Genomic DNA, 57349 nt, shown 5'->3' on the forward strand with positions numbered 1-57349 from the left:
CACGCCGCCGGCCATCACCCCCAGGGTGCCCAGCGTGCCGTTGCTGATCGAGCCGATGGTGCCCAGGTTGTTCAGCGCCGCGCTGGCGCCCGTCAACACGCCGGTGTTGCTGAAGGACCCCAGGGAGCCCGTCGCCGCCACATAGACCGCGGTGCTGGCGCTGATGGTGCCGCTGTTGGCCAGGGTGCCCAGCACGGTGCCGACATAGTCGTTGCCCACCGCCATCAGCAGATTGGTGCCGCTGGTGGTACCGGCCAGGGCCAGGCCGGTGACGCCAGAACTGTAGGTCAGGCTGGTGTAGGACGAGCCGACGCCGCCCTGGATCACCGTGCCGCTGCCCTGGCCCACCAGATAGTTGGCGGTGGCGGGGGCGCCGCTGAGGGCGATGGTGCCGCCGCTCACCACGGCGCCGTCGCTGACGACCAGCTTGCCCGTGCCAACAGCCACGACCAGCGTGCCCGCCGCCTGGCTGTAGGCGCCGTCGACGCTGATGATGCTGGCCAGGCCGATGGTGCCGCCGGCGTTGACCAGGGTGTGGCCGGTCACGCTGACCGTGTCGTTCAGCAGCAGGCCACCCGACAGGGTGAGGTTGCCCAGCGTGTTGCGGATCGTGCCGACGCCCGACTGCCCGGTCAGCGTGCCCACCGTGCCGGCCGTGCCGCCGGCGATGGCCAGGTCCTGGGCCGACAGGTTGACGATGTTGCCCAGGATGGTGCCGGTGTTGGCCAGCGTGCCCAGGGTGCCGGTCGAGGCGATGTACACCGCCGTGGCGGCGCTCAGCGTGCCGGTGTTGGCCAGCGTGGCCAAGGTGCCGCCGATATAGTCGTTGCCGATCGCCAACAGTAGGCTGGTGCCGCTGACGCTGCCGCCGCTGGCCAGCCCGGTGACGCCGCTGACCACAGTGGCGCCCGTGTAGTTGGACCCGACCCCGCCGCTCACCAAGGTGGAGAGGCTGCCCGCCAAGTAGTTGCTGGTGCTGGACAGGCTGGACAGCACCGTGCCGCCGGTGATGCTGGCCGCACCGCTGACCGCCAGCCGGCCACCTGGGGACACCGCCAGGGTGCCCGCGCTCTGGCTGTAGGCGCCGGTGATGCTGACGATACTGGTCAGCGACAGGCTGGCGCCGAGGTTGCTGACGGTACGGCCGGTGGCGACGATGCGATCGTTCAGCACCAGGTTGCCCGACGCGAACACCACGTTGCCCAGTGTGCTGACGAGGGTGCCCATGCCGGACTGGCCGGTCAGGGTGCCGATGGTGCCGGCGGCACCGCCGCTGATGGTCAGGGTGGCGGCGGTCTCATTGTCGATGGTGCCCCGGACCACGCCGCTGTTGCTGAAGCCGTTGACCAGGGTGCCGGACAGGTAGAGGGCATTGCTGCCGCTGATGGTGCCGCCCGCCAGGTTGATCAGCGTGCCAAGGGTGCCGGCGATGTTCAAGGCGTTGGTGGCGTTGGCGATCACGCCGCTGTTGACCAGCATATCCAGCGTGCCGGACACCTGGATGGCGCTCTGCGCGGCGGTGATGGTGCCGCTGTTGTTCAGGGTGCCAACCGTGCCGCTGCCGTCGATGTAGACGCCCTGCGGACCACCGTTGATGCTGCCGCTGTTGGTCAGCAGCCCCATGGTGCCGTAGTCGGCGACGCCGGCGGAGCCGGAGCTGATCAGCCCGGCGTTGGACAGGGTGCCCAGGTAGCGGTCGTTCTGTGCACCCGCGGCGGTGCCGCCCAGGATGGTGCCGCCACTGGTGTTGACCAGGAGCCCGATGGTGGACTGGTTGCCCAGGCCCTTGGCCGAGCCAGAGATGTAACCGCTGTTGGACAGGGTGCCGACGCTGCCGTTGTTGCTCAGCCCGCTGTTGGCCCCCGTCAGCGTGCCGCTGTTGGTCAGGGTGCCGACGGTACCACTGCTGGCCACGTACAGGGGGTAGCTGACGCCGCTGATGCTGGCGGTGTTGCCGATGCTGGCCTGGGTGTCGCCGATATAATCGTTGCCGATCATCAGCACCAGGTTGGTGCCGCTGGTGGTGCCGGTGAAGTTCAGGCCGGTGACACCGCCGCTGACATTGAGGCTGACACCGGTGTAGTTGGAACCGACCCCGCCGGTCACCAGCGTGTTGCCAACCGACCCCACCAGATATGTGGTGGTGGCTGACAGGCCGCTGGCGCTTGCCGCCACGGTGCCGCCGGTGATGCTGGCCGCCCCGCTGACCGCGAGCTTGCCGGTGCCGCCGAGGCTGAGCGTACCGCCGGTCTGGCTGTAGTTGCCCGTCACGTTGACGATGGTCGACAGCGTGATGTCGGCGCCGATGTTGCTGACGGTCAGGGCGCTGGCGGAGATGCCGACGGCGGCGATGCTGTCGTTCAGCAGCAGGGCGCCGGAGGCGAACACCAGGTTGGCACCGGCGCCGATGGTGCCCTGGGTGCCGCCGCTGAAGCCGGTGAAGGTGCCGATCGTGCCGGCGCCGCCGCCGATGATGGTACCAACGATGCCGCCGGACTTATTGATGTCGCCCTTGATCAGTCCGCTGTTGGCGATGGTGGCGAAGGTGCCGGCGATGGCGTTGCTGCCACCCGACAGGGTGCCGCTGTTGCTGACCAGGGTGATGACGCCATTGTTCTGGATGGCGTTGCCGGCACCGCTGATGACGCCACTGTTGGTCACGGTGGCCAGCGTGCCGCTGTTCAGGATGGCCCAGCTGCTGTTGGTGATGGTGCCGGTGTTGACCAATTGGCCGATGCTGCCCTGGTTCCACAGCGCGGTGAAGTTGCTGTTGGTGATCAGGCCGGAGTTGGACAGGGTGGCGATGGTGCCGCGGTTGTTGACACCGAACTGGCTGCCGCCCAGCGTGCCGCTGTTGGTGACGGTGCCCACACGGCCGGTGGTGGCGACATAGAGGCCGGTGTTCGCGCTGGTAAGGGCGGCGGCGTTGGTCAGCGACGTCAGCGTGCCGCCGACGTAGTCGTTGGTCACGTTGAGCAGCAGGCGGTTGCCCACCGTGCTGCTGGACCGGTACAGACCGGTGATCGTGTTGATGGTGACCGTGGCGCCAGCCAGTGACAGGCTGGACCCGCTGACCAGGGTGTAGGCGCCAGCCAGGTAGTTGCCGGTCGCGGAGAAGGTGGAGAGCACCGTGCCGCCGGACAGGTTGGCGGCACCGCTGGCGATCAAGCCCCCCTGGGTGGGGTCAACGACCAGGGTGCCGGCCGTCTGGCTGTAGGCGCCGGTGACGTTGACAACGGTGTTGAGTACCAGCGACGCGCCGCTGTTCACCACCGTGTGGCCGGTGACATTGATATTGTCGTTCAGCAGCAGATTGCCGCTGGTGAACGCCAGGTTGGACAGCGTGTTGACGATGCTGCCCATGTTGGTGACGGTTTGCCCGGTCAGTGTGCCGATGGTGGCGCCGGTGCCGCCGCTGATGGTCAGGGCGTTGGTGCTGAGATTGACGATCTTGCCGGCGATCAGCCCACTGTTGGTGATGGTGCCCACGGTGGCACCGGACGCGGCGTACAGGGCGGTGGGGCCGGTCAGGGTACCACTGTTGTTGACGCTGCCCAGGATGCCGCTGAGATAGATACCCCGGCTGCTGCCGCTGATGGTGCCGCTGTTGTTGATGAGGCCGACGGTACCGCCATTGATGGACAGGCCCTGGGCCCCCAGGATCCGCCCGCTGTTGTTCAGGGTGCCGATGGTGCCCTGGTTGTAGATGCCACCGGTGGCGGCACTGATGAGCCCGCTGTTGGTGATCTGGCCGATCGAGGACACATTTTGGTTCAGGCCTATGCCGCTGCTGGCGCCGCTGATGATGGTGCCGGTGTTGACGATGGCGGCGATGGTGCCGGCGTCGGCGATGCCGCCGGCAGCACCCGCCCCCGCCACGGCGACGATGCGGCCGGTGTTGGTTATGGTGCCGACCTGGGCACCGAAATTCAAAAAGATGCCCCTGGTGGTCCCGGACAGCGTGCCGCTGTTGGTCAGGGTGCCCACCGACCCGGTGGCGGCGACATAGAGGGCGGTCTTCGCGCCGCTGAGCGTGCCGCTATTGGTGAGAGTGGTCAGGGTGCCGCCGACATAGTCGTTCACGGCCGTCAACACCAGGTTGTTGCCGCTGACGCTGGTCGACGCCGACAGGCCGGTGAGTGTGCTGGTGACGATGGTGGCGCCGGTGTAGCTGGACCCGGCGGCGGCGGCGATCAGGGTGTAGTTGCCGGCGAGGTAGTTGCTGATGCTGGACACGCTGGACAGGATGGTGCCGCCGGTGATGCTGACCGGCCGGTTGACCACCAACTGTCCCGCGCCAGCAACCACCGACAGGGTGCCGGCCGTTTGCGTCAGCGTACCGGTGATGCTGAGCGTGTGCTCCACGATCAGGGAGGCGCCGGCGTTGGTGACCGTGTTGGTGCCGACGTTGATGAAGTCGTTCAGGTACAGCTTGCCGGAGGAGAACTGCAGGCCTGCATTGGCGCTGGTGATGGTGCCGATGCTGCCCAGCGTACCGGTGAAAGTGCCGATGGTGCTGGCGGCGCCGCCGGAAATGGTGGGCGTGATGGTGCCGCTGTTGAGGACGTTGCCAATGATCTGGCCACTGTTCGATATCGAGTTGATACCGCCGACGCCGGTGATGGTGATGGCGTTGATGGTGCCCTGGATCGTGCCGGTGTTGGTGTTGATCAGGGTGCCGATGGTGCCCTGGCTGTAAACGGCGCGGTCGCCATAAATCAGGCCACTATTGGTGAAGGTGCGGATCTGGGATTCGTTATCCCAGGTGAACGAGGTGTAGGTCAGGGTGCCGGCGTTGGAGAAGGCGCCGATGGTGCTCTGGTTGACCAGCCGGCCATTGATCAGGCCAGTGTTGCTCATGGTGCCCAGGGACCCGGCGTTCCACAAAGCGTAGGTGCTGGCGGTGACGGTGCCATTGTTGATGAAGGCCGCCACACTGCCGGCCTGGATGAACACGGCGCGGCCGTTGGCCGCGGTGTCGATGACCTGGCCGTTGTTGAGCAACGTCCCCAGTTGCGACCCGGCCGTGCCCGTGATGGTGATGCCATAGGCGTTGGCGGTGTTGATCGTGCCGCTGTTGGTGACGGTCAGGTTGCTGCTGGGGGATGCCGTGCCGCTCCACACCGTGCCGGTGCTGATGGAGGTGCTGATGGTGATGTCCGCGCCCTGGGCGGATCGCCCACCGGCAAGCGCGATGCCGACCACCACCAGGGAGGAACCGGCCAGCAACGTCTTGCCAAAATTCGTACGCTTCATCATCGCCCCGCCTGTCACGCCATGAATTCAGACCCGCCGCGGGCTGGATGCGTGAACAGCGTGCAGGGATAGGCATTGGGGGATTGCGCCCCGCCTTGCCATTATCCCAAGCCGCGATCCCCAACCCGATTGCGCCTGGCCCAAAGCCCCTTGCTTTGGCTGGACTCTTACCTAAAAAGATAAGCGCCCACTCTCCATTCGCTTATGTATAGCAGTTCTGTCAACTACGCTATGAGCGATATGAGCTTAATTGAATTTAATATATTAATAATTCTTACAGAGTGTGACATCAAACAACTTTGGGAACAGCGGCCGTCAGAAACCGTCACAACCCAAAATCATTTCTGTTTACACCTTTTTTTCTTCAAATTTACCCGAAATAACATTTTCATGAGGGTTTTTTGTAATACATATCCCCAATAATACTTCTGACAATGCATCAGTCCTGCAGGCTGCCTGCAAGGGACCGCGCCAGAAGAGTGGCTTGGACAGGCCCCCGAAATGTCATGCGGCGCCGATGGTGCCATCACCCCACCCGGCCTCCCCGCCTAAGGATGATGCTGAAGCAGCGGGTCATGTGATGACGTTACGCCCTTGTTCAAGGCAAACTTCCCAGGCCACCCTTACACCGCACGGACCAGCCAAGCCCCCCGTTCACCCCATCCACCACCCGATGATTTGACATTTCCACAATTATAGAAATATTCTGTCCGTATGCACAGCCCTTGACACATTCAACAGGCGCGGACACGCATGAACGATCTGCCGAACGTCGACGCCCTTCGGTTCGACATCCCCGACCTTGAGAAGCTGAACCCACCGCATATTTCCACGCACCCGCCGCGCATCCTGCTGCTCTATGGCTCGCTGCGGGAGCGGTCCTTTAGCCGTTTCCTGACCCAGGAAGCCGCGCGCCTGCTGGAGCGGTTCGGCTGCGAGACCCGCATCTTCGATCCCAGCGGCCTGCCGCTGCCCGATAGCGTGCCGCCGACCCATCCCAAGGTCACGGAATTGCGGAACCTGTCCGTCTGGTCGGAGGGCCAGGTCTGGTGTTCGCCTGAGCGGCACGGAACACTGACCGGGGTGTTCAAGAGCCAGATCGACTGGCTGCCCCTGGAAACGGGCAGCGTGCGGCCCACGCAAGGCAGGACCCTGGCGGTGATGCAGGTCTCGGGCGGCAGCCAATCCTTCAACGCGGTGAACGCCATGCGCGTGCTGGGGCGCTGGATGCGGATGGTGACCATCCCCAACCAGTCCTCGGTGGCCAAGGCCTACCAGGAGTTTGACGAGGCCGGCCGGATGAAACCATCCCCCTATTACGACCGCGTCGTGGACGTGATGGAGGAACTGGTCAAGTTCACCCTGCTGGTGCGCGATCGCGCCGACTACATGGTCGACCGCTACAGCGAGCGCAAGGAAGCGGCGGCCCGCCAGCCCCGGCCCGACCTGGGCGCCGTGGCGATGAGCCATGAGAAGCCCGCCTGAGCGGATGTCCCCAAGAGGTTCCGAAAGGTTGGACCGGACATGGAACAGAAGACCGCCATCGAGGCGTTCGCCGCCCTGGCCCAGGAAACGCGCCTCGGCGTCTTCCGCTTGCTGGTGCAGGCGGGGCCCGACGGACTGACCGCCGGGGACATCGCCGCCCATATCGGTGTGCCGGCGTCCACCCTGTCGCACCATCTGGGCATCCTGGAGCGGGCGGGCCTGCTCCGCTCCTGGCGGGTCCAGCGACAGATTTACTATGCCACCGATTATGAGGGCACCCGCCGCCTGCTGGCCTTCCTCATGGAGGATTGCTGCCGGGGCCTGCCCGAATTGTGCGGAACCGCCCTGTCCGACCTGGTCGCCTGCTGCCCGAAACCCACCGTCGATGCCTGATGGCGTCGTTCACCACCCTGAGGCCCCTGATGACCGAGCGCGTCTTCAACGTCCTGTTCCTCTGCACCCACAATAGCGCGCGCAGCGTGATGGCGGAATGCATCCTGAACCGTATCGGTGAAGGCCACTTCCGGGCGTACAGCGCCGGCAGCCAACCCACCGGCCGCATCAACCCGGTCGTGAGGGCGCTGCTGGAACGGCTGGGGCATGACGTCTCCGGCCTGCGCTCCAAAACCTGGGATGAGTTCGCCGTCTCCGGCGCCCCGGAGATGGATTTCATCTTCACCGTCTGTGACAACGCCGCCGGGGAGGTGTGCCCGGTGTGGCCTGGCTATCCCGTGACGGCGCATTGGGGCTTTGCCGACCCGTCGTCGTTCCAAGGCTCGGACGCGGAGAAAGCCGCCTTCACCGCCGGCATCTACGGGCAAATCGACCGCCGCTTGCGCGCCTTCACCAGCCTGCCCCTGGCCTCCCTCGACCGCCTGGCGCTCAAGCGCCATCTGGACGACATGGCCGGCCACCAGGAGCCGACGGCATGACCGGGGCCACGATCTATCACAACCCCGCCTGCGGCACATCGCGCAACGTCCTGGCCCTTCTCCGGCACGCCGGCACCGAGCCCGAAATGGTGGAGTACCTGAAGACGCCGCCCACGCGCGACGTCCTGGCCGGCCTGATCCAGCGGATGGGCATGCCGGTGCGCCAAGTGCTGCGCCGCAAGGGGACGCCCTATGCGGAACTGGGCCTGGATGACCCCAAATGGACCGACGCCGATCTGCTGGACGTCATGGTGGCGCATCCCATCCTGATCAACCGCCCCATCGTCGTCACCGCCCGCGGGGTCGCGCTCTGCCGGCCGTCGGATGTCGTGCTGGACCTGCTACCGCGCCTTCCCCAGGGGGATATCGACAAGGAGGAAGGATCGCCCTTCCTCACGGACGCGCCCATCACTTCCGATGACCCGGTTTTGACGGGGGCGCTAACCGCGGCCGGCCTGCCGGTGGAGGACCTGGGCGTACGGGCTTTGGGCGAGGGCGCCAGCCGTTTCTTCGCCTATCACACCTTGGGCGGCGTGCCCGTGGGCCATGGTGGGTATGTGCCCCTGGGCCCGGATATCCTGGTTCGTTCGGTGACGGTGCCCCCCGCCGCGCGGGGCAGGGGTATCGGCCGCAACCTGGTCGCCCTGCTGTTGCGCCGCGCCTGGGAGGTAGGCCATCAACGGGCCTGGCTGTTGACCAATTCGGCCAGCGGCTTCTTCGAGAAGGCCGGCTTCAAGCCCATGTCCCGGGACCAGGCCCCCGCCACCGTCCTGGCCACGCCCCAGGCGCGGGGCCTGTGCCCGTCCAACGCCACCCTTATGTCCCGGATCATCAGCGTTTGAGGATCACCCCCATGTCCCGCTTCGAACGCTACCTCAGTCTTTGGGTGGCCCTTTGCATCATCGCCGGCGTCGCGCTGGGGCACCTGCTGCCGGACGCGTTCAGCGCCATCGCCGCCGCCGAGGTGGCCAAGGTCAACCTGCCGGTAGCCGGACTGATCTGGCTCATGATCATCCCCATGCTGCTGAAGATAGACTTCGGCGCATTGGCGCAAGTGAAGGAACATTGGCGGGGTGTCGCCGTCACCCTGTTCATCAACTGGGCGGTGAAGCCCTTCTCCATGGCGCTGCTGGGCACGCTGTTCATCGGCACCCTGTTCGCCGGCCTGTTGCCCGCCGACCAGGGGCCGTCCTACATCGCCGGCCTGATCCTGCTGGCAGCCGCACCCTGCACGGCCATGGTGTTCGTCTGGTCCAATCTGTGCGATGGCGAGCCCCATTACACGCTGAGCCAGGTGGCGCTGAACGACCTCATCATGGTTTTCGCCTTCGCCCCCCTGGTGGGGCTGCTGCTGGGCGTCGCCTCGATCACCGTGCCCTGGGCCACGCTGGCGCTGTCGGTCGCCCTTTATATCGTCGTGCCCGTGGTGGTGGCCCAGGCCTGGCGCCGGGCGCTGCTGGCGGGCGGCGAGGCGCGGCTGAAGCGCGTCCTGTCCGTGCTACAGCCCCTGTCCCTGGTGGCCCTGCTGACCACCCTGGTTCTGCTGTTCGGCTTCCAGGGGCGGCAAATCCTGGCCCAGCCCATGGTCATCGCCTTGCTGGCGGTACCCATCCTCATCCAGGTCTATCTGAACGCCGGCCTGGCCTATCTGCTGAGCCGCCAGTTCGGCGTGGCCTGGCGCGTGGCGGCACCGGCCGCCCTGATCGGCGCCAGCAACTTCTTCGAACTGGCCGTGGCCGCGGCCATCAGCCTGTTCGGCCTGAATTCCGGCGCCGCCCTGGCCACGGTCGTGGGCGTGCTGGTCGAGGTGCCGGTGATGCTATCCGTGGTCCACCTGGTGAAGTCCAGCCGGCCCTGGTACGAACGGGGTCTGTGACAGGGCGCCCCGCCGCACGTGCAGGCCCGCCGAAAGCCGGCGATGCTCAAACGGCGGCGGCCCCGTCCAGCCGGTCCGCGCGGCGCAGGGCGGGGAACCACCAGCACCACAGCGCCACCACGGCCACCGTGCCGATGCCCCCCACCACCACCGCCAGTTCCGTGCCCAACCAGGCGGCGGTCAGGCCGGATTCGAACTCGCCCAATTGGTTGGACGCGCCGATGAACAGGCCGCTGACGGCGCTGACCCGGCCGCGCATGTCATCGGGCGTGCCCAGTTGCACCAGGGTCTGACGCACGAAGACGCTGACCATGTCGACGGCCCCCATGACCAGCAGGCTGAGCACCGCGATGGCGGGGGAATGGGTCAGGCCGAAGACGATGGTGGCAAGGCCGAAGACGCCGACGCAGGCCAGCATGACCGGCCCCACCCGGCGCTTCAACGGCCAGGTGGCCAGCGTCAGGCCCACCAGGATGGCCCCCGCCCCCGGCGCACCGCGCATGACGCCCAGCAACATGGGACCAGTCAGGCCCAGCAGGCCGGCATCGGCGGAAAACTGGTCGCGTGCCAGCGCCGGCAACAGCGCGGTGGCGCCCCCCAGCAGCACGGCGAACAGGTCCAGCGAGATGGCGCCCAGCACGATGGGATGCAGGCGGATATAACGCACCCCGCCCAGGATGCCGTCCCAGCTGACCGGCGCGCGGACGACGGAGCGTGACGGCGCCTTGACGCCCAGCACGATCAGGCCGGCCAGCAGCAGGAAGGCGGCGCCCACGCCGAACACCCAATAGTGCAGACCGGCATAGAGCACGCCGCCCAGCGCCGGCCCCAGCACGCCCGCCACCTGCATGGCGGAGGAACTGATGGCGACCGCGTTGGGGAAATCCGCCTTGGGCACCAGGTTGGGCAGCAGGGCGGATGACGCCGGCGCCTCGAACGCGCGGGCGGCGCCGAACAGCATGACAGCGGCATAGACCAGCCACACCGGCAGCCCGGGCGAGGCCAGCACCACCCCGGTCATGGCCATGGCCACCGCCTCCACCGCCACGCAGACGGTGATGATCAGCCGGCGGTCCAGCCGGTCGGCGACATGGCCGGTGACCAGCACCAGCCCCACCGACGGCAGGAACTGCGCCAGGCCGATCAGGCCCAGGTTCATGGTGCTGCCGGTGCGGTCATAGATGGCCCAGCCGGCGGCGACCGCCTGGATCTGCAAAGCGCCCATGGACAGGATGCGGGCGAACCAGTAGCGCAGGAAGGCGGGATGGCGCAGCGCCCCGCCCCAGCGGCGGCCACCGGCCGTGGTTCCAGGGCTTTCGGGCTCAGGCGCGGTGTTGGAAGAGGTGCTGCTCATCATTGTCCTGCGGGATCGGGCACGGCGACGAAGGACCCGGCCGGGCCCGGATAGACGACAGGGCTGGCAAACCCGTCCCTGGACACGGCGGAGACGCCGAAGAACCAATCGTCGATGACGACATTGGGCAAGGTCACCGTGACACCGTCGCCCGCCCAGTGGTCATGCTGCCAGGTCGGCGCCACCGTATCGCGCCACCAGACGCGATAGCCCGCCGCCCCCGGCACCTTGGCCCAGGACAGGGTGGTGTCGTGCTTCACCGCCCCTTCCGCCTTCACATCCGACGGTGGGGCCGGCGCCCAGGCCAAGCTGGCCATGGTCAGCGCGTTCAGCCGCGTCACCTGGGCCAGGTAGGGGAAATCCACCCCGTCGATGGTGTCGCCATAGTGGATGCCGCCTTCGGTCCGCAGGTCCTGGTGCTGGCGGGTGTAGTTCTCATGCGCCTCGGTCACGCGCACGGCGGGGGAACCGGCCTCCAGGAAAGGCACCTGGTCGCCGCCACGACCGAAGCGGTCGGTGCGGTAGACCATGCGCACACTGAAGTTATCCAGGTAGCGGGTGGCGATGCCATCCATATACCGCGCCAGATTGCGCGACGGGCTGTCGACCTCGCCGCCGGAATAGCGGCGCTGGTTGGCCTGCTTCACCGTCTCCACCGCCTTGGTGCCTTCGGAGAAGACGCGGACATGGGTGTTGTCCACCACCCCGTCCTCACCCTGGATGTTGCCGACGATGTCGTTGTTGAGGTCGGCCTCCACCTGCCAGCCCTGGGCCTTGGCGTAGTCGGCCAGCACCTTGCCGCCCAGCAGCCCCTGCTCCTCCCCCGACAGGGCGGCGAACACCAGGGTCGCGCGGAACTTGTGGTGGGACAGCACCCTCGCCGCCTCAATGGCGGCCGCCACACCGGAGGCGTCGTCGTTGGCGCCGGGCGCGTCGGCCGTGGCGTTCATGACGTCGGTGACGCGGCTGTCCAGGTGGCCGGCGATAACGATCACCCGCTCCGGCTCCTCCGTGCCCTTCAGCACGGCCACCACGTCCATGACCTCCGTCGGGTTGGGGACGCGCTTGCCCGTCACCACTTGCGCCGGCGTCACCACCGTCAGGCAGCCACCGCAGTCCTTGGAGATAGCCTCGAACCGGCCCTTGACCCAGCCGCGGGCGGCACCGATCCCCCGATCCGGGGATGTGGCGTCGGACAGGGTGTGGCGGGTGCCGAAGGACACCAGCGTCTCAATGGTGGCGTGCAGCTGCGCCGGGTCCACCTGGGCGGCGATCTCCCGCAGCACGGGATGATCGTCCACCGGACCCACGGCCGCGACCTCGGGCGCCGGCGCCTCGGGCTTGGCCGGCTTGGCCCCCATGCCCGCCGCCTGGGCGCCGCCGCCATGGAAGGCCGCCCCCGCCAGCAGGGCAACGGACAGCAGGCGGACGGGCCGGAGGCTAGGGCGCATGGGGTTTCCCTTTGGTTCGGGGACTGAACTGCCGGAATTTTGTGCCGCCACGATGCGTTAGCCTCGCGCACCAGGCAAGAGCCGGCGCACGGGGCGCATCGCCGCGAGCGCACAGCCCTGCCATGTCAAACGGAGGGTGATTGTGCTACCAAGGCACGGAGCAACGCTGGCGCGAGGATGATGTCGTGGGTGCGCGGATACGCAAGGTCATGCTGTTCATTGTCATGGCCCTGATGATCGGTGGCGGTGCCTACATCATCGACAGGCAGATCGTCTCCCATCACGCCATTTTCTGGCGTGGCTTGGCCATGGGCGGCTTTCTCATGGCCTTCGGCCTCTATGTCCTGGTCGACGACTTCCTCAAGCCGATCGCCCGCCGACTGAAGACCGATCGCTCCGACGCCTAACCCTCAACGGCCAGATGCCCCGCCGCCGCTTGCGCGATGGCCAGCAGGCGGGCGTCGGCGCCGCGCGGGCCCAGCAGTTGCAGGCCCACCGGCATTCCCGCCGCATCCGTGCCCACCGGCAGGGTGACAGCCGCCATGTCGCCCAGATTGGCGACGCAGCAGTTGCGCAGCGCCAGCAGGTTGGCGCGGCCATAGGCCAGCGGATCGCCCAAATCCGCCACCAGCGGCGGGGTGATGGCCACGGTGGGCAGGGCCACCACATCCACGTCGTGAAACATCTCCCGCGCGCCGGCGGCGAAGCGGTCCAGGAAGGCCACGCGTTCGGCATAGTCCAACACATCGGCGGCGGCGCGGATGCGGGGGCCGACATAGATGTCCAGGCTGGAGAGCCAGGCCGGCAGGTCGCGGCTGAGGAGGCCGAAGATCTCCGCCCCCGCCAGGCCGCCCCGCCGGAACAGGGCCAACGCCTCCTCCAACCCGGGCACGGTCACCGTGTCCACCGGCTGGAAAAGGCGGCCCAGCCGGTCCAGGGCCGCATCCACCGCCGCGACCACGCCAGGGCTGCAATCCTGCCACAGCACGGCCGGCGCGCGGCCGATGCGGATGGCGCCGATGTCGGCCAGGGGAGCGACCGGCGCGCCGGTCAACAGGCGGTAGCCTGCCCCCAAATCCGCCGCCGTCAGCGCCAGCAGGCCCACCGTGTCCAGACGGGGGGACAACGGCACGATGCCATCGGTGGCCAGGTGGCCGCGCGAGCTTTTATAGCCATACAGGCCGTTCCACGACGCCGGAATGCGCGCCGAGCCCGCCGTGTCCGTGCCCAGCGCCAATAGGGCGGAGCCCTCGACCAGGCTGAGCGGCGCGCCGGTGCTGGACCCGCCGGGCACGCGATGATTGATGGTATCGATCGGGTTGCGCGGCGTGCCCCAATGGCCGTTGGCGCCCAAGCCCCCGAAGGCGAATTCCACCATGCGGGTCTTGCCGGTGACCACCGCCCCCCGCGCCAGCAGGCCGGACACCACCCCGCCCGGCCGGTTCCAGGCGGCGGGGAGGCGGCGGGGGGAGCCGGCGAACACCGGCCAGGTACCGCCGCAGACTGTTCCGGTTCCGTAATTATCCTTCAACGATACGGGAATGCCGTCGAAGTCGCTCAGCGGCTCGCCATTCCGGCGGCGAGCGGCGGCGGCATCGGCCTGGGCCCGCAACAAGCCGGCGTTGAAGGCCACATAGGGGTTGTCCCGCCCCTCCGGCCGGTCGGCGCGGGCGGCGATGCAGGCCTCCGCCAGGTCGCGGGCGGTCAAGGTGCGCTCGGCGAGGGCGGCGAGGGCGGTGGTGAGGTCCATGGCGGCGGCGCCTTGAGGTGGGGACGCGGCAACCCTGGCATGGTCCCCGCCGAGACCGCAAGCCCCCCGGCGGCTGCGACAACCAGCCGCCATATCCAGGCGCTATCGAATCCATACCCCCCCTGCATTTCACAGGATGGGGTGGATGGGACTACGGTTCGGTCCATCGCAACACCCCACCAACCGAGGGAAACACACCATGCAGACCACCATCACCCGCCGTCTGGGCCTGGGCCTGATCGTCGCCACCGCCGTCGCCGGCGCCACCCTGGCCGCCGCCCCGGCGAAGGCCGCGGACATGGAAAAGTGCTACGGCGTCGTCAAGGCCGGCCACAATGACTGCAAGACCGACAGCAACTCCTGCGCCGGTCACGCCACCAAGGACCGCGACCCGGGCGCCTTCATCGCCGTCCCGGCCGGCACCTGCGCCAAGATCTCCGGCGGCAGCACCGAACCCGCCAAGAAGTAAGCACTGAAGCAGGGAGGGGCGCCACCATGACCATCGCCGGTATCGGCCTGAAGGCCCGCCACACCGCCGAGTTGCTGGCCCAGCGTCCCCCCCTGCGCTTCCTGGAAGTGCATGCCGAGAATTACATGGGCGCCGGCGGGCCGGCCCACCGCTGGCTGACCGCCCTGCGGGAGGCCTATCCCCTGTCCATCCATGGCGTCGGCCTGTCGCTGGGCGGGGCGGAACCCCTGGACACGGCCCATCTGGCCGACCTGGCGGCCCTGGTCGACCGCTACCAGCCGGAGCTGGTGTCCGAACATTTGGCCTGGTGCCGCATCGACGGCACCTATCTGAACGACCTGCTGCCCATCCCCTATACCGATGCCAGCCTGGCGCTGATGGCCGATCATGTCGACCAGACGCAGGCCGCCTTGCGCCGCCGCATCCTGGTGGAGAACCCATCGAGCTATATGGCCTTCCCGGAAAGCGACTGGGACGAGGCCGCCTTCCTGGCGGAACTGGCGCGGCGCACCGGCTGCGGCGTGCTGCTGGACGTCAACAACATTCATGTCAGCGCCCACAATGTCGGCCTGGACGCGGACCGCTATCTGCAGGCCCTGCCGCCCGATATCGTGGGCGAGATCCATGTGGCCGGGCATGAGCCGGTGGATCACGACGGCCGCCGCGTCCTGCTGGACACCCACGGCGCGCCGGTCAGCGCCGCCGTGTGGGACCTGTACCGCCTGGCCTTGGATCGGTTCGGCCCGCAGCCCACGCTGGTGGAGCGCGACGCCAATATCCCGCCGCTGGCCGATTTGCTGGCGGAGGCCGCGCAGGCCGATGCCATCGCCCAAACCATGACACGCGGAGGGCCCCATGCCCGCGCTGCTTGACCGTCAGCGGGCCTTGCGCGATTGGGTTCTGGCCCCACCGGAGGCGGGTGAGCTGCCGCCGCTGCCCAACGCCAGCCTGCACCGCGACAACACCCTGGGCAGCCTGGCCGCCGTCCTGGGCGACACCTTCCCGGTGGTGAAGCGCCTGGTGGGGGATGCCTGCTTCGCCAGCCTGGCCCAGACCTATATCCGCCACCAGCCGCCCAGCGAGGCGCCCCTGTTGCGCTATGGCGGCGGTTTCCCCGCCTGGCTGGCCGGCCACGCCGTCGGGAGACAGTTGCCGTATCTTGGCGATGTCGCCCGGCTGGAGGCGGCGTGGGCCCATGCCTACCACGCGGCCGAAGCGTCGCCCGTGGACCCAAACGCGCTGGCCGCCCTGGGCGATGCGGTGGAGGACAGCGTCTGGCGCCTGCACCCCAGCCATCGCTTCGTCACCTCCCCCTGGCCGGTTGACCTGATCTGGCGCGCCAACCAGGTGGACAGCGGGGACCCGGCGGTGGATTTGGACGCGGCGCGGGCCGCGGGCGACAGCCACGTGCTGCTGGTCCGCCCGGCGGCCGAGGTGCTGCTGATCCGCCTGTCGCCGGGCGCCTTCGCGCTGCTGATGGCCTTGGCCGCCGGCCTGCCCCTGGGGACCGCCTGGGACAACGCGCTGGCCCTGGACGCGGCCTTCGATCTGGAACACGAATTAACCGGCCTGCTGGCGGCGCAGGTTTTCAGCGGAGTGGAACTGCCATGACGGTGCGCACGACGACCGACCCCAAGCCAACGCCGGTGGCCCTGGCCTTTGCCCTTATCCATCGGTTGGAGCGGGTGCCCCGGGGCTTGGACGCCCTGCTGTGGCGCCTGGCGGCCGCCACCGTCTTCTGGCGCTCGGGCCAGACCAAGGTGACCGGCTTCCACATCAACGACAGCACCTTCGACCTGTTCCGGGATGAGTACAAGGTGCCCCTGGTCCCGCCGGAGGTGGCCGCCGTGCTGGCCAGCATCACAGAGAACCTGTGCGCGGTGCTGCTGGTTATCGGCCTGGCGTCGCGCCTGTCGGCTGGCGCCCTGTTCGGCATGACCCTGGTGATCGAGATCTTCGTCTATCCGGAAAGCTGGCCGGACCATCTGCTATGGTCGGCGGTGCTGGTACCCATCCTGCTGCGCGGGCCCGGCGCCCTGTCGCTGGATCATCTGATCCGCCGCCGGTTCGGATAGCCTTTCGCCCCGCCTTGGGTGACACTGGCGACGCCGGGCCCCGAGAGACAATAGCCTTCCCATGGAAATGAACCAGGTGCGCTACTTCGTGGCGCTGTGTGAAACCTTGAACTTCACCAAGGCGGCGGAGGCCTGTGGCGTGGCCCAGCCCTCGCTGACAAAGGCCATCCAGAAGCTGGAGGAGGAGCTGGGCGGGCCGCTGTTCGTGCGCGAACGCACCCTGACCCATTTGTCCGACCTGGGCCGCCTGATGCGCCCGCACCTGGAAGCGGTGTTCCACGCCAGCGAGTCCGCCAAGCTGGAGGCGCGCAGCTTCGGCACGCTGGAAAAGGGCCGGGTGCGGGTGGGCGTCATGTGCACCATCGGCGCCACGCGCCTGGTGGGCTTCCTGAAGCGCTTCCGCACCGCCCTACCCTCGGTGGAGGTGGGGTTGCGCGACGCGCCGGGGCGCGAGGTGCTGACCCTGCTGATGGAAGGGGAGCTGGATTGCGCCCTTCTGGGCATCCCCGACCTGCCGGACCGGGTGGAGGCCCGGCCCCTGTATCGCGAACGCTACACCGTGGCCTTCGCCCCCGGCCACCGCTTCGAGGCCATGGACGCGGTGCCGTTGAAGGAACTGGACCAGGAGGATTACCTGAACCGGGTGAACTGCGAATATTCGCAGTATTTCGACACGCTGGGCATCCCCGACCCGGCCGATGTCCGCGTCTGTTACGAGAGCGAGCGGGAGGACTGGATCCAGGCCATGATCCTGGCCGGCCTGGGCTGCGCCGTCATGCCGGAATTCCTGCCCATGCTGCCCGGCATCGCCACCCGCCCCCTGATCGAGCCCGAGCTGTCCCGCACCGTCAGCCTGGCCAGCGTCGCCGGCCGCCGCCATTCCCCCGCCTTGCGGGAATTCATGGCGCTGGCGCGGCGGTATGAGTGGGGCGGCCCGGCCCGCTAAGACCCTCCCGGCCTACCCTCTTCCCCCTTACCGCTGTTCTGTATATTGTATCCAATTATCGGCCCCATCCAAGAGGGCTGGCGGATACAGGCGGTAAGGGGTCCTCGGGGTAATGAAGCAATCGAGCAAGGGGTCCGTCACGGGCCCGCGGCGGCGCGACATCATGCTGGCCGCCGGTGGCCTGGGCGCCGGCGCCCTGCTGGCCGGACCGGCCCAGGCCATGGCGCGGAACAAGGCGCCCACGGGTTCTGACGCCGCCTTCGCCCTGCGCTTCTCCGGCGACGGACCGGCCTTGACCAGCCTGCGGGCGGCCGGCGACGCCTTCGACACCGACTATCTGGAGCCCGGCCAGGCGTTGGGGCATGTCACCCTGGCCTATCGCCGCGACGGCGGCGCGCCGTGGCGCACGGTGGACACGGCCGGGTTGACGCCCGCCCGCCCGCCCCACCATCACACCGAAGACCGCGTCGCCGCGTATGAGATCACCGATGAGGCCGGGCCGGCGCTGGGCCTGACCCTGCGAATGGGGCTGGAGGACGGCGCGCTCGCCTGGCAGATCGCCCTCACCAACCGCGCGGGTGCCGCGCTGGAGATCGGCGACCTGGCCCTGCCCCTGCCCTTGAACACCGAGTTCAAGGCCAAGCAGCCGGCGACGTCGTCGGTGCTGAAACACAGCTTCATCTCCGGCCACGGCTCCTTCCTGTTCTGGATGCGCTCCAACAGCGTCGGCCCCTATCTGGTGATGACGCCGGAACGGGAGACGCAGTTGGAGTATTGGGAGCCCCGCCAGGGCGCCAAGCAGGACTCCGACAGTCCCGAGCACGCCTACCGGCCCTATCGCGTCTTCATCCATGCCGCCGCCGCCGGCGACGCCCTGCGCGCGGCCGGTGGACGCTGGCGCCAGCCGCTGACCAGCCTGACATTGGCGCCGGGGGAGGCCCGCCGCTTCGGCGCCCGCTTCCGCTGGGCCGCCGATTATGCCGGCGTGCGCGATACCCTGGTGGCCCAGGGCGGGGTGGATGTGGAGGTGGCGCAGGGCATGACCCTGCCCACCGACCTGGCCGGGCGTATCGCCCTGCGCAGCCAGGACCCCATCGACGCGGTGGAGGCGGAGTTCCCGGACCAGACCACCATCATCCCGCTGGGCAGCCGCAACGGCCGCCACATCTACGAGCTGCGCTTCCGCCGCCTGGGCGAGAACCTCATCACCATCCGCCACGGCGCCGGCCGCGCCACGCGCCTGGAGTTCTTCGCCACCGAACCCGTGGAAACCCTGGTCAAGAAACGCGCGGCCTTCATCGCCAGCCACCAGCACCGCGACCCGGCCAAGTGGTACAACGGCCTGCTGGCGGAATGGAACATGGAGACCGGGGCCCTGCTGGGTCCCGACAATTACGACCGCATCACCGGCTGGCGCATCTATGAGGTCACCTGCGACGACCCGGGCCTGAGCAAACCGGCCTATCTGGCAACCAAGAACGCCGAGCATCCGGTGCAGGCGGAGGTGGCGGCCCTGGATTACTACGTCGAGCATTTCGTCTGGGGCGGACTGCAGCGCACGACGGAGGAGGAGGACAGCTACGCCCTCTACGGCATTCCCGACTGGAAGAAGAACCGCGACAGCGACGACCCCGGCCCCAAGGGCCGCAAGCATTACTGGCGCCCCTACGACTACCCGCACATCATCGCGATGTACCTGGGCCTCTACCGCGTCGCCACCCGCCATCCCGGCATCACCACCCGGCTGGATGCCGCCACATACCTGGAGCGGGCGTTCGGCACCACCCGCGCCCTGTTCACCATCCCGCTGAAGATCGCGGAATGGAGCGCGTATGAGACCGGCTTCTATAACGAGGTGGTGATCCCCGAGCTGATCGACGCCTTGGAGGCGGCGGGCGAGACCGCCAAGGCGGCGGAGCTGCGCGGCCATTGGGTGCGCAAGGTCGATTTCTTCGTCAACGGCGGGCCCGACCTGTTCGGGTCGGAATACCCCTTCGATTCCACCGGCTTCGAATCCACCCAGGCCCTGGCGCGCTATGCCCTGGACCATGCCGGCCAGCCGGGCTTCCCTGTCGGCCATGCCGCCGCCCGGCGCTTTTCCGACGCGCAGATCGCCGCCAACCTGTTCTGCCGCGGCGTCATCGAGCCCGCCTATTATTACCTGGGCAGCGACTACCGCGCCGCCGGCGGCGACGCCTTCACCCTGACCTATATGGCGCAGATGGGCGGCTGGGCCATCCTGGACCACGCCCTGAACGACGCCGACGACGCGCGGCCGGGCCTGCGCCTGGCCGCGACCTCGTTCCTGAGCGCCTGGGCCCTGGTCAACAGCGGCACGGCGGACAGCGACTACGGCTACTGGTACCCCGGCCAGGCCAATGACGGCGCGTCCGGCGGCGGCTTCGAGCCCTCGGCCGTCGGCACCACCTGGTTGGGCCAGCCCCACCACCGGGGCAGCTGGTATTATTCCAGCGAAAGCGACCTGGGCTTCTGCGGCGCCCTGCGCATGGCCGCCACCCTGGTCAGCGACGATGCCATCTTCGGCCGCGTCTGCTTCGGCGGCACCCTGGACGAGAGGGACGGCTGGCTGACGATCAGCCCGCGCGACGGCGTGCGCCGCCGCCTGCACGCCCGCCTGGCCCGCCAGCGCCTGGACCTGGAGGTGCAAGGCGCCCGCCTTGCCGCCGACGCCGGCCTCGCCTGGCACCCCGCCGACGCCCGCCTACGCCTGACCCTGGACGGCGAGGCGCAGCGCCACCCTCCCGCCCTGCGCCTGCGCGGCCTGCCCAAGGGGCGCTATCAGGTGACGGGCGGCGGTCTGTTCACGGTGACCGGCGAAGCGGCCTGGGTGCGCGTGGCGCTGCCGCCGGGTGTGCGGGAGGGGACGGTGGAGCGGGTGTGACGCGCGGCGCCCCTTCCCCTTCCAGGGCGTTCGGTGCCATAGAGGGACCCCATCGCCCCACCAACCACGCCGCCCTTCCATGACCCGCCTCGATAAACTCTGCAAAGCCGCCCTCTGGATCCTGGGTCCGCTGCTGATCGTCGGCGGCTGTCTGGCGATCTTCCCCGCCCTGTTCCTGACGGTGGTGGCCGCCAACGACAGCGCCCAGGGCGATGCCGCGCCAGGCTTGGTGTGGCTGTTGATGCCGCTGGCGGTGGCCGGCGTGCCGGTGCTCATCCTGCTGTCGGCGCACAAGTTCCCACGCCTCATGAAGCATCACGCCATGGCCATGGTGCTGGCCTGGGCGGGGGCGCTGTACCTGTTCGAGCGGTTCTGGCTGCACCGCTGACGGGGGTAGGCGCCTTCGGATCCGCAGCTTGATGAAAATGGCTTGCAATGGCCTGGCGCGCATAAATAATTTGTTTTGTAATTAAAGGCTTGCCGGACGGCGCCCCAGGGGGGTGGCACCGGATTGGCGGCGGGGATGGGGGAAGACGTGGGGTCCACGCCAAGGGCGCCGGGCACGCAAGATGGCCTGATCGACTTTTCCGGCTACTCCGACGCCCAGTTGCACGACCTGCAGCACTTCCTCGACCCCAACGCCTCGCCATTGAACCACGCCAACCTGTTGGCGGAGATGGCGCGACGCGGCGCATCGGCCGATACGGTGGACAATGCCCAGTCGTCCCCGGGAGCCAAGGCTGGTCGCTGGATGGTGCGCCTGACCCGTCGAGACGGTCTTCCGGGCTGGCTGGAAGCCGTGCGGCGGCACCAACCCCTGTACGGCGCCGGGTCGGTGGAGATCAACGATGAGGGCCTCGTCCTGCACGGGCGGCGGCGCACCTGGCTGGGCGTGCCTTTGCAGGCCACCCGCGCCATTCCCAGTGGCGCCATTCGCAATGTCGGTACCGACGGCACACTGGTGCAGTTCGACCAGGATCGCGGGTCCAGCCTGCTGGCGGCCATAGGATTGGGCGCAGGACGTTATTCCTTCCGCGCCGGGTCGGCGGCGGATGCCCAGGCCATCGCACGGGCCCTGCCCGCCACACGAACCGAGGGCTTCGACGACAGCTGGGCGGCGGTGCGCCAGTTCGACCGGGCCATGGAGGCCGCCGGCGGCCCTTGGGTCACCGTGGCCCTGGTGCTGATCAACATCCTGGCCTACGCCGCGATGGCCTGGGCCAGCGGCGGCTTCTCCGGCTTCAACCTTCAGTCCCTGGTCAGCTGGGGCGGCAACTTTGGCGTCATGACCGCCAATGGACAATGGTGGCGCCTGTTCACGGCGCTGTTCATGCACCTGGACCCCCTGCACCTGATCGTCAACATGTGGGCCCTGTGGAACGTGGGCCGCCTGACCGAACGGCTATACGGCCGCTGGCTGTTCCTGGCCCTGTACCTGGCCACGGGCCTGCTTGGCGGCTTGGCCAGTGTGATCTGGGACCCCGCCCGCGTCTGCGCCGGCGCCTCAGGCGCCATTTTCGGTCTGTTCGGCCTGTTCGTGGCCTATCTGTCCCAGCGGCGCACCCGCCTGCCACGCGCCGTGTTCCGTGCCCATTGGCTCAGTACCAGCGTGTTCGTTCTGTTCAGCCTGACCAACGGAGCGATGCAGACCGGCATCGACAACGCCGCCCACGTTGGCGGACTGTTGGCCGGGCTGGCCCTGGGCCTGATCCTGGCCCAACCCTTGGCGGAGAACGGCCAAGCCCGGCTACGACCGGTGGCAGCCGGCCTCGCGGTGGCGCTGCTGATCGTCACCACCACGGCCGGCATCCTGCGGGCGCGCAACGACGGCGCGCGCCTGAGCCCGCTGGAACAGTATTGGCAGTCCCACCAGGACCTGGCGCGGGACAACGCGGCGGCGGAACGGCGGTGGGCGGAACTGGCATCCCGGCTGGGCGGCGGGACCCTGAGCGTGGCGGATGGGGCGGCCGCCTTTGAAAGCGAGGTGGTGCCCGCCTGGCAAAAGATGGCCGACCGCCTGCGGCAGGAGAAGCTGCTGCTGCCACCCGATCAGGCACGCGCCGGCGCCGAGACATTGGAATACACGGAAAACCGGCTGACCTGGGCCAGGAAGCTGGTCGTCGCCCTGAAGGCGAACGACAACAGCCATGCCCTGGAGTTCCAGGACCTGAACCAGAAGAACCAGCGCCTGGCCGCACGCCTGCAGTGGCGGAGCATGCAAGCGGCGATGGCCCATCGCCCGGCGGCCCTGTCCAACAACACGCTGGTGACGTACATCCGCGATCTTGTGCGGTCCGGCGGCGCCGATTGCATCCATGGCCCGGAAGTGTTCGGCCGCACGCCAAAAGCCACGGACGCCAGGGACGACGGCCCCGCCCTGCGTGACGCCGCCGGCTGCGCCGCCCAGCGAGCCCTGCGGAAAGGGGATTACGCCGCGCTGGAGGCGATGATGGCCGATGGCCTGCGCACCATCGGCGACTTGCCGGATGGGGGATCACGACTGCAGGGGGTATTGGGTGGCCTGAATGATCTTTTCGACTATGAAGGCCTGGACATCGACGCACAGTTCGCCCGCATCGCCGGTTGGCGCCGGGCCTATCCCCAATCCATCTATCCGGATCTGGCGGAAGCGGAGTTGCTGTCCATCTGGGCCTGGTGGGCCCGAGGCCATGGCACCGCCAACATGGTCAGCGGTCAGGCCATGGCCGTCTTCGAGTTCCGCCAGTACATGACCGCCGTGGCGCTGGAGGACATCAGGGACCGCGCCAAGGACTTGCCCGCCTGGTACGCGCAGTCCATGCAACTGTCAGTGAGCGACGGTAGCGAAGCGGCAAAGACACGCACCTTGTTCAATGAAGGAAACGCCAAGTTTCCACACTTTTATGAGCTGCACCGCCAGATGCTGCGCGCCCTCATGCCGCGCTGGGGCGGGTCGGCCGCGGATGTCGACCACTTCATCCAGGAGGTGGTGGCAGCGGCGCCGGAGGGCGAACGCGACGCCTTGCTCGCCCGGCTCTACTGGTCCTATGCCACCCTGGAAGACGACGACTACGACGTCGTCGAGAAAAACGACATATTGGGGAGCCGATTGATGGCCGGGTTTGACGCCCTGCTGAAGCGCTATCCCAAGAGCGACTACTGGCTTAACGCGTATGCCAACATGGCCTGCCGCACGAACAGCGCCATCAAATACATCGAACTGCGCCCCGATTTGGACAAACGCCGGTCCAGTGTCGCCTGGTCCGAAACGGTTTCCATCGACAGCTGCGACAAGAAGTTCGACGCGGCGATGACCGCCTACCGCCGATCCCACCCGGACTGGCAAGGGCCGGCGGCGATCGCTGGCTAGGCGGTGTCAGTCCCCGCCGCCCGGATAGTCCCCCCGCTTCAGCATCTGGCACAGCTGCTTGCCGAAGGTGCTCATGAACTCGTTGATCACCGCCTCGTTGCGGCGGTAGAGCGTCCACTGCCCCACCCGGTCGGAGGTCAGCAGGCCCGCCCGCTGCAGCATGGCGAGGTAGGTGGAAACGGTGGATTGCGACAGGTCGGCCTTTTCCAGGATGCGGCTGACGCAGACGCCCCGGTCCAGGGGAAAGCCGTCCGGCTGGGGGGCGAAGTGGGTGGCGGGATCCTTCAGCCACATCAGGATGTCGCGCCGGACCGGATTGGCCAGGGCCTTCAGGATCGCTTCCACATCCATGACGTCGACATCCACCCATACCATGCGAAGCCGGGGAGGACCGCGATGCCCTCCCCGGCCCCCTATCACACCACCAGCCGGTCCAGCGAGGCGCGGTCGAAGGGGATCACCTCGCCCACGCGGTCGTCACGGACCTTGATGGCCCAATCGGGATCGCTGAGCAAGACCCGGCCCACGGCCAGCAGGTCGAAATCACCGCGCGCCAGGGCCTGGGCCGCCTGGTCCACGTCGGCGGGCCGCACCTCGAAGGCATCGCGGTTGGCGAACATGCCGACGTTGAAGGCGTCGGCCAGGCCCACGCTGCCCACGGCGATGACCGGCTTGCCCGTCAGGCGCCGGGTCAGCGCCGCCAGCGTCTCATCGCCGCCGTCGAAGGCCGGTTCCCAATAGCGGCGGGTGCTGACGTGGAAGACGTCCACCCCGGCCTCGGCCAACGGTACCAGGATGCGGCCCAATTCCTCCGGCGTCTGGGCGATCTTCGCGGCGTAGTCACCGCCCTTCCACTGCGAGAAGCGGAAGACGATGGGGAAATCGGCGCTGACGGCGGCGCGCACGGCCCGCACCAGCTCCACCGCGAAGCGCACGCGGTTCTCCAGGCTGCCGCCATAGGCGTCAGTGCGCTGGTTGGTCTTTTCCCAGAAGAAGTCGTCGATGAGGTAGCCGTGGGCGCCGTGCAGCTCCGCCCCGTCGAAGCCGAGGCGCTCCGCGTCCGCCGCCGCCTGGGCGAAGGCGGCGATGACGGCGGCGATGTCGGCCTGGTTCATGGCCCGCACCACCTCAACCCCGTTCTCCACGATGGCGGAGGGGCCATAGCCGGGCACCGAGGCGTCGGGCTCCACGCCCGCGCGCCGGGCGACACCCACATGCCACAGCTGGGGGATGATGCGCCCGCCTTCCGCGTGCACCGCCTCCACCACCCGCCGCCAGCCCTCCAGGGCGGCCGCGCCATGGAAGGCCGGCACCTGGGGATAGCCGTTGGCGCCGGGATGGTTGACATACGTGCCCTCGGTGATCAGCAGGCCCACGCCGCCTTGCACCCGGCGGCGGTAATAGGCCACGACCTCATCCGTGGGCACACCACCCGGGGACTTGCTCCGGGTCATGGGGGCCATCACCACCCGGTTGGCCAGGATGTGCCGACCAAAGGCGAAAGGCTGGAACAAGGGGGCCACCGCCGCGTTGACGGGAGAGGCGGCCGGAGTCGCGTCGGCGGAGGCGGTCTGGGCGGGTGTCGCGGTATCCATGGAGTAGCCTTGGGTGATTGGCGGATGACGGAGACTTCGGTATATCGCGTTTTCTCGATATATCAAGTCCCTGGTTTGGCGGCATTTTTATGGAAATGAAATGTTGCGCCGCAAACCAATGAATTCTTAACCACTCATGGCCTATGGTAAGCGTCACCAAATGCGCTACGCTTTGATGACAGGCCCTTAAAACGCCGGGAAAACATCAGACGCAGATTGGGTTTTGCGCGCCGCATCGGCGCCGTGACAGCAGGAGGACAGCAGGATGGCGGCACCCGTGTCAGCCCGTGCGAGCCTATTGGAAACCGGGCGCAATGATGCGCTGCAGCGAAGCCTGGTCCCCTGTTTCGACGCCTTCTACGGCGCGGCCCTGACCCTGATCGACGACTGGAGCGCGCCGACCCGACCCCGCGTGCTGGACCTTGGGTCCGGTGGCGGGCTGTTCGCCTCGCTCGTCCGTGGCCGCCTGCCCCATGCCCATCTGCACCTGATCGAGGAGACGCCGGCCGCCCTGGAGCAAAGCCGCCGCCGCTTCGCCGGCGACCCCCGCGTCAGCTTCGCGCTGGCGGAACTGGAGCAGGCCGATCTGGCCGGCCCCTGGGATCTGGTCATCTCCAGCTTCGCCATCCATCACCTCGACCACAGCGCCAAGCGCGACCTGTATGGCCGCATCAACCAGGTGCTGGCGCCGGGCGGCCTGTTCATCAGCGCGGAGCATGTGCTGGGCCCCACCGCCGAGGTGGAAAGCCAGTACGACCGCCTGTGGCAGGCGGAGGCCAGCGACCTGGGCGTGCCGGCGGTGGAACTGTCCCGGGCGCGCGACCGCCTGCGCCAGGACCATTGCGCCACCCTGGGCGAACAGCTGATGTGGATGGCGGAGGCCGGCCTGGCCGACGTGGATTGCGCCTTCAAATCCTGGCGCTTCGCGGTGATGAGCGCCCGGCACCACTGAGCTGGGTCCTCAAGCCTGGATCGCCTTGGCGGCCAACTTGGGTGGCAATCGACGCGTCCCACCCTTAGAGTGGAACCGATGGTCGCACCCAAGCCCTGGTAATCCCCGTCATGATCAAATCCCTGGTCCGCCACGTCCACTATCGGGTGGAGCGTTTTCTGGCCCTGGACAATTGGGGTGAGATCCTGTTGCTCACCCTGTCGGTGGCGGGGCTGGCGGTGGCCAATTCGGCATGGGGTCCCGGCTATTTCCACCTGCTGCACCTGCCGCTGGGCGTCGGCCCCGTCGCCTTGTCGGTCGAGCAGTGGGTGAACGATCTGCTGATGGCGCTGTTCTTCCTGCTGGTGGGGCTGGAGATCAAGCGGGAGATGGTGGGCGGTGACCTGTCGTCACCGGCGCAGATCGCCCTGCCGGGCATCGCCGCCCTGGGCGGTGTCCTCTTCCCGGTACTGATCTATGTCGCGATCAACCGGGGCCATGCCGATGCCCTGGCCGGATGGGCCACGCCGGCCGCCACCGATATCGCCTTCGCCCTGGCGGCATTGTCGGCCTTCGGGCGCGGCCTGCCCCGCTCCGCCTTCCTGTTCCTGTCGTCACTGGCCATCTTCGACGACCTGGCCGCCATCCTGATCATCGCGCTGTTCTACAGCGGCGGCCTGTCGTGGCCGGATCTGGGGCTGGCCACCGGGGCGCTGGCCGTGCTGGTGGGCATGAACCGCCTGGGGGTGCGCCGCCTGACCCCCTACCTGGTGGTGGGGCTGGCGCTGTGGGTGGCGGTGCTCCGCTCCGGCGTGCACGCCACCATGGCGGGCGTGCTGCTGGCCCTGACCATTCCCCTGGGATCGGAGGAGGATGAGGCGGCGGGCCGCTCCCCGCTGCACCGGCTGGAGGGGGGGCTGCACCCCGTCGTCTATTTCGGCGTCCTGCCCCTGTTCGGCTTCGCCAACGCCGGCGTCAGCTTCCAGGGCCTGGACTGGACCAATCTGCTGGACCCCGTGCCTTTGGGGATCGCATTGGGCCTGTTCGTGGGCAAGCAGCTGGGCGTCTTCACCTTCACCCTGGCCGCCCTGCGCCTGGGGCTGGCCCGCCTGCCGGCCCAGGTGGATTTGCGCACGCTGTACGGCATCGGCCTGCTGTGCGGCATCGGCTTCACCATGAGCCTGTTCATCGCCGGCCTGGCCTTCCCCAACGCGGGGCTGGCGAGCGAGGCCAAGCTGGGCGTGTTCACCGGATCGCTGCTGTCCGCGCTGGGCGGGGGACTGTGGCTGGCGCTGGCGCGGCGGGGCCGCTAGAGCGCGGCGCCGGCCAGCGCCCCTTGGGCCAGCAGCATGTGCAGCATGTCCTGCAAGTCCAGCCCGGGATCGACCGCCAGGCCGGCGGCGGCGGCGGCGGCCAAGGGTTCGCTATCCAGCAGGGATTGGATGGCGGCGGCGGCCCCGGGCGGCAGCGAGATACAGGCGATGCCATCGGCCGGCCGCAGCACCAGAACCTCCTCCGCCTCCGCGTCGGGCGGGGACAGCGCCGCCACCTCATCCTCCTGAGCCCGCCGCCACAGGGATAAGACGGCATGGCTCAGCCACACGATCCGCGCGGCGGGGTGGGGGGTGAAGCGCAGCTGGGCATAGTCGCCCGGGGGGAAGGCCGCCAGCCGCTCCGCTGTCAGTGCGGGGGCGTCAGCGGCGAAATAGGCCTCCATCACCGCCCATTCCAGGCGCGCCATGTCGGCGGCGCCAGCATCAAGGGGCAGCAGCGCCGTGGGAAAGCCACCGCCATAGGCCGCCAGCTGCGGCCGGTCGGGCGGGTGGCCGCGCGCGAAGTCCAGCGCCGCCGCGCGAAAGGCCGGTAAGCCCATCAGGCGCAGGGTGACGGGAAAGGCGGCGGCCAGCGCCTCCGCCAGCGATTGCTGGACGTTCGCGCGGTAAATCTTCAACCGGGCCGCCGCCACGGGGCCGGCGGCGAGATCCACGTCCGCCCCGACAGGGGCCAGCAACGCCCGCCGCATCTGCGCCTGAAAGGCCTCAAGCATGACGGGCCATCCTATCCAGCAGACCCTGGGCCCGCGCCGCCTCGGCCAACAGCACCTCCAACGGCGGCAGGTCCATGTCCCATTCCACCAGCACCGGCAGGGGGCCGGTGCGGGCCAGCACCCCGGCCAGCAGATCCCACACCCCGTCCGACACCCGGCTGCCGTGGTCGTCGATCAGCACCACGCCGCCGGCGTCCGCGTCCGGCCCGACCCAGGGGGCGAAGGCTTCGCGCCGGTGGCCGGCCACATGGATTTCGCCCACGGCCCACAGGGGGAAATCCGCCAGGTAGGCAGCAGGGTCAAAGCCCAGATTATGGGCGCAGACCACCACGTTGTTCACGTCCAGCAGCAGGCCGCAGCCGGTGCGCGCCGCCAGTTCCCCCAGGAATCGCGGTTCCGGTATCGCCTCCACCCCGGGTGGCAGGGTCAGCGGCATGTAGAGGGAGGGGTTTTCCACCAGCAGCCGGCGGCCCAGCGCCTCTTGCGCCCGGGTCACGTTGGCCGTCACCACCGCCAGCGTCTCTGCCGTCAGGGGCAGGGGCAGCAGGTCGTTCAGATAGACGCCAGGCGTGCCGGTCCAGGCCAGATGGTCAGAGATTTGCCGCGGCTGCAGGCGGTCATACAGACGGCGCAGATTGGCCAGGTGCCGGGCGTCCAGCCCGCCGGCACCGCCCAGCGACAGCCCCACCCCATGGCACGACAGGGGATACTGTTCCCGTATGGCCTCCAGCGCCGCCAGGCGGGGCCCCCCGTCCACCAGATAGGTTTCGCTGTGCACCTCCAGCCAGGCGACGTCCGGCCGGTCATCGGCCAGGAAGGCGGGCACATGGGGATGGCGCAGGCCGATCCCCGCCTGGCGGGGAAGGGTCACGGCGGCGGCACCCGCTGGGGATGCGGCAGGGGACGCAGTGATATCCATGGGCGCCAGCCAGGTTAATCGTGCGTCGAGGTCTTGGGTGGCAGCTCCTTGGGCGCCTTGCCCACGCCCTTGAAAGGCTTCAACTTGCCCCCCAAGGCGTGGCATTTGCCCTTGTCCACGTCGACAAACTCCTGCCCGTCATAGTCCACCTTGGACAGGGCGCCGCAATCATGGGTGCCGGCCGCCGACGCGCAGGAATTCTCACCCGCCTTGGCGATACCGTAGCATTTTTCCATGCCCTTGGGCGCCGGACCATTGTGCGCCTGGGCGGCCGTGCTCAGCGCGGCCAGCGCGCCCGCCAGGGCCAAGGCTGCTTTAAAGGCAGGGGTTCTGTCGGTCATCAAGCCTTCCTTCGGGACAGGACGGGCGCCAGCGCGCGCCCCGGTGGAGCCCGCCTGCGCGGGCACGGCGCCGACCCTACGCCCTTTGCCGCCCAGGCAAAACCCCCGCTCTATGTGTAAAATCGCTGCAGCCGAGGCATTATTGGTGCGCTGAATGGAACAATGAATTCCAAGTGACCTTGATTGTGGGAAACCGCGTCGCGACTTAGATTAAGCCCGTACCGCCCGCCCCACCCCGATAACGGGTGGCGGTTGGCGCCCCCTTCCCACCGCCCGGCCGTCCGGCCAGCCTTCCACTTTGAGGAACATCCCATGAAGCGCATTCCCGCCCTGATGCTGGCCGCCCTGCTGGCCGCCGCCCCCGCCACCGTGCTGGCCCAGGCGACCAACGACGCCAGCAAGGTCGAAGGCGGCCACTTCACCCTGGACAAGAGCCACGCCAAGGTCGTGTTCTCCGTCAACCATTTCGGCTTCTCCACCTACTACGGCGCTTTCCCGGACCTGGAAGGCACGCTGGACTTCGACGCCAAGGCCCCGGCCAAGAGCAAGCTGGACGTCACCATCAACGTGGCGGGCCTGGCCACCACCAACCCGAAGCTGGACGAGCACCTGAACTCCAAGGACTTCCTGGACACCGCCCAGTTCCCCAAGGCCACCTTCAAGGCCACCAAGATCGACGTGACCGGCGCCGGCAAGGGCAAGATCACCGGTGACCTCACCCTGCACGGCGTCACCAAGCCGGTGACCCTGGACGCCACGCTGCATGGCGGCGGCACCAACCCGATGACCAAGGCCTACGTCGTCGGCTTCGACGCCAAGACCACGCTGAAGCGTTCGGAATTCGGCATCAGCACCTACGTGCCGGCCATCAGCGACGATGTGGAGCTGGTCATCAGCGCCGAGTTCGACCGCGCCCAGTAATCATAGTATCCTTCGCGCATCGAGACTAAAGGGGGAAGCCGGACATGACCGTATCGGCGCGCTATAACGGTGTGGCCATTCTGGTTCACTGGCTGACCGTCATCGCCATCCTGGGCCTGTTGATCATGGGCTGGACGATGACGTCGCTGCCGCCCGGCTCCCCCGACCAGTTCAAATTGTACCAGTTGCACAAGTCGGTGGGCATCACCGTGCTGGCCCTGACCCTGTTCCGGGTGGCCTGGCGCCTGGCCCACCGGCCGCCGCCCCTGCCGGCGCACATGCCGGTGTGGGAGAAGGCGGCCGCCCATCTGGGCCATGCCGGCCTGTACGCCCTGCTGCTGGGCATGCCGCTGACCGGCTGGGCGGTGGTCTCCACCTCGAAATTCAACATCCCGACCGTGCTGTACGGCGTGATCCCCTTCCCCCACATGCCCATCCTGGCCGACCTGGAAAACAAGGCGCCCTTCAACGACGTGGTGTCGGAAGCGCACGAGTTGGCCGCCTGGATCCTGGTGTCCCTGGTCGTCGTCCACGCCCTGGCGGCGCTGCGCCATCACTTCCTGGTCAAGGACGATGTGCTGCTGCGCATGGTGCCCCGTTTCGGGCGCCGGGCGTAAGACGGCCCCAAGATAGAGGTTTCTTCCCCATGAATTTCCTCGCCCGCCCCGCCGCCGCCCTCGGGGCCTCCCTGGGGGCCGCCGTCTTGGCCGCGCTTCTGGCCGCCGGCCCGGCGTCCGCCGCCAGCTGGACGGTCGACACCGCCCACAGCAAGCTGGGCTTCACCGGCAGCCAGAGCGGTGCCGCCTTCAGCGGCCAGTTCAGCCGCTGGGACGCCGCCATCGACTTCGACCCCGCCAACCCCACCGCCGGCCACGCCACCGTGACCATTGACATGGCCAGCGCCAAGACCGGCGACGTGCAGAAGGACCAGTCCTTGCCCGAAGCCGACTGGTTCAGCACCAAGGCCTTCCCCAAGGCGGTGTTCGAGGCCACCAGCTTCAAATCGGTCGGTCCCGCCAGCGGGGGCGGCAATCAGTATCAAGCCGTGGGCACTCTGACCATCCGGGGCATCAAAAAGGACGTGGTCCTGCCCTTCACGCTGGACGTGGCCGGCGGCAAGGCCCACGCGGTGGGCAAGCTGGACCTGGTGCGCACCGACTACGGCGTGGGCCAGGGCGCATGGAGCACCGGCCAGATGGTGGCGCTTAATGTCAGCGTCATCCTTGACCTGACGGCGACCACCAAGTAGGCCGTAACGCTGTAAATATCATCCGTTGCAAAGACAAGATGGCCCCGGCGCGATGCGACCGGGGCCTTTTTGTTTACGCTGTATGCTACGCGACGTCGCAGATACCGAGGAGGGCCGGTCGACTATTGTTCCGGGAGCCCCATTCGAGCGTTCCCCTGGAGACCGTACCCATGACCCCGCGCCTGACCGTTCTGGCCGCCGCCCTCGCCACAACCCTTCTGTCCACCTCCGCCAGCGCCGCATCCTGGACGATCGACAAGGCGCAGAGCCACCTGGGTTTCGTCGGCCATCAGAGCGACCAGGAATTCACCGGCCACTTCGGTCATTGGGACGCCACCATCGACTTCGACCCGGCCACGCCCGCCACCGGCCATGCCCGGGTGACGATCGCCATGGGCAGCGCCGTGATCGGCGACGCCGAGAAGGACGAGGCCCTGCCGGGCGAGGACTGGTTTAACGTCCAGGCCTTCCCCGACGCGGTGTTCGAGGCCACGACCTTCCGCGCGGTCGAGGGCAACCGCTACGAAGCGGTGGGCACGCTGACCATCCGCGGCATCCGGAAGCAGGTCACCCTGCCGTTCACGCTGGACGTCACCGGCGGCACGGCCCACGCCGTGGGCCGCCTGGACCTGGTGCGCACCGACTATGACGTTGGCGGTCACGGCCTGTTCAGCAAGGGACGGTCGGTGGCGCTGGATGTGGCGGTGACCGTGGACCTGACGGCCACAGCCCAGCCTTGAGGCCCCTGGCCACCGCCAGCTTCCCCTTGGGACAGGACGGGCGGCACGTAGGGGAAAGCCGCCCGACGCTGTGATGCAGCGCAAAGACGTGCGCCCTTTCATCGGGTTATCTCTTCCCACACAGACCCATCGTGAGAGGAAAGCCCGCCCCATGCGCGCCCACGACGTGATGACAGCCGATGTGCTGACCCTGACGCCCGACATGCCGGTCAGCCGCATCGCCGCCCTGTTGCTGGATCGGGGCATCAGCGCGGCACCGGTGGTGGACGGCCGTGGCGGCGTCATCGGCATGGTCAGCGAAGGCGACCTGATCGACCGTGAGGAGGCCCGCGCCGCCCACGAGGCCCGGCGCGACTGGTGGCTAGCCCTGGTCGCGGAAGGGGAGCCCTTGCCCCCCGGCTATCTTGCCGACGCGCAGAAGCGGGAGCGCACGGCCCGTGACGTGATGGCCGCCCCGGTCATCACCGTGGACATCAACACCGACACGGGGGAGATCGCCCGCCTGCTGATCACCCACGGCATCAAGCGGGTGCCGGTGGTGCTGGAAGGGTCGCTGGTGGGCATCGTGTCCCGGGCCGACCTGCTGAAGGTGCTGGCGGCCGAAGAGCCCGCCAAGGAAACGACCCACACCGGCTTCTTCCATCGCGCGGAGAAGAAGGCGCCCCCCGCGCAGCGGACAGCCGAACCCGCGCATGAGCCGCTGTTCAGCGCCGCCGACTTCCGCCATTTGGTGGGCAGCTTCCACGACGACAAGGCGCGCCAACTGGCCAGCCAGCGCAAGGAGGCGCTGGTCCGCCGGCAGGAAAAGGTGAAGGAGCTGATCGACCATCACGTGGCCGACCATGGCTGGCACAAGCTGCTGGAAGGGGCGCACGACGCGGCGGCGCGAGGCGAGAAGGAATTCCTGCTGCTGCGCTTCCCGGCGGAACTGTGCAGTGACGGCGCCCGCGCCATCAACGTGCCCGAACCGGATTGGCCGCGCACCCTGCGGGGCGAGGCGGCCGAGATCTACCAGCGCTGGCACCGCGAACTTCAGCCCGAAGGCTTCAGCCTGACCGCCCGTGTGCTGGATTTCCCCAACGGCATCCCCGGCGACGTTGGCCTGTTCCTGGTCTGGGGCGATGGGGAGGGCTGAGCCCTCCCGCGCCAAGGGGCCCCGCCCGGGGCCCCAATGTCCACAGCGGCATGAGCGTCCAGCTCATGCCGCTGATCACCGCCCTCAAATCCCCGACGTGTCGCGCACGGCACCGCGCGAGGCGGAGGTGGCGAAGTAGGCGTAGGCCTTGAGCGCGCCGGAAACCTTGCGGTCGCGGGCCACCGGCTTCCACGCCTTGGCGCCCTTGGCCTTCATGGCGTCGCGGCGACGGTCCAGTTCCACAGTCTCCACGTCCAGGTGGATGCTGCGGTTGGGGATGTCGATGACGATGCGATCGCCCTCCTCCACCAGGCCGATGGTGCCGCCTTCGGCCGCCTCGGGCGAGATGTGGCCGATGGACAGGCCGGAACTGCCGCCGGAGAAGCGGCCGTCCGTCACCAGGGCGCAGACCTTGCCCAGGCCCTTGGACTTCAGATAGCTGGTCGGATACAGCATTTCCTGCATGCCGGGGCCGCCGCGCGGGCCTTCGTAGCGGATCAGCACGACGTCGCCCGCGGCCACGCGGTTGCCCAGGATGGCCGAAACCGCGTCGTCCTGGCTTTCGAACACGCGGGCCTTACCGGTGAAGGTCAGGGCCGCCGGGTCCACGCCCGCCGTCTTCACGATGCAGCCGTCGACCGCCAGGTTGCCGTACAGCACGGCCAAGCCGCCGTCCTGGCTGAAGGCGTTTTCCTTGTTGCGGATGATGCCGCCGACCCGGTCACGGTCCAGGCTGGTGTAGCGCGAAGCCTGGCTGAAGGCCTGGGTGGTGCGCACGCCGCCGGGGGCGGCGGCGTAGAACTCGGCGATGTCGGCGTCGTTGGCGCGGGTGATGTCCCAGCGGTCCACCGCCGCCCCGATGGTGGGGGCGTGCACGGTGGGCACGTCGCGATGCAGCAGGCCGGCACGATCCAGTTCGCCCAGGATGCCCATGATGCCGCCGGCGCGGTGCACGTCCTCGATATGCACGGTGGCGGAAGAGGGCGCCACCTTGCACAGGTGGGGCACGCGGCGCGACATGCGGTCGATGTCGGCCATGGTGAAGTCCAGCCCGCCCTCATACGCCGCCGCCAGCAGGTGCAGCACCGTGTTGGTGGAACCACCCATGGCGATGTCGAGCGCGATGGCGTTCTCAAACCCCTCGAACGTGGCGATGTTGCGGGGCAGGACGCTGGCGTCGTCCTGTTCGTACCAGCGCTTGGCGATTTCCACCGCCGTGCGGCCGGCCCGCAGGAACAGGGCCTTGCGGTCGGCATGGGTGGCCAGCACGGTGCCGTTGCCGGGAAGACCCAGGCCCAGCGCCTCCACCAGGCAGTTCATGGAATTGGCGGTGAACATGCCGGAGCAGGAGCCGCAGGTGGGACAGGCGTTCTGTTCCAGGGCCTCCACCTCGGCATCGCTGACACGGTCGTCGGCCGCGGCCACCATGGCGTCGATCAGGTCGACAGAGCGGATCTCGCCATGCACCGGGGCCTTGCCGGCCTCCATCGGGCCGCCGGAGACGAACACGGTGGGAATGTTGAGGCGCAGCGCCGCCATCAGCATGCCGGGCGTGATCTTGTCGCAGTTGGAGATGCAGACCAGGGCGTCGGCGCAGTGGGCGTTGACCATGTATTCCACGGCGTCGGCGATGACCTCGCGCGAGGGCAGGCTGTACAGCATGCCGGCATGGCCCATGGCGATGCCGTCGTCGACCGCGATGGTGTTGAATTCCTTGGCCACGCCGCCGGCCGCCACCACCTCGCCCGCCACCAGCTGGCCCAGATCCTTCAGGTGCACGTGGCCGGGCACGAACTGGGTGAAGGAATTGGCGATGGCGATGATGGGCTTGCCAAAATCGGCATCCGTCATACCGGTGGCACGCCACAGGCCGCGGGCGCCGGCCATGTTGCGGCCATGGGTGGTGGTGCGGGAACGAAGCTGGGGCACGGACCAGATCCTGAAAGATTGTTACCTGACTGGGGCCAATTTCTAAAACTATCTGGCCCAGGAGGCAACCTTTCCAACGCGTCCGGCCGCGCCCGGCGGGCATGCGACGGATGCGGGGCCGAGGGACCGGCCCCTGTCGCCTATCCCTGCCGCGCCCGCCGCCAGCCCCGGACACGCCCCACCTTGATGGATGCGCGATAGGGCCGTCCGTCCGCCCCCAGGCGGCCGCCCGGGGCCAGGCGCAGGATGTCGCGGTGATAGAAGTCGATGCCGGCGTAAGGGTCGCCGTGGAAGGCGACCTTGCCCTTGTCCAGCACCAGCAGGCTATCGCACGTTTCCTCCAGCAGGGCGCTGGTATGGCTGATGATCAGAACGGTCCGGCCCTCGCCGCACAGCTGCTTGATACGGTGGCGGCACTTGTCCTGGAACCGCTCGTCCCCCACGGCCAGGATTTCATCCAACAGCAGCACCTCATTGCGGATGTGGGCGGAGACGGCGAAGGCCAGGCGCATGTACATGCCGATGGAATAGTGCTTCACCGGCGTGTTCAGGAAATCAGTGATTTCCGCGAAGTCGATGATGGCGTCCACCGCCTCGCGCGCCTCGGCCTGGGTCATGCCCAGGATGGCGCCGCTGAAATCGATGTTCTCCCGCCCGGTCAGTTCCGGATGAAAACCGGAGCCGATTTCCAGCAGGGCGCCCACCCGCCCGCGCACCCGCGCCTCACCCTTGGTGGGGGCGGTGATGCGCGACAGGATGCGCATCAGCGTCGTCTTGCCCGAGCCATTGCGGCCGATGATACCCATCACCCCGCCCTGGGGTACGGTGAAGCTGACGTCGTCCAGCGCCCAGAAGCCGCCGGGTTCCGGCGCCGACGCCCGCCGGCCGGCCAGCAGGTCATAAATCATGCCGCCACGCCCGCCGCCGCCATAGCGCTTGGACAGATGCCGCACCTCCACCGCCAGGGGCGGCACGGACGCGGCGACACGGAGCGGGGCGACCGGCCGGTCGGCCACCGACAGGCGATCAAACATGTGCAGAGTCATGGCGCGAGCCCCCCATTCAGATCAAATCAGCCATGGCGGGCTCCGTCCGTCGTACCAGGCGCAAACCCAGGAACAGCAGCCCCAACGCCAACACCACCGACACGGCCGCGGGCAGGGCGTCCGGCGCCGGCGTGCCCAGCAGCGCGGCGCGCGCGCCCTCGATCACCGTCACCATCGGGTTCAGGCGGTAGAGGGTGCCCAGCGCCCCCGGAATCATCCGGGCGGGATAAATCACCGGTGCGGCGACCATCAGCACCTGCGTCGTCAGCGGCAGCAGATGACCCACGTCCCGAAAGCGCAGCACCAAGGCCGACAGGAACAGCGCGGCCCCCGCCCCGGTGACCAACAGCAACGCCAGGGGCCCCAGCAGCAACAGCCAGCGCGCCTGGGGCCAGATCTGGAAAACGGCCAGCAACACCACCAGGCAGACCAGGCCCGCCGCGGCATCGACGGCGGCCACCATCAGCGATGCCAAGGGCATGTGCACGCGGGGAAAGTAGACCTTGGTGACGAAATGGGCCTGGTGCAGGATGCTGGCGCTGGCATCCGTCAGCGCCCGCGAGAAGAACTGCCACAGCACCAGCCCGGTGAAGGCGAAAACCGGATAGGGGATATCGCCGCCCGTGGGCACGCCCAGCAGCCGGCCGAAAATGCCCCAGTAGACCACCATCAGCAGCAGCGGCTGCAGGATGGCCCACCCCGCCCCCAGCCAGGTTTGGCGATAACGGGCCTTCAGGCTGCGCCGGGCCAGCATCAGGGCGATGCGGCGCGTGCGCCAGGCCTCCGCCAGCCACGGCAACGGGCCGGGGCCGCCGGGGATGATCACGGTCACGTCCGAGGGGGCCGCCCCGCCTAGAACGACCGGGCTCATGACCTTTCACCGCAGTTCCAGTCGCGCCCATGGGGGGCGATGCACGCAGCCAGCGGGCAACGTTGGCCCCGATGCCGCACAGATATGCCTTTCGTCATGGGCGACCCTAGACTTTCGGTGAAGGACGCGGATGTGACGCTATCACTGATGCACAAGCCCGATCCTGTCGCGGCGGAGAAGCGCGACGGCGGGCCGCAACAGGAGGGTGCGACACCGTGACCTGGCATACCCCGTTTCCCCGGGGGCAGGTGGTGGCCAGGACCACCGAATCCGTTCATAGGCTGGTCGACAAACCGGCCGTCAAGTCCAGCGCCATGTAGCGGGTGCCCGGCAGCGGGTTGTCGTAATAGGGCGCGGTGGGCTGGAAGCCCAGGGAGGCGTAGAGCCTTTGCGCCGCCCGCATGGGCGCCAGGGTATCCAGCAGCAGGCGGCGGTATCCGGCGGCCCGCGCCTGGTCGATGACGGCCACCGCCAGTTGGCGGCCCAGGTCCCGCCCCCGGGCGGCGGGGCGGACGTACAGGCGCTTCATCTCGCCATCCCCGGAATCGCCCAGGGGGCGCAGGGCGACGCAACCCAATGCCCGCTCTCCTTCGCCCCAGGCGAGGAGCAAGGCCCCCGCCGGCGGCGCGTACTTGCCCGGCAGGCCAGCCAGCTCCGCCGCCACATCCTGGAAGGACAGGTCGATGCCAAGGGAGGCCAAATATTCCATGAACAGGGCCCGCACCACCGGCACATCCTGGACCGGCCGGAAGGGAACGATGCGCAATGGCGACGGATCGGTCATGGACGGGGTCAAGACCTGTGCGGCGGGGCCGGAACAGCCCCCTGCCATGAGACCGCCGGGCCGCCCCCGTTTGCAAGGGGCAACGGCGTCAGGCCTGTGCGGGCTCTCACCAGGAACCTGATGGGGGATATTGTCGGCCTCGGCCGTGGCCACGTCAGTCTTGGCCTGGACCGGCGCCGCACGTGAACCTTGAGCGCCACCTTCGTATAGTCGGCCTGAATCTACGCGTCGTCGGTCGATTCGAGGAATCGACCGGTCTTCCAATAATAATTCGCGCCAACGCCCACCCCGCCAAAAAGCGCTAAGGCGGCGACGTCGCCGACCAATACTTTCACGGAAGACTTCTTTACCACGCCGCTCACCGCTACTCTCACCATATCCGGTCCCCGCAAGGACGGCCGGAGCCCAGCCGCCCCCTGGAAGGGGGGACCAGGGAACAGACCGGAAGGTCGACGGGAAGGACCATTTCGCTATGGTCCGTTTCGTAAGTGTAAGGTAGTGTCGAACCTGCGGCTGGAGCACCTCGACAAGCGGTTCGGGACCAGCGGCACGCGTCACAGACCGGCCTGAACAACAGGGCCGGCTTAATAATCGGGGCTTCATTGCGAGAGCGAGGAGAGAGGGTGACGGATAAAGCAGCCATGCGGGGGCCGGGGCGGCCCCGATCTGACCAGGCACGGGACGCCATTCTGGACGCGGCCTTCCAGCTGCTGGAGGAGAACGGCCTGGAGCGGTTCACCATCGAGGGGGTGGCCGCCCGGTCCGGCACCGCGAAAACAACCATCTATCGGTGGTGGCCCGGCAAGGGGGCATTGGCCATGGAGGCGCTGCTTGCCCATGCGGAGCTGACAGTGCCCATTCCCCACACCGCGTCGGCCGTCGCCGACCTGCGCACGGTGCTGGATGGCATCGCCCGCAGCTTCGCCGGCGCGACCGGCCGGGTCGTGGCCAGCATCGTGCTGGCGGGGCAGAACGACCCCGCCACGTTGAAAGTCTATCATGAAAAGGTGGTTGAACCGCGGCGCCAGCGCCTGCGCGACATCATCGAACGGGGCAAGCGCAACGGCGAGTTCCGGGCCGACCTGCATGTGGAAACGCTGGTGGAGGCGATGTACGGCGCCCTCTACACCCGCTTGCTGATCCGCTTCAGCCCCCTGGACGAGCCGGGCTGGATGGACCGGCACATCAACCAGCTGCTGGAAGGCGCCCTACCCCGGCCACTGTGCAGCCAGGGGGCCTGACCGCGCAAAGGCAAGGGCACGGAATCAGCGGATCCCATGCCCTTGTGGCGTCATGACGGACCGGGCGGGGCTCAGGCGGCTAAGGCCGCCCTGTCCTTCTGCGGGGCCGCCATACGGGCAGTGGCACGCCGATTCCGCTCCTGCGCCTGGGTGCGCAGGGCCATCAGCGCGCGGGCCCAGTCGCCCAGTTCATCGCCGCGTGCCGCCGCGTCCATGACGGCGCGAAGATCATCGCTGCCGGCGCCCAGCAGCCGCGCCAGGGGGCGGCGCGCCAACAACAGCGCCAGGGTGGCAAGGGCCATCATGGCCCCGGCCATGCCCAGCACGCCCGTCCAGGCGGCCAACCGGCCGGTTTCCGACCGCAGGCGGCCAGCCTCGGCCGACAGGGTGTCCATGTCCTGGTTACGGGCGTCGATGAAGGTCTGCGCCAAGCCCGCGGCCTGGGCGTCCTGCGGTCCGACCTCGGTCCGCAGGCGTAGCAGCGCGCCGGAATCATCGCCCGCCCGCGCCGCGGCGACCACCGCCGCCATCTCGGTCACGGCCTGGGCTTGCGGCGCCAGAAAGGCGGCATCGGGGGCACGGTCGCGCACCGTGGCGACCAGGGCGCGCATCTCATCCAGCCGAGCGGCGGCGCGAGCGGCGAAGGCGGCGCGGTCGGCCGCCGGTTCCAGCAAGGTGTTCATCGCGTCGCGCTGCAGGCTGCGGCTGAGGGCCCGCACGTCCGTCGCCTGCACCAGTAGAAGCCGCGCCTGGTCCAAGGACTGGGCGACGCGCGCCGCTTGATCCTGGCCGGTCTGGCCGGCGGCCACAAGCACGCCACCCAGCGCGGCGACACAAATGACAGGCAACAACAACTGGACCTTCAGGCGCATATCTCAAATCCCCCGGATCGTTTCAAAGTCCCGCCGGCAAGAACGCCCCGGGACAACCCACCTCACTCGCTGGAAATCCGCCTGGCGGTATCGGTTCGTTTCCACCAGCCCCTCCGACACCCATGAGCAGACGGCACCCTGACCACCTGGTCAAGTAGTATTGGATGCGCATAACCCAATGGACAGCCCCGCTGGCAAACGGGGTCCCGCTCCGAATTCGGGCCGCGCCATGAGTGCGGCGCAACATTTACAGGAATGTCGCCAATTTCAGCATGCGCGCAAGTAGTTAACATACGGTTAAATACTTGACCCGAAGCCGGGTGGGCGCCCCCTCCAGGATCGATCGCCGCCTGTGGCACCGCCGCCGCAGCAGGCCAGCCATCCGTCCCGCACCAGTGCCCAACCCTTTTCACTCCGCACCGGGGAAGTGATATGGTCCGCGCCGATTGATGGGTGACCCTAAGGACCAGAAGGCCGATGGCCGAGAAGCAGCGACTGTTCATCACCGGGGCGACGGGGTTTGTAGGCGCGGCCGTGGCCCGTGTGGCCCTGGCGCGCGGCCACGACGTCACCGTGCTGAAACGCCCGGCGACGCCGCCCACCAACCTGGCCGGTCTGGATGTCCGGGTGGTGGAGGGCGACCTGGGCGACCGTGACAGCCTGGCGCGCGGCATGGCGGGGGCGGACGCCCTGTTGCATGTGGCGGCCGACTACCGTCTGTGGGCGCCCAACCCGGAAGAGATCGTCCAGAACAACCTGCGCGGCACCCGCGCCATCATGGAACTGGCGCTGGAACATCGCCTGCGCCGTGTCGTCTACACCAGCAGCGTGGCCGTGCTCGCCCCCCGCACCGACGGCGTGGCGGTGGACGAACGCGCGGTGATGGCCCCGGACGCCGCCATCGGCGCCTATAAGAAAAGCAAAATCCTGGCCGAACAGGCGGTGCTGGACATGGTGGCGAAAGACGGCCTGCCGGCCGTGATCGTCAACCCGTCGACCCCCATCGGCCCGCGCGACCTGCGGCCCACCCCCACCGGCCGCATCATCGTCGAGGCCGCCACCGGGAAGATGCCCGCCTTCGTCGACACCGGCCTGAACCTGGTGCATGTCGACGACGTGGCCGAGGGCCACCTGCTGGCGTTCGAGAAGGGCCGGGTGGGGGAACGCTATATCCTGGGCGGGCAGGACGTGTCGCTGCAACGGATGCTGGCCGATATCGCCGGCCTGGTGGGACGCAAGGCCCCGACGGTGGCCGTGCCGCGCGGTCTGATCTACCCCATCGCCGTGGTGGCGGAAGCCATCGCCGCCGTGACCAAGCGCGAACCTTTCGTGACGGTGGACGGCCTGCGCATGTCCAAGTACCGCATGTTCTTCTCCTCGGCGAAGGCGGAGGCCGAACTGGGTTATGCCGCCCGCCCCTATGGCCAAGCCCTGGCCGACGCCCTCACCTGGTTCAAAGCCGCGGGGTACCTTGCATGAGCCTGATCTTCCTTATCGGTGCCATCAGCCTGGCGGTTTGGGTGGTCCTGGTCTTCGCCCGCGGCCTGTTCTGGCTGGGGCTGGAACGGGACGACATGGCCCTGGTGCCGGCCAACAAGCCGGGACAGCTGCCCAGCGGCCCCAGCTCAAGCCATGGCGGGCTGGAGGGCGGCTGGCCGTCCGTCACCGCCGTCATTCCTGCCCGCAACGAGGCCGACGGCATCGCCCAGGTGATCGCCTCGCTGGGCGCGCAGGACTATCCCGGCACGTTGAACGTCGTGCTGGTCGATGACGGCAGCGACGACGGCACGGCCGAACTGGCGCGCCACGCGGCGGAAAGCACCGGCTCCACCGCCGTGCTGACCGTGCTGACGGGGGCCGAGCTGGCGCCGGGCTGGACCGGTAAGCTGTGGGCCGTGCGCCAGGGCGTCCAGCATGCCCAGGCCGGCGACTTCCCGCCCGACTATCTGTGGCTGACCGACGCCGACATCGCCTACGCCCCCGACACGCTGACCCGCCTGGTCACCCGCGCCCAGACGGAGAACCGCGTGCTGGTCAGCCTGATGGCCAAGCTGCGCTGCCAAAGCTGGGCGGAGAAACTGTTCATCCCCGCCTTCATCTACTTCTTCCAGATGCTCTATCCCTTCAGCCGGGTGAACGACAGCGGGTCCACCGTGGCCGCGGCCGCCGGTGGCTGCATGCTGGTGGACCGCCAGGCGCTGGCGCGCGCTGGAGGCATCGACAGCATCCGCGACGCTCTGATCGACGATTGCGCGCTGGGCCGCCGCCTGAAGACCCAGGGCTCCATCTGGCTGGGCCTCAGCGACCGCGCCGTCAGCCTGCGCGCCTACGACACGGTGGACGACATCCGCCGCATGGTGATCCGCAGCGCGTACGCGCAGCTGAACTATTCCCCCGCCCTGCTGGCCGGCACGGTGCTGGGCATGCTGTTGACCTATGTGGCGCCGCTGCTGCTGGCCCTGTTCAGCCGGGAGGCGGCGGGAATCTTCGGCGCCCTTGCCGTTGGCCTGATGCTGGCCAGCTTCGCCCCCATCCAGGGCTTCTATCGCCTCTCGCCGCTGCGGGCCCTCAGCTTGCCGCTGATCGGCATCGTCTATACCGTGTGGACCGTGGATAGCGCGGTACAGCATTGGATGGGCCGCGGCGGCATGTGGAAGGGGCGCGCCCAGGCCCAGCATGTGCTGCATCCTGTTCAGCCGGCGACAGGCCAAAACGGAACCACCACGCCATGACGGCCGCCAACCACCGCACCGGCAAGGGCCATCAGGACGAGAACTTCCCCGTCGCCTCGATGATCATCCGTAAGGATGCGCGGGCGCCGGTGATGGCCTACTACGCCTTCGCCCGCGTGGCCGACGACGTGTCGGACAGCCCCATCCTGGCACCGGACATGAAGCTGAAGCTGCTGGACGCCATGGGCGCCAGCCTGCGGGGCGAGCGGGAGAACGAGCCGGAGGCCGTGGCCCTGCGCGAGACCCTGCGCGCGCGCGGCCTGTCCGACCAGCACGCCCAGGATCTGCTGACCGCCTTCCGTCGTGACGTCACCCAGTTGCGCTACAGCGACTGGGACGACCTGATGGACTATTGCCGCTATTCCGCCATGCCGGTGGGCCGTTACGTCCTGGACGTGCATGGCGAAAGCCGCGACACCTGGCCGGCGTCGGACGCGCTGTGCGCGGCCCTGCAGGTCATCAACCACCTGCAGGATTGCGGCAAGGACAAGCGGGCGCTGGACCGGGTCTACATCCCCCTTCCCCTGCTGATCGCCGGCGACCTGACGCCCGAGGTTCTGCTGGAGCCGGCCGCCCCCCCGGCCTTGCGGGACATCATCCACCACTTGGCCCGGCGCACCGACGCCCTGCTGGACCAGGCGGAACCGCTGGCCCGCCAGGTGAAGGATTTGCGCCTGGCCATCGAGGTCGCGATCATCCAACGCCTGGCCCGCCGCCTGGTGCGCCTGCTTCTGGTACGCGACCCATTGTCCGAACGGGTGCATCTGAGCAAACTGGAAACCCTGTCCACCGCCGCCAGCGCCACCCTGTCCACCCTGTGGCGGCGCGTCACCAATGGCGGCGCCGGGGCCGGCGTGCCGGCGGGAAGAAAGCCATGAGCGTGGCCGCCGAGATGACCGAGACGACCACCCAGAACGCGACCGCGGCCAAGTCCGCCAGCGGCAGCTCCTTCTATACCGCCATGCGCGTCCTGCCCCCGGCGGAACGCGACGCCATGTTCCACATCTACGCCTTCTGTCGGGCGGTGGACGACATCGCCGATGGCGACGACCCCACGGTCGCGTCGACCAAGGCGGCCCGGCGCGAAGCGCTGGATATGTGGCGGCGCGACATCGCCGCCGTTTGCCAGGGTACGGGCCCGGCCCGGCTGGCGGGCTTGCAGGCGGCCACCCGGCGCTTCGGCCTGCGCCACGATGACTTCATCGCCGTCATCGACGGGATGCAGATGGACCTGGATGCCGACATCCAGGCGCCGGACCTGGCGACCCTGGACCTGTACTGCGACCGCGTCGCCAGCGCCGTGGGCCGGCTGTCCGTGCGCGTCTTCGGCATGCCGGAGGACAGCGGCATCACGCTGTCCCATCATCTGGGCCGCGCGCTGCAACTGACCAACGTGCTGCGCGACGTGGATGAGGACGCGGCCATCAACCGGCTGTACCTGCCGTCGGACCTGTTGCGCGCCCACGGCATCACCGCCACCGACCCGAACGTCGTGGTGGCCGACCCCCGCATCGACGGCGTGGCCCGCGACCTGGCGGCGCGCGCCGCCGAGCATTTCAGGGAGGCCGACCGCCTGCTGGCGGCAAGCCCCCGCCGCGCCGCCCGGGCCCCCCGCCTGATGCGCGACGTCTACAAGTTGTACCTCGACCGCCTGCTGGTGCGCGGCTGGGCGGGGCCCCGCCCCAAGGTACGCCTGGCCAAGCCGCATCTGCTGTGGATCGTTCTGAAGGCTTTCCTGTTCTGATGACCACCCGTCCTGTATTCCCCGGGCCGACCGTTCATGTCGTCGGTGCCGGCCTGGCCGGCCTGGCGGCGGCCGTCCGCCTGACCCAAGCCGGGCACCGCGTGCGTCTGTATGAGGCCGCCGCCCAGGCGGGTGGCCGCTGCCGCTCCTACGACGAACCGGCGCTGGGCGTGCGGATCGACAACGGCAGCCACCTGGTCGTCAGCGGCAACCACGCCGCCATGTCCTTTCTGCGCGCCACGCACGGCCCGGGCCGCGAACCGGCGCTGGAGAAGGTGGACTACCGGTTCTGGGACGGCGCCACCGGCCGGCGCTGGCAGGTGCGTCCCAACGAGGGCAAGCTACCCTGGTGGGCGCTGGTGCCGTCGCGCCGCGTGCCCGGCACCAAGGCCACCGACTATTTGGCCGGCCTCAAGCTCATGCGGGCCGACCCGCTGGCGCCCATCGGCGAGGTTCTGGCCTGCTCCGGCCCCGCCTGGGACAATTTCTTCCGCCCCGTGTTGCTCGCGGCCCTGAATACGGAGCCGGAGCAATCGGCGGCCGGGCTGGCCGGCGCCATCATCCGTGAGACCCTGGCCCAAGGGGGCGCCGCCTACCAGCCGCTGCTGGCCAGCGGCGGCCTGTCGCCCGTCTTCATCGACCCGGCGCTGGAGTGGCTGGCGCGCAGTGGGGCGGAGATCGTCTGGCGACGCCGCCTGCGCGGTTTGATCCGAGTGGACCAGACGGTCACGGCGCTTGATTTCGGTACCGAAACGATTGATGTCGGCGCCGATGACCGGGTGGTGCTGGCCGTGCCCGCCTGGGTGGCGGCGGACCTGCTGCCAGGGCTGACCATGCCAACCGAACACCGCTCCATCCTGAACGTCCATTTCCGTCTGGACCGCCCCCGCGATATGCCCCGCATGACCGGCATGATCAACACCCTGGGGGAATGGGCCTTCGCCTATGACGACCACCTGTCGGTGACCGTCAGCGGCGCCGACCGGCTGATGGAGTCGGACCGGGAAGAAACGGCGCGCGCCATCTGGGGGGAGATCGCGGCCCTGGCCGGCCTCACCCCCGCCACGCCGCTGCCGCCCTGGCAGGTGGTCAAGGAGAAACGCGCCACCTTCGCCGCGCTGCCGGAGCAGGCGAAGCGTCGCCCGAATGCAACGGCCGCCGGAAAAAACCTTGGACTCGCAGGGGATTGGACCGCTACCGGATTGCCATCCACCATTGAAGGCGCCATACGTTCAGGATTCACTGCCGCAGATGCGGTCCTGACCGCACGGTAAGGCGTCGAAGCAGTTCAGGCATGAGCCAGGGGTGTGCGCTAGCGCACAGCCCGCATGGTCGTTTCTTGAATCATCTCCTTTTGGGTAAGTCGCGTTTAGGGTGAGGTCGCTTGGTCATGGATGTTCGTATGGAAGCCGATCGGGTCGGCACCGGCGCCGGCAAGGCCCGGGTCAGCGAAGGGGTGTTGCAGCAGGCTATCGACCGCGCCGCCCGCGTCCTGATGGATAGCCAGGCGGCGGACGGTCACTGGGTCTTCGACCTGGAGGCGGACGCCACCATCCCGGCCGAATACATCCTGCTGAAGCACCATCTGGGGGAAGAGCCGGATCCGGAAATCGCCCGGCGCATCGGCAACTATCTGCGCCGCATCCAGGGTGACCATGGCGGCTGGCCCCTGTTCTTCAAGGGCGCCTTCAACATCAGCGCCAGCGTGAAGGCCTATTTCGCGCTGAAGGCCATCGGCGACGATATCGACGCCCCCCACATGGCCCGCGCCCGCCAGGCCATCCACGACAACGGCGGTGCCGCCGCCAGCAATGTCTTCACCCGCATCCTGCTGGCGCAGTTCGGCGCCGTGCCGTGGACGGCGGTGCCGGTGATGCCGGTGGAAATCATGCTGCTGCCGCGCTGGTTTCCCTTCCACCTGACCAAGATCAGCTATTGGGCGCGCACGGTCATCGTGCCGCTGCTGGTGCTGATGGCCTGCCAGTCGAAGGCCAAGAACCCGCGCAACCTGCGGATCGATGAACTGTTCCTGGTGCCGGCCCACCAGGTGAAGTCCTGGCCCAAGGCACCGCACGTGAAGAAGCCCTGGGGCGAAATCTTCGGCGCCATCGACCGGGTCCTGCGCCTGGCGCAGCCCCTGTTCCCCAAGAAGTCGCGCGAGAAGGCCATTGAGAAGGCCGTGGCCTTCACCCGGGAGCGCCTGAACGGCGAGGACGGCCTGGGGGCCATCTATCCCGCCATGGCCAACACGGTCATGATGTTCGACCTGCTGGGCTGGTCGCCCAAGCATCCCGAGGTCGCCACCGCCCGCTATGCCATCGAGAAGCTGCTGATCATTGACGAGGCGGCGGACGAGGCCTTCTGCCAGCCCTGTGTCAGCCCCGTCTGGGACACCAGCCTGCTGTGCCACGCCATGATGGAAGTGGGCACGGACGAGGCGCTGGAGCGCACGGGCAAGGCCCTGGAATGGCTGAAGGGCGAGCAGATCCTGGACGTGAAGGGCGACTGGGCCGATCAGCGCCCCAACGTCCGTCCGGGCGGCTGGGCCTTCCAGTACGGCAATGACCATTACCCCGACCTGGACGACACCGCCGTGGTGGTCATGGCGTTCAACCGCGCCCAGCCGCAGCTGGCGGCGGCCGGGTTGCCGGCGGACTACGACACCACCGTCGCCCGGGGTGCCGAGTGGGTGGAAGGCCTGCAAAGCCGCAACGGCGGCTGGGGGGCATTCGATGCCGACAACACCCATTACCACCTGAATTACATCCCCTTCTCCGACCACGGCGCCCTTTTGGACCCGCCGACGTCCGACGTCACCGGCCGCTGCCTGGGCATGATGGCCCAGCTGGGCGCCGACAAGGACAGCCCGGCGATGAAGGAGGCTGTGGCCTATCTGCTGAATGAGCAGGAAAAGGATGGCAGTTGGTTCGGCCGCTGGGGCGTGAACTACGTCTATGGCACGTGGTCGGCCCTGAACGGGCTGAACGCCGCCGGCCTGCCGCCCGAGCACCCGGCCATGAAGAAGGCCGTGGAATGGCTGGTGCAGATCCAGAACCCCGACGGCGGCTGGGGCGAGGATTGCGAGAGCTACGCCCTGGACTACCGCGGATACCAGCCCTTCCCCTCCACCGCGTCGCAGACCGCCTGGGCGCTGCTGGGCCTGATGGCCGCCGGCGCCGTGGACCACCCGGCGGTGGCGCGCGGCATCGAGTGGCTGACCCGGAACCAGGGCGGCGATGGCCTGTGGAAGGAAGAGTTTTATAGCGGCGGCGGCTTCCCCCGCATCTTCTACCTGCGCTACCACGGCTATTCGAAGTACTTCCCGCTGTGGGCCCTGGCGCGCTACCGCAACCTGTCCAACAGCAACAGCAAGCTGGTCAGCGTCGGTCTGTAAAGGGGCCGATTTTAAAATGTAAATCGCCGCGACAGCGGGTAATAAGGACGCCTGGAAGGACACCCTTCCAGGCGTTTTGCTTTGGGTTGGGATAAGGACCATGGTCCAGGCTCAGCGGCGCGTGCTGGCGCGCCCCATCATCGTCGTCACCGGTCTGAAGCGGGAAGCCGCCATCGCCCAGGGGCGCGGCTGGCTGCCGCTGGTCAGCGCGGGTGACCTGGAACGGACGGAGCGGGAACTGACGGCCCACGCCCCCGGCGCCTGCGGTTTCCTGAGCTTCGGGCTGGCGGGTGGGCTGCAGCCGGGGCTGGATCCCGGCACCTTGGTGGTGGCCAACCGCATCGTCACCGATGAGGGCGACTTCCTGCCCGACGCCGACTGGACGGCCGGGTTGGCCAATGCCCTGCCCCAGGCCATGGTGGCGCCGGTGGCGGGACAGGGGCGCATCATCGACGGCGTGGGGGGCAAGGCCGCCCTGTTCGCCGCCACGGGTGCCGCCGTGGTCGACACCGAATCCCAGATCGCGGCCCGGGTGGGGGCCCGGTTCGGTGTGCCGGTGGCGGTGCTGCGCGTCGTGTGCGACCCCGCCAACAGGGCGCTGCCGCCAGCCGCCACAGCCCCCCTGAAACACAATGGGACGCCGGATCCCCTAAGGATCCTGGCGTCCCTATGGCGTCAGCCGGGCCAGATTCCGCAGCTGATGCGGCTGGCCCGGGATTCGGAAACGGCCTTCGCCGCCTTACTCCGCGGCTTTGCTGGGGTCGCGCGCGCGGATGTCAGCCAGCGCCTTCTCGACATGGCGTGAGAAGACGAACTCCGCCGGGCGCTGGTTGTCCAGGCTGATTTCCGGCGCCATGTCGCCCGTGGTCTTCACACCGCGCAGGCCGACCCAGGCGGCCTTGAACGGATTGGCCAGGGTGTCGGTCACGGCAGAGGCCTCATAGCCGCAATGGACCATGCAGTCGGCGCACTTCTCATAGTTGCCGGTGCCGTACTTGTCCCAGTCCGTGTCCTCCATCAGCTCCTTGAAGGTCTTGGCATAGCCTTCGCCCAGGAGGTAGCAGGGACGCTGCCAGCCGAAATAGGTGCGGCAGGGGTTGCCCCACGGCGTGCAGTGGTATTCCTGGTTGCCGGCCAGGAAGTCCAGGAACATGGCGGACTGGTTGAACCGCCAGTTCTTGCCACCGTTGCCGCGCTTGAAGATCTCGCGGAACAGGTTCTTGGTGGCGGTGCGGTTCAGGAAATGCTGCTGGTCGGGCGCGCGCTCATAGGCGTAGCCGGGCGAGACGGTGATGCCCTCCACGCCCATTTCCATGACGCTGTCGAAGAAGCGCGCCACGCGCTCGGGGTCGGCATCATTGAAGAATGTGCAGTTGATGCTGACGCGGAAGCCCCGGTCCTTCGCCGCCTTGATGGCCGCCACGGCGCGGTCGTAGGTACCCTTCTGGCAGACCGACTTGTCATGGGCCTCGCGATCGCCGTCCAGGTGCACCGACCAGGTGAAAAAGGGGCTGGGCTTGAACAAGTCCAACTTCTTTTCCATCAACAGGGCGTTGGTGCAGAGGATGGCGTATTTCTTCTTGGCGATGATCCCTTCGACCATCTTGTCGATTTCTTTGTGCAGCAGCGGCTCACCGCCGGCGATCACCACCACGGGCGCGCCGCACTCATCCACCGCCGACAGGCAATCCTCCAGCGGCAGGCGCTGGTTCAGGATCTCGTCCGGATAATCGATCTTGCCGCAGCCGGCGCAGGCCAGGTTGCACCGGAACAGCGGTTCCAGCATGAGGACCAAGGGATAGCGCTTCACGCCCGTCAGCCGCTTCTTGAGAAGATACGAGCCGATACGGACGACCTGATGCAGCGGAATACCCATGCCTTCAATCTCCTTGAACCCCAGCGCCTTTAACCGCGGCGGCGCAGGTTTGAAACATTTTCTCTACCGAATTGGCGGCCAAAAGACCATCAATCGGCTTGCGCGTCAGGCCAGCGTTTCAGGCAGGCGGAACTGCACGTCTTCCACAATGCCAGGCAATGTCGACAGCTCGATGGGACCAAAGCGCCGCAGCGCCGCGATCACACCGTCCACCAGTACTTCCGGTGCCGAGGCCCCGGCTGTGACGCCCACCACACCGCAGCCGGCCAACCAGGCCGGATCAATGGCGCGTTCGTCAGGGACAAGGTAGCTGGGCACGCCCAGTTCCTCACCAATTTCCCGCAGCCGGTTAGAATTGGAACTGTTTGCCGCCCCAACCACTAAGATAAGATCAGCCACCCGGGCCAAATCCCGCACCGCCGCCTGCCGATTCTGCGTCGCGTAGCAAATATCCTTGGTTTCCGGGCCGAGGATATCGACGAATCGGCGCTTCAGCGCGCAAATGATGGACCGTGTGTCATCGACGCTGAGCGTCGTCTGCGTCACATAGGCCATGGGCGTGTCGGGCGCCAGGGCCAGGGCTTCGACGTCATCGACACTGGACACCAGATAGGTACGCCCCGGTATCTGGCCAAGGGTGCCTTCCACCTCGGCATGGCCGGCATGGCCGATCAGCACCACGATGCGGCCTTGCGCCACATACCGCTTGCCTTCGCTATGCACCTTGGCCACCAACGGACAGGTGGCGTCGATGACGCGCAGGTCGCGCCCCTCCGCCTCGCTCTCCACCGCCTGGGACACGCCGTGGGCGCTGAAGATGGTCACGGCACCGGCGGGCACATCGGCCAGATCCTCGACGAACCGGGCGCCCTTGGCCCGCAAACCTTCAACGACATGCTGATTATGAACAATCTCATGCCGCACATAAACGGGTGCGCCGTAGCGTTCCAGCGCGCGTTCGACGATGTCGATGGCGCGGATCACTCCGGCGCAGAAGCCCCGCGGCTGAGCGAGAACTACCTGCATTGCGGAAACCCCTGGAAGGGAACCCAGGTCCATTGGTCCTCAATAGACGGCGAAGGGCGCCCAACTTGAACATGTTAGCGATACCAACAGTCCCCCGCCGGACAGGGTCCGCCAGGTCCATATTGGCTACGGATGGTAAAACCGACCCCCCGCCTCGACCGAACCCGGGGGATTGATACCCGCGCCAATCGAATCCGCTACCGCCCTATGGTCACGCCAGACTTGCATAAAATTTAAGGGGTGCCAATGCGCTACGATTGCTTGTGCACGGTCCGCTTCACGTGTGGCATCGCGGCAACGGGGGGGCTAGACCTTGGCACCCTCCCCTTTAGTAGACCAGGAACGCAAATATCTTCCTGCGGGGCGACCCGGAATCCGTTGGCGGCGGCGCAGGCTGCCCCGGACCTGGATAGCGCGGGCGGGCGATATCGCCTATGCAACAAAACGTCACGCAGGACGCAAATGCCGCGCGCGCCGTCGCGCAGAACAGCCGCGCAGAACACTTGATCTCCACCGCCGCAGCCCGGACCATGCCCGGACCATGGCGGAAAGAATTGACATAAGCCCTGTCGCGCCCGAAACCGAGCCCGTAGAACTGTCGACCATAGCGGCCCCCCCGGCTGGCCCCTGGCCGTTCCGGAGCGGACCCGGCAGTGTCCCGTTCCAAACCCCGGCCCTCGCACCCGCGTTTGCGGGCGATCGACGGGCCTTTCACCTGTTCCTGTGGTTCCCAGAGGAGAGCACGCCCGTGTTGACCGTCCGGCCCCCCGCTTCCCGCCCCGCCCACCCCCACCTTGGCAGCACCCGCCGGGATACCGCCCGCCGGCTGGCGCTGGGCCTGGCGGCGCTGGCCGGCGTGGCCCTGGCGCCCCTGCTGGTCCCGGCAGCGGCGGAGGCGCACGCCATCGTCATCGACAGCACCCCCAAGGTGAACGACACGCTGGGCGTGGGGGGCACCGTGCTCAAGGTCCATTTCAACAGCCGAATCGACCGGGCCCGGTCCAAGCTGACCGTCATCGCCGCGGACAAGACCGAGGTGCCGGTGACCATGGCCGACAGCCCGGATGACGAGACGCTGACCGGGCGGATCAACCTGCCCTCCGCCGGCGCCTTCAAGCTGCGCTGGCAAGTGTTGGCCGTGGACGGGCACACCACCCGCGGCGACATTCCCTTCACCGTGACCCAGCCATAATCGGGGCCTGCCGCTCGTGGATACCCTTGTCGATATTTTCGGTTACCTGACCGTCGTCCTGAACGGCGTCAACCTGGTGGCCATGACCATGGCCTTCGGCAGCGTGCTGTTCCTGACCTGCCTGGCCCTGCCCCTCGCGGCCCAGCTGAAGCTGTCCGCCGACGCGGTGGCGGAGGCGGGGGCGCGCTATGCCCGCTGGGGCGGCATCGCCACGGCCATCGCCACCGCCGCCTCGCTGACACTGAACGCCCTGGTGCTGTCCGGCACGCTGGACATGCCGGTGTCGCAGGTGGCGGGCGCCTTCTTCATCGAGGCCGGCATCGTCCAGACCCTGGCCGCCCTCGCCATCGTCGCCGCCGCGCGCGGCCACATGACCCGTCCGCGCGTCGCCGTCTTGACCGTGCTGGCGCTGGTCATGCTGGTGGTGTCGCTGGCAACCAGCCACGCGGCGGCACGGCCGGGCGAGCGGGTGTGGATGCTGCTGGCCACCTTCTCCCACATCCTGGGGGCGGGGCTGTGGCTGGGCGGCCTGCCGGCCTTCCTGTCGTCGCTGGGCCAGGCCCAGTCGCGCGACGAGGGGGCGGCCATCGGCCAGCGCTACAGCCTGATGTCCATCACCGGCGTCATCCTGATCGTGCTGGGCGCCATCGGCATCAGCATCGGCTTCATCGGCGGCCTGCAGGGCTTCTACGGCACCGCCTACGGCGCCATGGCGGCCACCAAGGGCGTCATGCTGGGCATCCTCCTGCTGCTGGGCCTGGGCAACTTCCGCACCATCCGCCGCTTCGCCGCGGGCCAGGGCGAAAGCCTGACCCGTGTGCGCCGCTTCGTGGAGGTGGAGATCGCCTTCGCCATCGCCGTGCTGCTGGCCGCCGGTTCCATCACCTCGCAGCCGCCGGCCATCGACCTGACGGATGACCGCGCCAGCTGGGCGGAGGTGGTGGAACGGATGACCCCGGTCATCCCGCCGCGCCTGGAAAGCCCCAGCCATGACAGCCTGGCCATCCCCGCCCTGCAGGAGAAGCTGGACCGGGAATGGCAGGCGCAGCAGGCCTCCAACCGGCCGCAAGCCTTCGTGCCCGGCGCCGGCGAGCTGCCGCCCCGCAACGCCGACGACATCGCCTGGTCCGAATATAACCACCACTGGGCGGGCCTGGTCGTGCTGCTGGTGGGCGTGTTCGCCCTGCTGGAACGCGCCGGCCTGCGCTGGGCCCGGCACTGGCCCTTGCTGTTCCTGGTCCTGGCCGGGTTCCTGTTCCTGCGATCGGATCCGGAAACCTGGCCCATGGGCAATGTCGGCTTCTGGGACAGCTTCCGCGATCCGGAGGTGGTGCAGCACCGCACCTTCGTGGTGCTGATCGTCGCCTTCACCATCTTCGAATGGGGCGTGCGCAACGGCCGGTGGAAGAACCAGGCCCTGGCCCTGGTCTTCCCCATCCTGACCACCGTGGGCGGCGACCTGCTGCTGACCCACAACCATGCCATCAGCAACATCAAGGAACAGCTGCTGATCGAACTCAGCCATCTGTTCCTGGCGGTGCTGGGCGTGGCGGCGGGGGCCGCCCGCTGGCTGCAGATCCGGGGCACGGGGCGCGACGCCCGCTGGGCCGGCTGGATCTGGCCCACGTGCTTCGTCCTGGTCGGCCTGTTGTTGCTGGCCTATCGCGAGGCCTGATATCAAGGGTCTGGCGTTGATGACGTGACCGCGGGCGCCGGGAGACCGGCGCCCGTCGTCGTTAAGAATCTCGAGGAATCTGACAATGGCGAACGTCGACGGGAAAGTGGGCCTGAATGACCAGGTGGCCCGGCTGGTGGCCGCATGCTGCCGCCGATGGCAGCTGACGCTGCTGGCCGGCCTGGTGCTGGGCGTCGCCGCCGCCTTCCACGTCGCGACCCACTTCACCATCGATACCGACGCCGTGAAACTGCTGTCACCGCAGTTGGCCTGGCGCCAGCGCGAGATCGCCTTCGACAAGCTGTATCCGCAGAAGGTGCAGCAGACGGCCATTGTCGTCGACGGCGTGACGCCGGAACTGGCGGAGCGCGGCGCCCGCCTGCTGGCCGACGCGCTGCGGAAGCGCACCGACGTGGTGCGTAACGTCTTCCGGCCGGATGGCGGCCCCTATTTCGACCGCGAAGGCCTGATGCTGCTGCCCACCGAAGAGGTGCAGTCGACCATGCAGTCGCTGATCCAGGCCCAGCCGCTGCTGGGCCCGCTGGCGGCCGACCCCTCCGCGCGCGGGCTGCTGGACACGCTGGCGACATATCTGCAGGGCGTCAGCTATGGCCAGGCCAAGCTGGAGGATCTGCAACGCCCCTTCGACGCCCTGTCGGGCACGGTGGAGGCGGCAAGCCAGGGCAAGGTGGTGCCGTTGAACTGGCGCGGCCTGGTGACGGGTCAGCCGCCCAATCCCATGGAACTGCGCCGCTTCATCCTGGTGCAGCCGGTGTTGGACTTCAACGACCTGCAGCCGGGCTCCATGGCGTCCGACGCCATCCGCGCCACGGCCAAGGATCTGGGCCTGACGCCCGAGAACGGCATCCGTGTCCGCCTGACGGGGGAGGTGCCCATGGCGGATGAGGAGTTCGGCACGCTGGGTGAAGGGGCGGCGTTCAACGGCGCCCTGACGGTTATCGCCGTGCTGGTGCTGCTGTGGCTGGCGGTGAAGTCCTTCCGCATGGTGGGCGCCATCCTGGGCACCGTGGTCATCGGCCTGGCCGTGTCCGCCGCCTTCGGCCTGATCGCCACCGGCCCGTTCAACCTGCTGTCCATCGCCTTCATCGTGCTGTTCGTCGGCCTGGGCGTCGATTTCGGCATCCAGTTCTCCGTGCGCTATCGCGCTGACCGGCTGGCCCATGACGGCCTGGCCGAGGCCCTGACCGCCGCCGGGCGGGGCGTGGGCCGCGGGCTGACCATCGCCGCCGCCGCCACGGCCGCCGGCTTCCTGGCCTTCCTGCCCACCGATTACCGCGGCGTGTCCCAGCTGGGCATCATCGCCGGCGTCGGCATGGGTGTGGCCTTCCTGCTGTCCGTCACCTTCCTGCCGGCGCTGCTGATGCTGCTGCGCCCGAAGGGGGAGCAGGTGGAGGTCGGTTACCAGGCGCTGGCGCCCCTGGACCGCCTGATCCTGACCCGCCGCCGCTGGGTGCTGGCCAGCGCCGCCTTGGTCGCCGTGGCGTGCGCCACCCTGCTGCCCCGCCTGTCCTTCGACTTCAACCCGCTGAACCTGCGCAGCCCCAAGACGGAGGCGGTGTCGGTGGTGCTGGAGCTGATGAAGGACCCGCTGTTCACCCCCAACACCATCGACGTGCTGGCCAACTCGGAAGATGAGGCCCGCGCCCTGGCGGAGAAGCTGTCCAAATTGCCGGAGGTGGCGCAGGCCATCACGCTCAGCGACTACATCCCCACCGACCAGGACGCCAAGATGGCGGCCATTTCCGACGCCGCCCTGTTGCTGGGTCCCACCCTGTCGCCGCCCGACGTGCGCCCCGCCCCCAGCATCGAGGATGTGCGCCAGTCCATGACCGCCATCGTCGCCGCCCTGGACAAGCTGGCCCCCGACGGCGCCACCCCGGCCGGCGCCTCGGCCCTGCGTTTCAGGAAAGCGCTGGAGGGCGCGCTGGCCGCACCGGCGGAAAAGGTGGTGCCGGCCTTCCAGCGAGCGACGGAACCGGGCTTGCAGACCATGCTGGCCCAGGTGAACGACAGCCTGCAGGCGGCCCCCGTGACCATCAAGGACCTGCCGGAGGATCTGCGCCGCGACTGGGTGGCCGCCGACGGGCACGCCCGCATTTCCGTCTTTCCCAAGGGCGACAGCAACGACAACCAGGTGCTGAAGCGCTTCGTCAAGGCGGTGCGGGCCGTGGCCCCGGACGCCACCGGCACCCCCATCAGCATCCAGGAAAGCAGCGCCACCATCATCCACGCCTTCCTGCAGGCGGGCATCCTGGCCCTGGTCCTGGTGACCATCCTGCTGGCCATCACCCTGCGCAATGTGGGCGACGTGCTGAAGACCTTGGCGCCCCTGGCGCTGGCGGCCCTGCTGACCCTGGCCGCCGCCATCCTGGCCGGCAAGCCCATCAACTTCGCCAACATCATCGCCCTGCCCCTGCTGTTCGGCATCGGCACGGCCTTCAATATCTACTACGTCATGGCCTGGCGGCAGGGGCAGGCCAACCCGCTGACGTCCAGCCTGACCCGCGCCACCATCCTGTCGGCCCTGACCACCGGCACCGCCTTCGGCAGCCTGTGGACCAGCCACCACCCGGGCACCGCCAGCATGGGCGAATTGCTGGTGTTCTCACTGGCCAGCATCCTGATCACCGCGTTGCTGTTCCTGCCGGCCCTGCTGGGGCCGCCCAAGACGGCTGCGGAATAATTTCAGGGGGCGGTGTCGGACATCACCAGCCCTGGCCGTCCTTGGGGGAGAGGCGCATAGTCAGCCCGCGCCTTTCCCCCGAAGAAGGACGAGGACATGCCCAAGCTCACCCCATTCCTGTGGTTCGACCATGAGGCCGAGGACGCGGCGCGCTTTTACCTCGGTGTCTTCCCCAATTCCCGCATCACCACCATCAGCCACTATGGCGAGTCGGGACCGGGCCCCGCCGGCACGGTCATGACCGTGGCCTTCGAGTTGGATGGCAAGGCATTCGTCGCGCTGAACGGCGGGCCGCATTATCAGATCAACGGCGCCATTTCCTTCGTCATCGACTGCGCGACCCAAGCGGAGGTTGACCGCTATTGGGACCTGCTGACCGCCGACGGCGGCAAGACCCACGCCTGCGGCTGGCTCACGGACAAGTTCGGCGTCACCTGGCAGGTGGTGCCCGATGGCTTCATCGAGCTGGTCACCAGCCCGGACCCGGTGACGGCCACCCGCGCCATGGCGGCTATGCGGGAGATGATCAAGCTGGACATC

General features: G+C 68.2%; 49 protein-coding genes (1 of these 49 cut by a window edge). 33 read left to right on the forward strand and 16 right to left on the reverse strand.

Annotated elements, in window-relative coordinates; all coding sequences use genetic code 11:
• Positions 1-5259: beta strand repeat-containing protein (locus tag FHS74_RS16190; protein WP_211106347.1), on the reverse strand; the 5259-nt coding region annotated here is incomplete at its 3' end.
• A gap of 750 nt (positions 5260-6009) precedes the next feature.
• Between FHS74_RS16190 and arsH the strand changes: the two genes are divergently transcribed.
• From arsH to arsB, 5 genes are read left to right on the forward strand one after another with little or no spacing between them, the layout of a single operon-like run.
• On the forward strand, positions 6010-6741 hold the full coding sequence (arsH, locus tag FHS74_RS16195) for an arsenical resistance protein ArsH (protein WP_184802404.1): 732 nt from the start codon (positions 6010-6012) through the stop codon (positions 6739-6741).
• A 39-nt stretch (positions 6742-6780) separates the two neighbouring features.
• Positions 6781-7134 (forward strand): ArsR/SmtB family transcription factor, encoded by a 354-nt coding sequence (locus FHS74_RS16200; protein WP_184802406.1) that lies wholly within the window; start codon positions 6781-6783, stop codon positions 7132-7134.
• A 29-nt stretch (positions 7135-7163) separates the two neighbouring features.
• On the forward strand, positions 7164-7673 hold the full coding sequence (locus FHS74_RS16205) for an arsenate reductase ArsC (RefSeq protein WP_184802408.1): 510 nt from the start codon (positions 7164-7166) through the stop codon (positions 7671-7673).
• A complete protein-coding gene (gene arsC / locus FHS74_RS31305; RefSeq protein WP_184802410.1) occupies positions 7670-8515 on the forward strand; it encodes an arsenate reductase (glutaredoxin) in 846 nt (281 codons plus the stop codon). Before FHS74_RS16205 ends, arsC begins: the two co-directional genes overlap by 4 nt.
• 11 nt (positions 8516-8526) lie before the next feature.
• On the forward strand, positions 8527-9549 hold the full coding sequence (gene arsB, locus FHS74_RS16215; protein ID WP_184802412.1) for an ACR3 family arsenite efflux transporter: 1023 nt from the start codon (positions 8527-8529) through the stop codon (positions 9547-9549).
• A gap of 46 nt (positions 9550-9595) precedes the next feature.
• Here the strand turns inward: arsB and FHS74_RS16220 are convergent, their stop codons facing one another.
• Together FHS74_RS16220 and FHS74_RS16225 are read right to left on the reverse strand one after the other, a co-directional pair.
• Positions 9596-10903, reverse strand: a complete 1308-nt coding sequence (locus tag FHS74_RS16220) for an MFS transporter (protein WP_184802414.1) — start codon at positions 10901-10903, stop codon at positions 9596-9598.
• The gene (locus tag FHS74_RS16225; RefSeq protein WP_211106348.1) at positions 10903-12354 is read right to left on the reverse strand and encodes a M20/M25/M40 family metallo-hydrolase; all 1452 of its coding nucleotides are present in this window, start codon (positions 12352-12354) and stop codon (positions 10903-10905) included. Before FHS74_RS16225 ends, FHS74_RS16220 begins: the two co-directional genes overlap by 1 nt.
• Positions 12355-12494: 140 nt before the next feature.
• Between FHS74_RS16225 and FHS74_RS16230 the strand changes: the two genes are divergently transcribed.
• Positions 12495-12761, forward strand: coding sequence for a hypothetical protein (locus FHS74_RS16230; RefSeq protein ID WP_184802416.1), 267 nt, complete (start codon positions 12495-12497; stop codon positions 12759-12761).
• Here FHS74_RS16230 and FHS74_RS16235 read toward each other — a convergent pair.
• Positions 12758-14104 carry an amidase gene (locus FHS74_RS16235; protein WP_184802418.1) on the reverse strand — a complete coding sequence of 449 codons (1347 nt, stop codon included), beginning with the start codon at positions 14102-14104 and terminating at the stop codon, positions 12758-12760. The two genes, FHS74_RS16230 and FHS74_RS16235, sit on opposite strands and share 4 nt — an antisense overlap.
• A 199-nt stretch (positions 14105-14303) precedes the next feature.
• Here FHS74_RS16235 and FHS74_RS16240 point away from each other — a divergent pair, with 199 nt between their 5' ends.
• The 8 genes from FHS74_RS16240 (at position 14304) to FHS74_RS16275 (ending at position 23845) form a co-directional block, all read left to right on the forward strand.
• Entirely contained in the window at positions 14304-14573 is a 270-nt protein-coding gene (locus tag FHS74_RS16240; RefSeq protein WP_184802420.1) for a BufA1 family periplasmic bufferin-type metallophore, read from the forward strand.
• Between the two features lie 26 nt (positions 14574-14599).
• Entirely contained in the window at positions 14600-15445 is an 846-nt protein-coding gene (gene bufB, locus FHS74_RS16245; protein ID WP_184802421.1) for an MNIO family bufferin maturase, read from the forward strand.
• The gene (locus FHS74_RS16250) at positions 15429-16184 is read left to right on the forward strand and encodes an HvfC/BufC N-terminal domain-containing protein (protein ID WP_184802423.1); all 756 of its coding nucleotides are present in this window, start codon (positions 15429-15431) and stop codon (positions 16182-16184) included. Before bufB (FHS74_RS16245) ends, FHS74_RS16250 begins: the two co-directional genes overlap by 17 nt.
• Positions 16181-16648: a DoxX family protein gene (locus FHS74_RS16255; protein ID WP_184802425.1), complete on the forward strand. Its 468-nt coding sequence runs from the start codon at positions 16181-16183 to the stop codon at positions 16646-16648. Before FHS74_RS16250 ends, FHS74_RS16255 begins: the two co-directional genes overlap by 4 nt.
• Positions 16649-16709: 61 nt before the next feature.
• The gene (locus FHS74_RS16260) at positions 16710-17594 is read left to right on the forward strand and encodes a LysR family transcriptional regulator (RefSeq protein ID WP_184802427.1); all 885 of its coding nucleotides are present in this window, start codon (positions 16710-16712) and stop codon (positions 17592-17594) included.
• Between the two features lie 112 nt (positions 17595-17706).
• Positions 17707-20496 (forward strand): DUF5695 domain-containing protein, encoded by a 2790-nt coding sequence (locus FHS74_RS16265; protein WP_184802429.1) that lies wholly within the window; start codon positions 17707-17709, stop codon positions 20494-20496.
• Positions 20497-20575: 79 nt separating this feature from the next.
• On the forward strand, positions 20576-20884 hold the full coding sequence (locus FHS74_RS16270; protein ID WP_184802431.1) for a hypothetical protein: 309 nt from the start codon (positions 20576-20578) through the stop codon (positions 20882-20884).
• 147 nt (positions 20885-21031) lie between these two features.
• The gene (locus FHS74_RS16275; RefSeq protein ID WP_184802433.1) at positions 21032-23845 is read left to right on the forward strand and encodes a rhomboid family intramembrane serine protease; all 2814 of its coding nucleotides are present in this window, start codon (positions 21032-21034) and stop codon (positions 23843-23845) included.
• 6 nt (positions 23846-23851) lie between these two features.
• Here the strand turns inward: FHS74_RS16275 and FHS74_RS16280 are convergent, their stop codons facing one another.
• Both FHS74_RS16280 and FHS74_RS16285 read right to left on the reverse strand, forming a co-directional pair.
• Positions 23852-24196, reverse strand: coding sequence for an ArsR/SmtB family transcription factor (locus tag FHS74_RS16280; RefSeq protein ID WP_184802435.1), 345 nt, complete (start codon positions 24194-24196; stop codon positions 23852-23854).
• A gap of 65 nt (positions 24197-24261) precedes the next feature.
• Positions 24262-25440: an NADH:flavin oxidoreductase gene (locus FHS74_RS16285; RefSeq protein ID WP_184802437.1), complete on the reverse strand. Its 1179-nt coding sequence runs from the start codon at positions 25438-25440 to the stop codon at positions 24262-24264.
• 277 nt (positions 25441-25717) lie between these two features.
• Between FHS74_RS16285 and FHS74_RS16290 the strand changes: the two genes are divergently transcribed.
• Positions 25718-26392 (forward strand): methyltransferase domain-containing protein, encoded by a 675-nt coding sequence (locus tag FHS74_RS16290; protein ID WP_211106349.1) that lies wholly within the window; start codon positions 25718-25720, stop codon positions 26390-26392.
• 110 nt (positions 26393-26502) lie between these two features.
• Entirely contained in the window at positions 26503-27684 is a 1182-nt protein-coding gene (nhaA, locus tag FHS74_RS16295) for a Na+/H+ antiporter NhaA (protein WP_184802441.1), read from the forward strand.
• Here nhaA and FHS74_RS16300 read toward each other — a convergent pair.
• From FHS74_RS16300 to FHS74_RS16310, 3 genes are read right to left on the reverse strand one after another with little or no spacing between them, the layout of a single operon-like run.
• On the reverse strand, positions 27681-28418 hold the full coding sequence (locus tag FHS74_RS16300) for an HvfC/BufC N-terminal domain-containing protein (RefSeq protein WP_184802443.1): 738 nt from the start codon (positions 28416-28418) through the stop codon (positions 27681-27683). The genes nhaA and FHS74_RS16300 overlap by 4 nt on opposite strands.
• Positions 28411-29337: an MNIO family bufferin maturase gene (gene bufB / locus FHS74_RS16305; RefSeq protein WP_184802445.1), complete on the reverse strand. Its 927-nt coding sequence runs from the start codon at positions 29335-29337 to the stop codon at positions 28411-28413. The genes FHS74_RS16300 and bufB (FHS74_RS16305) overlap by 8 nt, the downstream gene beginning before the upstream one ends.
• A gap of 14 nt (positions 29338-29351) precedes the next feature.
• On the reverse strand, positions 29352-29678 hold the full coding sequence (locus FHS74_RS16310; RefSeq protein ID WP_184802446.1) for a BufA1 family periplasmic bufferin-type metallophore: 327 nt from the start codon (positions 29676-29678) through the stop codon (positions 29352-29354).
• A gap of 312 nt (positions 29679-29990) precedes the next feature.
• Between FHS74_RS16310 and FHS74_RS16315 the strand changes: the two genes are divergently transcribed.
• From FHS74_RS16315 to FHS74_RS16335, 5 genes are all read left to right on the forward strand, one after another.
• Positions 29991-30599 (forward strand): YceI family protein, encoded by a 609-nt coding sequence (locus FHS74_RS16315; protein WP_184802448.1) that lies wholly within the window; start codon positions 29991-29993, stop codon positions 30597-30599.
• A 44-nt stretch (positions 30600-30643) separates the two neighbouring features.
• Entirely contained in the window at positions 30644-31216 is a 573-nt protein-coding gene (locus FHS74_RS16320; RefSeq protein WP_184802450.1) for a cytochrome b, read from the forward strand.
• A 29-nt stretch (positions 31217-31245) separates the two neighbouring features.
• Positions 31246-31848, forward strand: a complete 603-nt coding sequence (locus FHS74_RS16325) for a YceI family protein (RefSeq protein ID WP_184802452.1) — start codon at positions 31246-31248, stop codon at positions 31846-31848.
• A 170-nt stretch (positions 31849-32018) separates the two neighbouring features.
• Positions 32019-32588 (forward strand): YceI family protein, encoded by a 570-nt coding sequence (locus FHS74_RS16330; RefSeq protein WP_184802454.1) that lies wholly within the window; start codon positions 32019-32021, stop codon positions 32586-32588.
• Between the two features lie 151 nt (positions 32589-32739).
• Entirely contained in the window at positions 32740-33723 is a 984-nt protein-coding gene (locus FHS74_RS16335) for a CBS domain-containing protein (RefSeq protein ID WP_184802456.1), read from the forward strand.
• Positions 33724-33807: 84 nt separating this feature from the next.
• On the opposite strand, the gene ilvD is transcribed toward FHS74_RS16335, so the two are convergent.
• The 4 genes from ilvD to FHS74_RS16355 all read right to left on the reverse strand — a co-directional run bounded on the left by ilvD (position 33808) and on the right by FHS74_RS16355 (position 38353).
• Positions 33808-35652 (reverse strand): dihydroxy-acid dehydratase, encoded by a 1845-nt coding sequence (gene ilvD, locus FHS74_RS16340; protein ID WP_184802458.1) that lies wholly within the window; start codon positions 35650-35652, stop codon positions 33808-33810.
• Between the two features lie 140 nt (positions 35653-35792).
• A complete protein-coding gene (locus tag FHS74_RS16345) occupies positions 35793-36698 on the reverse strand; it encodes an ABC transporter ATP-binding protein (protein ID WP_184802460.1) in 906 nt (301 codons plus the stop codon).
• 16 nt (positions 36699-36714) lie between these two features.
• A complete protein-coding gene (locus FHS74_RS16350; RefSeq protein ID WP_184802462.1) occupies positions 36715-37569 on the reverse strand; it encodes an ABC transporter permease in 855 nt (284 codons plus the stop codon).
• A 274-nt stretch (positions 37570-37843) separates the two neighbouring features.
• The gene (locus tag FHS74_RS16355; RefSeq protein WP_184802464.1) at positions 37844-38353 is read right to left on the reverse strand and encodes a GNAT family N-acetyltransferase; all 510 of its coding nucleotides are present in this window, start codon (positions 38351-38353) and stop codon (positions 37844-37846) included.
• Between the two features lie 623 nt (positions 38354-38976).
• Between FHS74_RS16355 and FHS74_RS16360 the strand changes: the two genes are divergently transcribed.
• Complete coding sequence (locus FHS74_RS16360; protein ID WP_184802466.1) at positions 38977-39594, forward strand: TetR/AcrR family transcriptional regulator C-terminal ligand-binding domain-containing protein; 618 nt, start codon at positions 38977-38979, stop codon at positions 39592-39594.
• A 71-nt stretch (positions 39595-39665) separates the two neighbouring features.
• Here FHS74_RS16360 and FHS74_RS16365 read toward each other — a convergent pair whose 3' ends face one another.
• Complete coding sequence (locus FHS74_RS16365; RefSeq protein WP_184802468.1) at positions 39666-40466, reverse strand: hypothetical protein; 801 nt, start codon at positions 40464-40466, stop codon at positions 39666-39668.
• 477 nt (positions 40467-40943) lie between these two features.
• Here FHS74_RS16365 and hpnA point away from each other — a divergent pair, with 477 nt between their 5' ends.
• The 7 genes from hpnA to FHS74_RS16400 all read left to right on the forward strand — a co-directional run bounded on the left by hpnA (position 40944) and on the right by FHS74_RS16400 (position 49141).
• Positions 40944-41945: a hopanoid-associated sugar epimerase gene (hpnA, locus tag FHS74_RS16370; protein ID WP_184802470.1), complete on the forward strand. Its 1002-nt coding sequence runs from the start codon at positions 40944-40946 to the stop codon at positions 41943-41945.
• Entirely contained in the window at positions 41942-43198 is a 1257-nt protein-coding gene (locus FHS74_RS16375; protein ID WP_184802472.1) for a glycosyltransferase, read from the forward strand. Before hpnA ends, FHS74_RS16375 begins: the two co-directional genes overlap by 4 nt.
• Positions 43195-44076: a squalene synthase HpnC gene (hpnC, locus tag FHS74_RS16380; RefSeq protein ID WP_184802474.1), complete on the forward strand. Its 882-nt coding sequence runs from the start codon at positions 43195-43197 to the stop codon at positions 44074-44076. Before FHS74_RS16375 ends, hpnC begins: the two co-directional genes overlap by 4 nt.
• Positions 44073-44942, forward strand: coding sequence for a presqualene diphosphate synthase HpnD (hpnD, locus tag FHS74_RS16385; protein ID WP_246463182.1), 870 nt, complete (start codon positions 44073-44075; stop codon positions 44940-44942). The genes hpnC and hpnD overlap by 4 nt, the downstream gene beginning before the upstream one ends.
• Positions 44942-46216, forward strand: coding sequence for a hydroxysqualene dehydroxylase HpnE (gene hpnE, locus FHS74_RS16390; RefSeq protein WP_184802477.1), 1275 nt, complete (start codon positions 44942-44944; stop codon positions 46214-46216). The genes hpnD and hpnE overlap by 1 nt, the downstream gene beginning before the upstream one ends.
• Before the next feature lie 128 nt (positions 46217-46344).
• Positions 46345-48336 (forward strand): squalene--hopene cyclase, encoded by a 1992-nt coding sequence (shc, locus tag FHS74_RS16395; RefSeq protein ID WP_184802479.1) that lies wholly within the window; start codon positions 46345-46347, stop codon positions 48334-48336.
• 100 nt (positions 48337-48436) lie between these two features.
• Positions 48437-49141 (forward strand): phosphorylase family protein, encoded by a 705-nt coding sequence (locus FHS74_RS16400; protein ID WP_184802481.1) that lies wholly within the window; start codon positions 48437-48439, stop codon positions 49139-49141.
• On the opposite strand, the gene hpnH is transcribed toward FHS74_RS16400, so the two are convergent.
• Positions 49076-50212, reverse strand: a complete 1137-nt coding sequence (hpnH, locus tag FHS74_RS16405; protein WP_184802484.1) for an adenosyl-hopene transferase HpnH — start codon at positions 50210-50212, stop codon at positions 49076-49078. The genes FHS74_RS16400 and hpnH overlap by 66 nt on opposite strands.
• Positions 50213-50317: 105 nt before the next feature.
• On the reverse strand, positions 50318-51271 hold the full coding sequence (ispH, locus tag FHS74_RS16410; RefSeq protein ID WP_246463183.1) for a 4-hydroxy-3-methylbut-2-enyl diphosphate reductase: 954 nt from the start codon (positions 51269-51271) through the stop codon (positions 50318-50320).
• A gap of 715 nt (positions 51272-51986) precedes the next feature.
• Here ispH and FHS74_RS16415 point away from each other — a divergent pair.
• From FHS74_RS16415 to FHS74_RS16430, 4 genes are all read left to right on the forward strand, one after another.
• Positions 51987-52430 (forward strand): copper resistance protein CopC, encoded by a 444-nt coding sequence (locus FHS74_RS16415; protein ID WP_211106350.1) that lies wholly within the window; start codon positions 51987-51989, stop codon positions 52428-52430.
• Between the two features lie 16 nt (positions 52431-52446).
• On the forward strand, positions 52447-54105 hold the full coding sequence (locus FHS74_RS16420) for a CopD family protein (protein WP_184802486.1): 1659 nt from the start codon (positions 52447-52449) through the stop codon (positions 54103-54105).
• An 85-nt stretch (positions 54106-54190) separates the two neighbouring features.
• Positions 54191-56809 (forward strand): MMPL family transporter, encoded by a 2619-nt coding sequence (locus FHS74_RS16425; RefSeq protein ID WP_184802488.1) that lies wholly within the window; start codon positions 54191-54193, stop codon positions 56807-56809.
• A 96-nt stretch (positions 56810-56905) separates the two neighbouring features.
• Positions 56906-57349 carry the 5' portion of a VOC family protein gene (locus FHS74_RS16430; RefSeq protein WP_184802490.1) on the forward strand. It continues 30 nt past the right edge of the window, so only the first 444 of its 474 coding nucleotides appear in the window; it begins with the start codon at positions 56906-56908; its stop codon lies off the right edge, out of view.

The sequence above is a fragment of the Nitrospirillum iridis genome (assembly GCF_014205765.1).
Taxonomy (GTDB): domain Bacteria; phylum Pseudomonadota; class Alphaproteobacteria; order Azospirillales; family Azospirillaceae; genus Nitrospirillum; species Nitrospirillum iridis.

Excerpts from the sequence above, each read along its gene's own strand:
- arsH (WP_184802404.1), top strand. The coding sequence starts at position 6,010 with ATGAACGATCTGCCGAACGTCGACGCCCTTCGGTTCGACATCCCCGAC.
- FHS74_RS16200 (WP_184802406.1), top strand. The coding sequence starts at position 6,781 with ATGGAACAGAAGACCGCCATCGAGGCGTTCGCCGCCCTGGCCCAGGAA.
- FHS74_RS16205 (WP_184802408.1), top strand. The coding sequence starts at position 7,164 with ATGACCGAGCGCGTCTTCAACGTCCTGTTCCTCTGCACCCACAATAGC.
- arsC (WP_184802410.1), top strand. The coding sequence starts at position 7,670 with ATGACCGGGGCCACGATCTATCACAACCCCGCCTGCGGCACATCGCGC.
- arsB (WP_184802412.1), top strand. The coding sequence starts at position 8,527 with ATGTCCCGCTTCGAACGCTACCTCAGTCTTTGGGTGGCCCTTTGCATC.
- FHS74_RS16220 (WP_184802414.1), bottom strand. The coding sequence starts at position 10,903 with ATGAGCAGCACCTCTTCCAACACCGCGCCTGAGCCCGAAAGCCCTGGA.
- FHS74_RS16225 (WP_211106348.1), bottom strand. The coding sequence starts at position 12,354 with ATGCGCCCTAGCCTCCGGCCCGTCCGCCTGCTGTCCGTTGCCCTGCTG.
- FHS74_RS16235 (WP_184802418.1), bottom strand. The coding sequence starts at position 14,104 with ATGGACCTCACCACCGCCCTCGCCGCCCTCGCCGAGCGCACCTTGACC.
- FHS74_RS16240 (WP_184802420.1), top strand. The coding sequence starts at position 14,304 with ATGCAGACCACCATCACCCGCCGTCTGGGCCTGGGCCTGATCGTCGCC.
- bufB (WP_184802421.1), top strand. The coding sequence starts at position 14,600 with ATGACCATCGCCGGTATCGGCCTGAAGGCCCGCCACACCGCCGAGTTG.
- FHS74_RS16250 (WP_184802423.1), top strand. The coding sequence starts at position 15,429 with ATGCCCGCGCTGCTTGACCGTCAGCGGGCCTTGCGCGATTGGGTTCTG.
- FHS74_RS16255 (WP_184802425.1), top strand. The coding sequence starts at position 16,181 with ATGACGGTGCGCACGACGACCGACCCCAAGCCAACGCCGGTGGCCCTG.
- FHS74_RS16260 (WP_184802427.1), top strand. The coding sequence starts at position 16,710 with ATGGAAATGAACCAGGTGCGCTACTTCGTGGCGCTGTGTGAAACCTTG.
- FHS74_RS16265 (WP_184802429.1), top strand. The coding sequence starts at position 17,707 with ATGAAGCAATCGAGCAAGGGGTCCGTCACGGGCCCGCGGCGGCGCGAC.
- FHS74_RS16270 (WP_184802431.1), top strand. The coding sequence starts at position 20,576 with ATGACCCGCCTCGATAAACTCTGCAAAGCCGCCCTCTGGATCCTGGGT.
- FHS74_RS16280 (WP_184802435.1), bottom strand. The coding sequence starts at position 24,196 with ATGGATGTGGAAGCGATCCTGAAGGCCCTGGCCAATCCGGTCCGGCGC.
- FHS74_RS16285 (WP_184802437.1), bottom strand. The coding sequence starts at position 25,440 with ATGGATACCGCGACACCCGCCCAGACCGCCTCCGCCGACGCGACTCCG.
- nhaA (WP_184802441.1), top strand. The coding sequence starts at position 26,503 with ATGATCAAATCCCTGGTCCGCCACGTCCACTATCGGGTGGAGCGTTTT.
- FHS74_RS16300 (WP_184802443.1), bottom strand. The coding sequence starts at position 28,418 with ATGCTTGAGGCCTTTCAGGCGCAGATGCGGCGGGCGTTGCTGGCCCCT.
- bufB (WP_184802445.1), bottom strand. The coding sequence starts at position 29,337 with ATGGATATCACTGCGTCCCCTGCCGCATCCCCAGCGGGTGCCGCCGCC.
- FHS74_RS16310 (WP_184802446.1), bottom strand. The coding sequence starts at position 29,678 with ATGACCGACAGAACCCCTGCCTTTAAAGCAGCCTTGGCCCTGGCGGGC.
- FHS74_RS16315 (WP_184802448.1), top strand. The coding sequence starts at position 29,991 with ATGAAGCGCATTCCCGCCCTGATGCTGGCCGCCCTGCTGGCCGCCGCC.
- FHS74_RS16320 (WP_184802450.1), top strand. The coding sequence starts at position 30,644 with ATGACCGTATCGGCGCGCTATAACGGTGTGGCCATTCTGGTTCACTGG.
- FHS74_RS16325 (WP_184802452.1), top strand. The coding sequence starts at position 31,246 with ATGAATTTCCTCGCCCGCCCCGCCGCCGCCCTCGGGGCCTCCCTGGGG.
- FHS74_RS16330 (WP_184802454.1), top strand. The coding sequence starts at position 32,019 with ATGACCCCGCGCCTGACCGTTCTGGCCGCCGCCCTCGCCACAACCCTT.
- FHS74_RS16335 (WP_184802456.1), top strand. The coding sequence starts at position 32,740 with ATGCGCGCCCACGACGTGATGACAGCCGATGTGCTGACCCTGACGCCC.
- FHS74_RS16345 (WP_184802460.1), bottom strand. The coding sequence starts at position 36,698 with ATGACTCTGCACATGTTTGATCGCCTGTCGGTGGCCGACCGGCCGGTC.
- FHS74_RS16350 (WP_184802462.1), bottom strand. The coding sequence starts at position 37,569 with ATGAGCCCGGTCGTTCTAGGCGGGGCGGCCCCCTCGGACGTGACCGTG.
- FHS74_RS16355 (WP_184802464.1), bottom strand. The coding sequence starts at position 38,353 with ATGACCGATCCGTCGCCATTGCGCATCGTTCCCTTCCGGCCGGTCCAG.
- FHS74_RS16365 (WP_184802468.1), bottom strand. The coding sequence starts at position 40,466 with ATGCGCCTGAAGGTCCAGTTGTTGTTGCCTGTCATTTGTGTCGCCGCG.
- hpnA (WP_184802470.1), top strand. The coding sequence starts at position 40,944 with ATGGCCGAGAAGCAGCGACTGTTCATCACCGGGGCGACGGGGTTTGTA.
- FHS74_RS16375 (WP_184802472.1), top strand. The coding sequence starts at position 41,942 with ATGAGCCTGATCTTCCTTATCGGTGCCATCAGCCTGGCGGTTTGGGTG.
- hpnC (WP_184802474.1), top strand. The coding sequence starts at position 43,195 with ATGACGGCCGCCAACCACCGCACCGGCAAGGGCCATCAGGACGAGAAC.
- hpnD (WP_246463182.1), top strand. The coding sequence starts at position 44,073 with ATGAGCGTGGCCGCCGAGATGACCGAGACGACCACCCAGAACGCGACC.
- hpnE (WP_184802477.1), top strand. The coding sequence starts at position 44,942 with ATGACCACCCGTCCTGTATTCCCCGGGCCGACCGTTCATGTCGTCGGT.
- shc (WP_184802479.1), top strand. The coding sequence starts at position 46,345 with ATGGAAGCCGATCGGGTCGGCACCGGCGCCGGCAAGGCCCGGGTCAGC.
- FHS74_RS16400 (WP_184802481.1), top strand. The coding sequence starts at position 48,437 with ATGGTCCAGGCTCAGCGGCGCGTGCTGGCGCGCCCCATCATCGTCGTC.
- hpnH (WP_184802484.1), bottom strand. The coding sequence starts at position 50,212 with ATGGGTATTCCGCTGCATCAGGTCGTCCGTATCGGCTCGTATCTTCTC.
- ispH (WP_246463183.1), bottom strand. The coding sequence starts at position 51,271 with ATGGACCTGGGTTCCCTTCCAGGGGTTTCCGCAATGCAGGTAGTTCTC.
- FHS74_RS16425 (WP_184802488.1), top strand. The coding sequence starts at position 54,191 with ATGGCGAACGTCGACGGGAAAGTGGGCCTGAATGACCAGGTGGCCCGG.